This window comes from Amycolatopsis sp. NPDC051716 (genome assembly GCF_040681595.1).
Classification (GTDB): domain Bacteria; phylum Actinomycetota; class Actinomycetes; order Mycobacteriales; family Pseudonocardiaceae; genus Amycolatopsis.
Map to the genome: position 1 here is coordinate 1 of NZ_JBFAZA010000043.1, position 57181 is coordinate 57181.

Here is a 57181-nt window from a genome sequence, read left to right on the forward strand (position 1 = left end):
AAGGCCGCCTTGGGTGCGTTCAACGCAACCAAGGCCACATTGGGGCGCTCGGGGACCGGGCCGCTGTCACTGAACTTCGGACGCGCGACACTAGGCGGTCGACTCCCGGATCACCAGCCGGCACGGCCGGGTGTGCCGGCCGGGGGAGGGCTCGCCGTTGATCGCCGCCAGCAGGCGGTCGGCGGCGGTCCGCCCGAGCGCCTCCAGCTCCATGTCGACGCTGGTCAGCGGCGGCTGGCAGCCCAGCGCCATGACGTCCCAGTTGTCGAAGCCGATTAGGGCGACGTCACCCGGCACGCGGCGGCCGGCCGCCCGCAGCGCGTCCGCGGCACCGCGGGCGATCTGATCGCTGCCGCAGAAGACGGCGTCGAACGGGGTGTCGGCGCCGAGCAGCATCCGGATCGCCTGGCGGCCCCAGGCCTCGCTCCACTCGCCGAACATCGGGGCCGCGGCCGGCTCGAGCCCGGCTTCGGCGAGCCGCCCGGCGGCGGCCGCCGCGCGCACGGTCGCCGAGTGGTGCCGCTCCGGGCCGGTGATGTGGGCGATCCGGCGCCGTCCGGTGGCCAGGAGGTGCTCGACGGCCTTGCGCGCCCCGCCGGCTTCGTCCGGTACGACGGAACAGTCGTTCGGGTCGGTCGAGCTGATGAAGGCGTACACGACCGGGATCGGCAGGTCCGCGCCGATCGGCGGGCGGGCCTGGGTCCGGCGGCCGGTGACGATGATGCCGTCGACCCGGCGGGACAGCAGCGTGCGCAGGTAGTACTGCTCGCGGATCGGGTCGTCGCGGGCGTCGCAGAGGAAGACCGACATCTCCCCGGCGCCGAGGGCGTCCTCGGCACCCATCATCAGCGGGATGCTGAACCGGCCGATCGTGTCGGTGGTGATCATGCCGACGGTGTAGGTGCGCCCGGAGTTGAGGGACACGGCGGCGCGGTTCGGCTGGAACCCCAGCTGCTCGGCCGCCGACAGCACCCGCTGCCGGGTCTCCGCGCGCAGCGACCCGCGGCCGTTGAGGGCCTTCGACGCGGTGCCGACCGAGACACCCGCCAGCAGGGCGACCTCGCTGATCGTGGCCGGCTTCGCAACGGCGCCGGGAGTTTCCGAAAGTTTCCGCGGGGGCATGGTGGCACAGTACCTCCGCCGAGGGCAGCGACCCAACGCAACCTCCGCCCTGTACGGCAAACGGCCCCTTGACGGGCTGATCGATCGGCCCTAGCTTGAGTCGGAAACCGGTTTCTGAAAGTTTCCCGGTTCTTCTTCGACACCGCAGGCGGCGGCCTCCCGATAGGAGAGAGTCGATGACTTCGCACAACCGAACCAAGGCACGGTGGGGGCGTGCCGCCGTCGCCGTCGCCGGCGTCCTCGTCCTCGCGGCCTGCCAGAGCGGGCCGTCCGGGGCGGCCGCGGGGGACACCGCGAGCGTGGACGACGGCACCACGATCACCATGTGGACCCGGTCCCCGACGGCGACCTTCAGCCAGACGCTGATCGACGCCTACAACGCGAGCCACAAGAACAAGGTCAAGCTGACCGTCTTCCCGGCCGACTCCTACCAGCAGAAGGTCGGCACGGCCGCGGGCGCGAAGCAGCTGCCGGACCTCCTCGCGGCCGACGTCGTCTACGCGCCCGACTACGCGGCCAAGGGCCTGTTCCTCGACCTCACCGCCCGCGTGACGCAGCTGCCGTTCAGCGGCAGCCTCGCCGCGGCCCACATGAAGGCGGCCACCGCCGGCGGCAAGCACTACGCCGTGCCGCACGACATCGACCTGTCCGCGGTGTTCTACAACAAGGTCCTCTTCACCCGGGCCGGTCTCGACCCGGAGAAGCCACCGTCCACCTTGGACGAAATGGCGGCCGACGCGCGCAAGATCGCCGCGCTCGGCGGCGACACCAAGGGCTACTTCTTCGGCGGTGCCTGCCCGGGCTGCCAGCTGTTCACCAGCTGGCCGATGATCTGGGCCTCCGGCGGGACCGTGCTCAACGACCAGGGCACCGCCGCCACGCTCGACAGCCCCCAGGCGGCGAAGGTCTATTCGTGGCTGCGGCAGCTCTACGCCGACGGCGTCGTGCCGGCGTCGGCGAAGAACGAGTCCGGGCCCACCTGGACGCAGTCCTTCCTCGACGGCAAGATCGGCATCCAGCCGATGGGCGCGACCGCGTTGCAGGGCATGAAGGAGGGGCCGGACCTGCAGGTCGGCGTGGCCCCGATCCCGGGCCTGACCGGCGGCAGCTCGTCGTTCGTCGGCGGGGACGTGCTCGGCATCGGCGGCAACAGCACGCACGCCGCGGCCGCGTGGGACTTCATCGCCTGGACGCTGTCGGACCAGGCGCAGGTCGACGTCGTCGCGAAGAACAAGAACATCACCGTCCGGTCCGATCTCGCGGACAACACCCACGCCAAGCAGGATCCGCGGCTCGGGGTGTTCAACCGGCTCGCGAGCCAGGGCCAGACGCCGATCTCGGTCAACTTCGGCAAGACGTTCAACGACACGAACGGGCCGTGGACGGCGACGGTGATCGACGCGGTCTTCGGCAGCGGTGACGCCGGAGCGATCCTCAAGCAGCACAACACGGCCGTCACCGAGTCCCTCTCCGGCGGCAGCTGATCATGGTGTCGCTGCTTCCCCCGCGGGTGTCGGCGCCGGAGACCCCGGCGCCGGCACCCCGCCGCCGCGGCTCGATCGCCCGGGGCCGCCGCCGGCTGGGGATCGCCTACGCCACTCCGATGGCCGTGCTGGTCGCCGTCTTCTTCGTCATCCCGCTCGGGCTGATGCTGTGGATGTCGGTCAGCCACTGGCCCCTGGTCGGCGCGTCCTATCCCAACGGCGTCAAGAACTACGACGCGCTGAGCGACCCGCTCTTCCTGCGCGCGGTCTGGTTCACGCTGAAGTACACGCTGGTCACGACCGTGGTGCTCAGCCTCGTCGCGTTCGGGCTGGCGCTGCTGGTGCAGCACGACCGGCGTGGCACCGGCTTCGCCCGCACGGTCTTCTTCCTGCCCAGTGCCGTCGGCCTGGCGTCGACGAGCCTGCTGTTCTACGGCCTGTTCAACACCGACTCCTCGGCGCTGAACCACCTCGTGGACTTCCTCGGGTTCGGCCGGGTGGACTGGCTCGGCTCCGGCGGCGGCGCGCTCGGCTCGACGGCCGGGATGATCACCTGGCGGTTCGCCGGGTTCTACATGCTGATCCTGATGACCGGCCTGCAGGGCATCGACCCGGCGTTGTACGAGGCCGCGCGCATCGACGGCGCGAACCGGTGGCAGATCCTGTGGCGCGTCACGCTGCCGCTGCTGCGGCCGACCCTGGCGCTGGCGATGGTGCTTTCGCTGACCGGCTCGCTGCTGGCGTTCGACCAGTTCTTCATCCTGACCGGCGGCCGCCACGACACGGCCACGGTCGTCATCGACATCTACCGCGAGGCGTTCCTGTCCCAGGACCTCGGGCGCGCGGCCGCGGTTTCGGTGGCCACGCTCGCCGTCCTCATCGTCCTCAACGTCGCCCAGCTGCGCCTGATCCGCCGGGAGGGGAAGTGAACCGGCTCCGGGCCGCGGGTCCGCACGTCACGAGCGCCGCCCTGGCCGTGTTGTTCCTGCTGCCGCTGCTGTGGACGCTCTACTCGTCGCTCAGCGGGCGGGAAGCCGGGGACTCCGGGACCGACAACTACCGGCGGCTCGCGGACTACGGCAGTGGCCTGGGCACCTACCTGGTCAACACGACCGTGGTCGCGCTGGTCGCGGTGACCGTCACGGTGCTGGCGACCACGCTCGGCGGCTACGCGATGGCCCGGCTCGCCTTCCCCGGGCGCACGCTGCTGTTCCTGGTCACCCTGGCCATCCTGATGGTGCCCTACACGACGATCCTGGTCCCGCTCTACATCCTGCTCGGCTGGCTCGGCCTGCAGAACTCCCTGCTCGGCCTGGGTCTGGTGATGGCCGTGCTGCAGCTGCCGTTCGGCCTGTTCATGATGCGCAACTCCTTCGAAGCGCTGCCGGTGGAACTGGAAGAGGCAGCGCTGATCGACGGCTGTTCGATCGGCGGCGCGCTGCGGAGGGTGCTGCTGCGTGGCGTCCTCCCCGGCGTGGTCACCGTGGCGCTGTTCTCGTTCCTGGCGGCCTGGAACGAGTTCGTCGCCCCGCTGATCTTCCTCACCGACGGCGAGAAGTTCACCCTGCCGGTCGCGCTGTTCAACCTCCAGTCCGGCAGCCTCGGCTCGGTCGACTTCGGGGCCCTGCAAGCGGGAGTGGTGGTCTCCGCCCTGCCGTGCGTGGCGGTCTTCCTCGTCCTGCAGCGCTACTACGTCCGCGGCTTCACCTCGGGAGCCCTCAAGGGCTGAGAAGGAGCACTCGATGACCGAACGCATCCTCGGGCCCGTCCACCCCACGGCCACTGCGAAGTCGGCGCTGCGGCCGCTCTTCCTCGGCGCCGCCGCCTTCGCGCCGGACAGCCTGCTCGGCGAGTGGCAGGCCCGCAACGCGACCCGGACCCTGCCGCACTGCGTCGAGCGGCTGGACACGGCGGGCGCGCTGGACAACCTCCGCCGCGTCACCGGCGAGGTCGACGGCGACCGCCGCAACATGTGGTTCTCCGACTCCGACGTCTACAAGACGCTCGAAGCCGCCGCCTGGCAGCTCGGCCGCGACCCCGGCGACGCCGAGCTGCGCGCGTTCCTCGACTCCACCGCGGCTCTGGTGGCCAAGGCCCAGGAGGACGACGGCTACCTGAACTCCTACTTCAGCGTCGACAAACCGGACCTGAAGTGGCGGGAGCTGCACTGGAGCCACGAGCTGTACTGCGCGGGCCACCTGATCCAGGCCGCCGTCGCGGCTGCCCGGGCCGGGGTCGGGGCCCAGCTCGTCACCGTCGCCCGCCGCTTCGCGGACCTGATCGTGGAGCGGTTCGGCAGCGTCGACGACGTCGACGGGCACCCGGAGATCGAGACGGCGCTGGTGGAGCTGTACCGGGTGACCGGGCACCGGCCGTACCTCGACCTGGCGCTGCGCTTCCTCGACCTGCGAGGACGCGGCCTGCTCGACGGCGAGCGGTTCGGCTCGCGGTACCTGCAGGACCACGTCCCGGTCCGCGAGGCCGACGAGGTCGCCGGGCACGTCGTGCGCCAGCTCTACCTGCTGGCCGGCGTCGTGGACGTCGCCGTCGAAACCCGGGACGACACCCTGCTGGAAGCGGCCCGCCGCCTGTGGGCGGACGCGTTCGGCGCCAAGACCTACCTCACCGGCGCCCACGGCTCCCGCCACCGCGACGAGGCGTTCGGCGACCCGTACGAGCTGCCGCCCGACCGGGCCTACGGCGAGACCTGCGCCGCGATCGCGAGCTTCCAGTGGAACTGGCGGCTGCTGCTGGCCACCGGTGAGGGCAAGTACGCCGACGAGATGGAACGCGCGCTGTACAACGCGATCGCCGGGTCGACCGCGCTCGACGGCACGCACTTCTTCTACGCCAACCCGCTGCACCTGCGGACCGGCCACGACGGCTCGCACGAAGACGCGCCCTCGCAGCGCCTGCCGTGGTACTCGTGCGCGTGCTGCCCGCCCAACCTGGCCCGGCTGGTCGCCTCGCTGTCCGGTTACGCGGCGACCACCGATCCCGGTGGCCTGCAGGTGCACCTGTACGCGGCCGGGACGATCCAGACCACTGTGGACGGTCACGACGTCCGGATCGAGACCCGTACGCGGTACCCGTGGGACGGCCGGGTCGAGCTGACCGTGACGGCTCCGGCGCCGGTCATGCTGTCCCTGCGCGTCCCCGGCTGGGCCGAGGGCGCTCTGATCGACGGCGTCCCCGCCGAGGTCCGCGACGGCTACGCGGAGGTGCGGCGCGACTGGACGGGCGGCACCACGGTGACCCTCGACCTGCCGATGCCCGCCCGTGTCGTCCGCCCGCACCCGCGGATCGACGCCGTGCGCGGCTGTGTCGCGGTTACGCGCGGGCCGCTCGTCTATTGCGTGGAGCAGGCCGATCTGCCGGACGGCGTCACCCTCGAGGACGTGCGGATCGACCCGGCGGCGCCGTTTTCGGACGCGTCGCTGCCCGACGTACCGGTAGCCCTCGCCGCGCGCGGCCGGGTCGAGGTGCCCGCGTCGAGCGAGCTGTACGGCGCCGGGAGCACCGCGCCCGGCGAGCCGGTCGAGCTGACCGCCGTCCCCTATTTCCTGTGGGGCAACCGGGAACCCGGCCCGATGCGGGTCTGGCTCCCGCTCGCCACCGAATAGCCACCACCCCTGATCGGCACCCGGGAGCGCACCCAGCCGACAAATGTTAACGCTCACAAAACCGAAGATTGCGAGGACCCGATGACGCGTCCTGTGGTATCTCGGCCCAACCGTGGCGTGACGCGGCTGGCTGCCTCCGTGGTGCTCTGCCTCGTGGCCGGCCTGCTCTCGGTGCTGTCCGCGAGCAGCGCCCTGGCGGCCACCACGTTCACCAGCACGGTGGTCGACTCGGCGAGCGGTCAGTGTGCCACTGTGCCCAACGGCGGCAGCGCGGTGCAGCTGACCCGGTCGAGTTGCACTTCCGGCGCCGGCCAGTCGTACACGTTCACCCCGGTGTCCGGTGACGTCTACACCATCGGCACCTTCACCTCCGGCAGCTGCGTGGACATCTCCGGCGCGTCCACTTCGGACAATGCCGCGGTGATCCAGTACGGCTGCCACTCCGGGACGAACCAGCAGTTTCGCCTCCAGGCTACGGGAAGCGCTTTCACGCTGGTCGCGGTCGGCTCGGGCAAGTGCGTCACGGCGGTGAACGCGCTGCTCGTCCAGCTGGCCTGCGGCACGGCCGCCGCGTGGCGGCTGCCCGGTTACCAGTCCGGCGGCGGAGATCCGCAGAACCCGCCGGAGAAGACCGTGCGGGTGTGGCTGCTGCGGCCGTCCGACGTGCCCTTCGACCAGCGCTACCCGGACGGCATCGCGAACGTGATGCGGGAAGCGCAGCGGTACTACCGGCAGGAGCTGGGCAAGACGTTCCGGCTCACCGAGCCCGTCGTCCAGGTCGTCACCGGCGAGCACGTGAAGAGCTGGTACGAGAACACGCCCAACGGCGGCGAGCGCTACTGGTGGGCCGTGTTCAACATGCAGCAGGAGCTGGTGCGCCGCTTCGGCGTCCGGGACGGCGACAGCCGGTGGATCAACGTCGGCGAGGTCATCGCCGAGGGCCAGGGCGCGGGCGGCGGTGGCGGCAACGGCTGGGTGATCCTCTGCCAGCACGACGCCGACGGCGCGGCCGGGATCAACGGCCCGATGAACCGCTGGTACGGCGGCATGGTGCACGAACTCGGCCACGCCTTCGGCCTGCCGGACTCCACCTCGACCGACGGGACGCCGATGTCGGCGTCGTTCTACGACTACCCGAACACCCACTTCAGCCAGAGCCAGAAGAACGGGATCCTCACCGGCCCGTACGGCTCGTTCCTCTCCTGAACCTTCCGAACCCGCTGCACCTTCCGAAATCGGAGAACCCGATGAGACGTCCGGCTTTGCTCGCCGCTGCCCTCTTGGCGGCCGGCTTCGCAGTGGTGGTCCCGGCGCACGCCGCGGCCACGTTCACCAGCACGATGGTCAACTCCTCGAGCGGTCAGTGCGCCACCGTGCCCAACGGCGACAGCGCCGTCCAGCTGACCCAGACGGCCTGCACCTCCGGGGCCGGGCAGTCGTACACGTTCACCCCGGTGTCCGGCGACGCCTACACCATCGGCACGTTCACCGTCGGCAGCTGCGTCGACATCTACGGTGCGTCCACTTCGGACAACGCCGCGGTGATCCAGTACGCCTGCCACGGGGAGACCAACCAGCAGTTCCGCCTGCAGTCCGTCGGCACGAACACGGTCAACGTCGTGGCCGTCAGCTCGGGCAAGTGCGTCACCCCGGCGAACAACGCGCTCGTCCAGCTGCCGTGTTCGAGCGCGAGCGCCTGGCGCGTGCCGGGCTACACCCCCGGCACGTCCGACGCCTACCAGGGCATCCCGAACCTCGCGCCGAACGCGTGCAAGAACTCCGGGCTGCCGCGGTCGTACGGCACGAACTTCCAGACGCCGAACGACCCCTACGGCCAGGGCTTCCAGAACACGACGGCGATCGGCTGGGACGGCAACTACTGGCCGGTCTTCAGCTACCTGTCCGGCTCGTTCTTCGCCCGCGGCGTGAACACGACGTACAACGGCCTGTGCGGCGGGATGTACTCGTTCAGCGCCTACACCTACGGCGGCAACCCGGGTGCGCAGTCGGTGCAGTGGACCGAGGACAACGGCTACCTGCCGGCGATGACGACGTCCCGCACCTCCGGGAACGTCGGGATCACCATCAAGAATTTCGCCGACAAGGTGACCATCAACGGCTCCGCGGTCATGCTCGTCTACACGCGGGTGTCCATCAAGAACAACGGCTCCGGCTCGGTGACCGTCCCGCCGGGTGGTTCCGGCCCGGGTCTCGTCCGGCTGACTCCGTCCACACTGGACACCGTCGCGGCCGGGCAGACCAGCAACCACGACTTCGTGGTGGCCGTGGACAACTTCGGCAGCGGGGTCGCGCTGCCGACCGGCACCACGCTGTCCTCGAACGCACCGAACTTCGACACGGCCTACGGCCAGATGACGTCGTACTGGAACTCCCGGCTGGCCGAGACGAACACTTTCAGCCTGCCGAACACGACCCTGCCCAACACCGGTGGCCTGGCGAACCCGGGTACCGCGATGACGAACGCCTACAAGGCGGGCACCGTCTACAACCTGATCATGCAGGTGGGCAAGGCGCAGTTCTCCGGCGCCAACAACTACAACTGGATCCTCAACCACGACGTCCCCGGCGAGCTGACCGCGAAGTTCCAGACCGGCGACTTCCGGGACGCGCGTAACCTGCTGCTCACCGCCCGGATCTCCCAGCAGGACAACTGGGACGAGGTCGGCGCCAACTGGTACTGGGACGGCGTCTGGAAGACGATGGGCTCCTGGGCGACGTACCTGGCGAAGACGAACGACACCGCGTTCGTCAGCCAGTACTTCAACGACACCGGCTCGTGGGGGCCCAGCCTCCGCACCATCGCCCGGGTGAAGTACCCCGCCCAGCTCGCGTCGGACGGGACGCTGCAGACCAACTTCGACAACGACTCCACCGGGCGCTGGCTGTTCAGCAACTTCTCGGCGTTGCAGATGCTGGCGTCCTACAAGTACATCGCGACCAAGATCGGCCAAACCGCCGAAGCGACGTGGGCGAACACCGCCTACACCTCGCTGCTGAACGCGTTGAACACCGTCGTGGGCCGCAACCAGTCCGCGAACGGCTTCAACTACCTGCCCTGTGAGGTCGACAAGCCCAACAGCGCCAACCGCTGCAACACCTTCAACGACGCCAACTGGGCCTCGCCCGGGTGGGTCGGGCAGAACCAGTGGTCGACGATGCTCTCCGGCGGCGCACTGACCGGCATCATGGGCGACCCCGGCCAGATCGACCGGATGTACCAGTGGGGCTTCAACCGGCTGTCGGCGAACGGCTACCCGTTCCCGACCTTCGGGGCGTTCACCGGGTACTCGACGGCGTACAACACGTCGTACTCCTCCGACGGGCTGTTCTCCAACAACTACCGCGACCTGCCGATCACCAGCTACGCCTGGCAGCTCAAGACCACCACCGGCGGCCCGAACGCCTGGTGGGAGGCCAACGGCAGCGGGCCGAGCACGGCCAACCCGTGGATCGGCAGCCACGCCGGCCCGCAGTTCGGCGCGTGCCCGTACGCCTGGCCGATCGCCGGGCAGCAGCAGGGCCTGCTGGAGTCGCTGGTGGCGGAGGGCCTGGCGGCGAGCGGCTCCGGGCCGTACACGTTCACCCGGCCGCTCTACATCGGCCGCGGGGTGCCGAACGCCTGGCTCACCCCCGGCCAGACGATCTCGGTCGGCAACCTGACCAACACCTACGACGTGGCTTCGGGCAGCCGGTCCACCTACGGGGTTTCCCTCGTGGTGAGCGGCTCGAGCGGCGCCCGCGTCGTCACGGTGACGCTGTCGGGCACCCTGCCGGGCGGCGCGGTCGCCATCCAGCTGCCGGTGTTCCTCTCCACCGGCGTGAACTCGGTCAGCGGCGGGAGCTACGACGCCGCCACGCACACGGTCACCGCGAGCGCGACCACGGTGACCATCACCCTCGCGAGCTGAGCCTGCCGCGGCTGTCGTGAGTGGTATGGCGGGTTAGAACCCGCTATACCACTCACGACCGGCCGCGCACTCGGAAAGGCACGATGATGCGCGAACCCACCTTCGACCGCCGCCTGCTGCTCAAAGCCGTGGGCGCCCTCTCCGCGAGTGCCGCACTCGCCCCGGCCTTCGCCGGCACCGCCGCGGCCGCGGCCCGTCCCGACATCGGTGTCTCGGTGTTCCCGTTCCCGCTGGGCGCGGTGCGACTGCAGGCCGGGCCGTTCCTCGACAACATGAACCGGCAGCTGGCGTACTTCCGGTTCGTCGACGCCGACCGCCTGCTGCACACGTTCCGGACGAACGCCGGCCTGGCCAGCTCGGCCCAGCCCTGCGGCGGCTGGGAAAGCCCCAGCACGGAACTGCGCGGCCATTCGACCGGCCACCTGCTGTCCGGGCTGGCCCAGGCGTACGCCAACACCGGCGACACCGCGTACAAGACCAAGGGCGACTACCTCGTCAACGCCCTGGCCGCGTGCCAGGCGGCGGCGCCGGGACGCGGCTTCCACGCCGGCTACCTCTCGGCGTTCCCGGAGAACTTCTTCGACCGGCTGGAGAGCGGCCAGTCGGTCTGGGCGCCCTACTACACGCTGCACAAGATCATGGCTGGGCTGCTCGACCAGTACCTCCTGGCCGGCAACCAGCAGGCCCTCGACGTCCTGCTGCGCAAGGCGGCCTGGACGAAGACCCGCACCGATCCGCTGTCGGTCACGCAGATGCAGGCCGCACTGCGCACGGAATTCGGCGGGATGCCCGAGGTCCTGACCAATCTGTACCAGGTGACCGGTGATCCTGGTCATCTCGCCACGGCCCAGCGGTTCGACCACGCCCAGATCCTCGACCCCCTGGCGGCGAACCAGGACCGGCTGCCGGGGTTCCACGCCAACACCCAGATCCCCAAGATCATCGGCGCGATCCGCGAGTACCACGCCACCGGCACGACCCGGTACCGCGACATCGCGGTGAACTTCTGGCGGATCGTGCTCGACCACCACTCGTACGTGATCGGCGGCAACTCCGACGGCGAGTACTTCCAGACGCCCGACGCGATCGCGAGCCGGCTGTCGGACACCACGTGCGAAGTCTGCAACACCTACAACATGCTCAAGCTGACCCGGCAGCTGTTCTTCACCAATCCGGTGCCCGAGTACATGGACTACTACGAGCTGGCGCTGTTCAACCAGATCCTCGGCGAGCAGGACCCGAGCTCCAGCCACGGGTTCGTCACGTATTACACGCCGTTGCGCGCCGGCGGGATCAAGACCTACGCCAACGACTACGACGACTTCACCTGCGACCACGGCACCGGCATGGAGTCGCAGACCAAGTTCGCCGACAGCATCTACTTCTTCAGCGGCGAAACGCTGTACGTCAACCTGTTCATCGCGTCCGTGCTGACCTGGCCGGGCCGCGGGCTCACCGTCCGGCAGGACACGACCTTCCCGGCGTCGTCCGGGACGAAGCTGACGATCGGCGGGTCCGGGCACATCGCGCTGAAACTCCGGATTCCTCGCTGGACGGCGGGGGCGGTGGTGAAGGTCAACGGCGTCGCCCAGGGCAGCCCGGCACCGGGGTCGTACTTCACGATCGACCGGACGTGGGCGGCCGGGGACGTGGTCGACGTGTCGGTCCCGGCGTCGCTGACGTTCCCGCGAACCAACGACGACTCGGGCGTCGGCGCGGTGAAGTACGGCCCGATCGTCCTCGCGGGCCAGTACGGCTCGACGGACCTCGGCGCGCTGCCGACGTTGCAGACGGCGACGGTGAAACAGGATCCCGCGAACCCGCTGCGCTTCACCGGGACGGCGAGCACGGGCGCGGTCACCCTGCTGCCGTTCTACGCCACCCACCACCAGCGGTACACGGTGTACTGGCGGCTGACCGGGTCGCTGCCCACCGGGACGTCGTACGAGGCCGAGGCGGGCACCCTGGCCGGGCAGGCCGCGGTGCGGAGTTCCTCCGGTGCGTCGGGCGGTGCTCTGGTGGGTTACGTCGGGGGTGGTGCGGCGAACTACCTGCAGTTCTCCGGGGTGACCGCCACGGCGGGCGCGCATCCGGTGACGATCTTCTACGCCTCGGGGGAGGCGCGGTCGCTGACGGTGAGCGTCAACGGCGGTGCGGCGGTCTCGGTCGCCACACCCGGCACGGGTGGCTGGGACACGGTGGGTTCGGTGCAGGTGACGCTGACGTTCGCCGCGGGCGCGAACACGATCCGGCTCGGCAATCCGTCGGGCTGGGCTCCGGACCTCGACCGGATCGTCGTGGGGTGAGAGCGATGCGGACACTCCTGCTCATCCCCGTACTCCTGTTGTCGTTCGTGGACGGTGCCTCGGCCGCCGGGGGAGTGGTGCCGGGCCTCACCGGTCCCGCGGCCGAGCGGGCGGCGGGTGAGGCCGCCGTCCACTTCCGGGCGCTGACCGAGGCCCGGACCGCGCGGGCGGCCGACCTGCACGACGCGTGGGGCACCTTCTTCGACGACACCGCGAGCACCGGCCTGCAGGCGACCCACACGGTGCTGGACGTCACCACGACCGGCGGCGACTACGTCTACGCGCCGACCGCGCTGCCGCCCGGCAACGCGTGCCTCGAGCTGACCACGGCGTACACGCCGAGCGGGCCCAAGCTGTGGGCGTGGGACTGGTGCGGCGGGCGCGACACCATCGGCAAAATCGTCGACATGGACGCGGCGTTCCGGGCCACCTACACCACCGTGGTGAACGGCCGCCGCGTCTACACGATGGACGAACACCGGACGTCGGCCACGGCGAACACGTGGACCGTGTACCTGCGCAACTACGTCACCGGCGCGTGGGACGTCTTCTACACCAGCACCGGGGCGAAGGACATCCCCGGCTCCAGCTGGGACTTCTTCGAGATCTACACGACGGTGAACCCGTCGACGGGCGCCGGGTACTACTGCCGGGACCTGGCGGGCAAGACGATCGAGGCGACCGACATCAAGGTCCAGCAGGGTGGCGCGTGGGTGCCGGCGAGCCCGGCGAACTCCTCGCTCGCCGCCCCGCCGGCCGGGAGCCGGTTCGACTGCCCGTCGATGACGTTCTCGGTCCTGCACGCCAACGACGCGTGGCGCGCCCAGGACGGCGGGACTTCGCCGGGGTCTTCGTACGAGGCCGAGGCGGGGACGCTGGCCGGGCAGGCGGCGGTGCGGAGCTCCTCCGGTGCTTCCGGCGGCGCACTGGTCGGCTATGTCGGCGGTGGTTCCGCGAACTACCTGCAGTTCACCGAGGTGACCGCTACGGCGGGCGCGCATCCGGTGACGATCTTCTACGCTTCGGGTGAGGCCCGGTCGTTGACGGTGAGTGTCAACGGTGGCGCTGCGGTTCCGGTCGCCACGCCCGGCACGGGTGGCTGGGACACCGTCGGGTCGGTGCAGGTGACGCTGACGCTGGCCGCGGGCGCGAACACGATCCGGCTCGGCAATCCGTCGGGCTGGGCGCCGGACATCGACCGGATCGCCGTCGGCTGAGGAGCCGTGAAGGCCACCTCGGGGTGCCCCCGGAGGTGGCCTTCACCGCCTCACTGCGCGGGTTCGCCGGAAGGGACCGGGAGCCGGGTGCCCAGGGCGGCCGGGGTGCCGAAGTTCGGCGTGCCGTCGGCGTTCCAGGTGAACTTCTGGGCGCGGGTGGTGCGGTTCAGGTCGCAGCCGCCGTTCACGGAGTCGTTGGCGTGGTAGACGATCCAGTCCTCGGTGCCGTCCGGGGACTTGAAGAACCCGTTGTGGCCGGGCCCGAACACCGAATTCCGGTCGCTGCGCTGGAAGACCGGCTGCGCGGACTTGACCCACGACGACTGCTGCAGCGGGTCGCCGCCGTTGTAGGTCAGGATGCCGAGCTTGTAGTCGGGAGTGGAGCAGTGACTGGCGGAGAACACGATGAACGTCTTGCCGTTGCGCTGCAGGACTTCGGCGCCTTCGTTGACCGCGCCGCCCACGGTCTCCCAGCCGTACGCCGGCGACGACAGGGTGTGCCGCGTCCCGCTCGCCGTCCACGGGTTCGACAGCGGCCGGATGAAGTTCGGCTGGGAGCCGTTGTAGAACGTGCCCAGCAGGTACAGCTTCCCGTCGAGCTGCAGGATGCTCGGGTCCAGCTCCCAGGTGTTGTCCTGGGTGGGGTCGAGCAGGTCGGCCTTGAAGCTGTAGGGCCCCATCGGGTCGGTGCCGGCGCTTTCGAGCACGTGGATGCGCTGGGTCCCGAGGTCGTAGGGTTCCCGGCCGGCGACGTAGTACAGGTACCAGTGCGGCCCGTTCGGCCCGGTGAGCAGGTGGAATTCGGGCGCCCACATCGTCCCGGCGCCGTTCGGCCGGGTCAGGGTGAAGACGACCGTGTCCGGCGCGGAAGCCAGGCCGCCCAGCGTGCGGGACTTGCGCATGGTGATGGTCGAGTTCCACGTCGTCGTGGCCAGGTAGTAGTAGCCGTTGTAGTACTGCAGCCACGGGTCGGGGCCGTGCTGGCTCAGCGGGTTGGTGAAGGTGGCCGCGCTCGTTCCGGCGGCGATCCGCCAGACGCCGCTCGCCGCCGTCGTGCACGGCAGCTGCACGAGCCCGGCTCCGCTCGCCGCCGGGGAAAGGCACTTCCCGGAGCCGACCGAAACGACGGTGAACGTGCTCGTGCCCTGGGGCTGCAGCCGGAATTGCTGGTTCGTGCCGGAATGACAGGCGTATTGGATGACGGTCGCGTTGTCGGCGGTGGACGCGCCGAAAATGTCGACGCAGCTGCCCGCGGTCATCGTCGCGATGGTGTAGACGTCGGCGCTGTTCTGGTAAGGGGTGAAGGTGAAACTCTGATTCGCCGCGGCCGAACAACCGCGCTGGACGAGCTGCACCGCACTCGAACCGTCGGGCACCTCGGCGCAGTTCCCGCTGCCCTGGTTCACCATCGTGCTGCTGAACGTGGTCGCCGCCCGCGCGGGTGCCGCCACGAAGAGACCGGTCAGCAGAATTGCCGCTGCCAGCCAGGGTGATCGCCGCATTGTGCCCTCACATCGACCAGAAGGAGAGAAACCCGGAGCCTGCGACGGTACGCCGGAAATGGCCGGATGAACAGAAAGAACAGCCGATTCCCGGTTTCGGGGAATCGGCTATCCGGTGCTGCGGTGAATGGATTACCTGCGTTTGAGATACCGGTCGAAGAATGCGCCGAGGGCCGCCCGCTGGCCGGCGGTGCTCCGGTCCGGGTCGACGGTTCCGATGAACGGCGCGAGCGACGCCGGGTCGAGGCCGAGGCGGGGGAGGAGCGTCTGGTAGTCGGTGTAGCTGAAGTGTTCGCCGTCCGGCAGGTGCCGGGTCCGGACGGGGCCGCGCTGGTGGGCGAGGAACGCCTGCCACGACGGGTCGGAGGCCGCGCTGTGGTTGCCCGCGCTCAGCAGCAGGAATGGCTGGTCGAGGCCTTCGTCGGCGGCGCGGCCGTACTCGCGGGCCGACTGGGAGTACGCCATGCTGCCGTCGAGGTCGGCCCCGGCGTCGAGGCGGGCGTCCGACACCATCGTCTCGCCGGTGGTGAACCCGCCCGCGGAGTGGCCGAACATGCCGATGCGGGAGACGTCCGGCGTCAGCCCGGCCGGGAGCGGGCGGTGCTCGGCGTCCGGATTTCCGCCGTGGGCCAGGATTTCCAGAGCGTCGAGGACGAACCGGGTGTCCGCCACGCGGGTGGCGATCAGCTGCCGGCCGGTGTCGGGGCCGGAGGGCAGCACCCGCCGTTCGACGCGGCCGCCGGGGAACTCCACCGCCGCGGGCTCGTGCGTATGGTCGATCGCCACCGTCACGTAGCCCTCGCTCGCGAGCTGCTCCAGCTGCGCCGTGCCGACCGAGCGCGGGTACTTGGCGCTGGGTGAATAGAGCACGACCGGCCGCCGCCCACCGGCCGCGGGAACGCCGGTGCGGGCGTGCGTGGCGAAGGTGTAATCGAGCCGGTCGGCGGCGATCCCGAGCGTCCGTGCGTCGTCCTCGGCGATCAGCTTGGCGGCTTCCGGTGCCAGGTAGGGCGTTTTCGGGCCGCCGCCGGATCGCGCGGGGTACCGGACGGTCACCATGAGTTCGCGGGTCGTCCCGGCGACCCGAGGATCGGGTCGCGCGTGGTCGACGAGGTGCAGATCGACGCTGCCGACGGTGTACGCCCCGGTGGGGGCGGGCAACGCGAGCGGGGTGGCCGCGGCCGCGGAGGCGGGGAGCGCGGTCAGGAGCAGTACGCCGGCGAGGCCGGCGACAAGTGGGGGTTTTCGCATCCGTTGACCGTATTCACGGCCCGGGTGCGCCACATCGGGATGATCACCGAGATCGACCCGGACAGGGCTGTGGCCCGGGCACCCGGCCCGGGCCACAACTCACCTGCTCAGAAGCCGTAGACGGTTTCGTAGACCCGCTCGGCGTTGGCCGCGACGAGGCCGTTGGCCCACAGCGAGTTGACCCGGCTGCGCTCGGCGCTGTTGGGCACCGCGTTCGTGCAGGACGGGCCGGGGCCGCCACCCGACATCAGCTCGGAGCACGGGCCCGAGTAGTGGTCGGGCAGCCCGAGGGCGTGCCCGGTCTCGTGCGCCGCGATCCGGGTGGGGTTGTACTGGCGGGCCTGGGTGTAGTCGATGAAGATGGTGCCGCTGCCGTGCCCGTTGGTCGAGGCGTAGGAGCCGCGGGGGTCGTTGCCCTCGGTGTAGCGCAGGCTGGCGCCGGAGTTGCGCTCGACGAGCCGGACGTTGGTGACGCTGCGGTTCCAGTTGGCGGCACCGGCGTTGATCACCGAACGGAACGTCGGTGCGCTGGCGGTGCTGTAGTAGACCGTGGTGACGGCGGCCTGCTGCTCGGTGGCGGCCGACGCGGTACCCGCGGCGAGCGGGGTCACGGTCAAGGCGAGCGCGACAGCGCCGGCCAGGGCGAACTTCCTCGACATCGGAAGACTCCTCGTGGGGGGACGGGGATTTGCCGGAATTGCGCGCGCTGTCGAGAATTTACCCGGAAGACACCTTCACCGGAGCCGACTAACGTAGGGCGCGGAAAGTGGTGATTTCCCAACACCAAAGTCTGTTGACAGCGGCCGGTCAGGCGCTCCGGGTCAGGGCGAGGAGCTGCTGCTCCAGCTTCCGCGCGGCGGCCACGTCGATGCCCGCGCCCCACAACGGCGCCGTGCTCGCGCCGTCGGCCGCCGCGACCACCAGGGTGACGACGTCGGCCGGGAGGCCGTCTTCGCGGAGTTCGCGCTCCCACCGCTCCGCGTCCGCGCGGGCGAGCTCGGCGATCTCGGGGATGGAGATCAGCTGGGCGATCAGGGCGATGGTCTCGCGGACCGCGACCTCGTCGTAGGAGGTGTCCAGCGACGCGCGGACGTATGCGCGCGTCAGCCGGCCCGGGGCGGTGTCGGCCGGGTCGAGCGCGGCCCGCACCTCGGTGCGGAACGCCTCCAGCAGGTCCTGGGCGAGCGTGCGCACCAGCGCGTCCTTGGCCGGGAAGTGGTACAGCAGCCCGCCTTTCGACACGCCGGCCGCCCGGGCGATGTCGTCGAGGGAGGCCGAGACACCGCGGGTGCGGATGACCTGCGCGGCGGCGTCGAGCAGGGCCCGGCGCGTTTCCTCCGGGCCGCGCCCGGCTTTGCGAGGCATGCTCAGTCCTTTCCGGACGGAATGGACGGAATGGTACGCCAGGCGATCAGCGCGGCGGCGGCGGTGACGGCGGCCGCCGCGAGGGACGTCACCTGCATGGCGCCGGTGAAGGCTTCGCGGGCGGCCCGGGCCAGTTCGGAACCCGGGTCCAGGACGCTCGCGGCTCCGGCGAGCGAGTCGCGGACCTCGCCGGGCACCGGGCCGGCGGGCAGGAACGCGCGGTAGACCAGGTTCACCACCGAGCCGAGGATCGCGATGCCCAGCGCCGCCCCGAGTTCGTAGGCCGTCTCGGAGATCGCCGACGCCGAGCCAGCCTTGTCCCGCGGGACCGCGGAGAGCACCGAGTCGACGGTCAGCGTCAGCGCCAGCCCGACGCCGAGCCCGACCGGCACCAGCGTCAAGCCCAGCCACCAGTACTGCGGCGCCCGTTCGGCGACCGCGACCAGCGCGAGGCCCAGCGCGGCGACCGCCAGGCCCGCCGCGATGGCCCGGCCCCGCCCGAGCCGCCCGGCGACCACGCCGACGGCGGCCACGACGGCGATCGACGCGAGTGTCGCGGGCATCTCCGCGAACCCCGCCTGCAGCGGCGAGAAGCCGCGGACGAGCTGCAGGTACTGCGAGAAGAAGAACAGCAGGCCCATCAGCGCGAAGACCGCGATGAAGTTCGCCAGGACCGCGCCGCTGAAGGCGCCATTGCGGAACAGCGTGACGTCGATCAAGGGCGCCGCGGCCCGCCGCTGGCGGCGGACGAAGAGGACACCGGACACCAGCCCGAGCCCGGCGGCAACGCCCATCGGTGCGTCGAAACCCGTGCTGACGGCGTGCTTGACCGCGTAGACCAGCAGCACGATCGCGGCCAGCGACAGCCCGGCCGAGAGCAGGTCGAACCGGCCCGGCGCCGGATCCCGGGATTCGGGCAGCAGCCACGCACCCGCGATCAGGAAGGCGACGACGATCGGCACGTTGATCAGGAACACCGAGCCCCACCAGTAGTGCTCGAGCAGCATCCCGCCGACCAGCGGGCCCAGCGCGATGCCGCCACCCGACCCGGCCGACCAGATGGCGATGGCGCGGGTGCGCTCGCGCGGGTCGGCGAACAGCGTCCGGATGAGCGACAGCGTCGAGGGCATGATCGTCGCGCCGGCGACGCCGAGCAGCAGCCGCGCGACGATGAGGACGCTCGCGGTGGGGGAGAAGGCGGCCAGCGCGGAGGCGAGCCCGAACGCCGCGGTCCCGATCAGCAGCACCTTCTTGCGCCCGAACCGGTCGGCGAGGTTCCCGGCCGTGACCAGCAGCCCGGCCAGGGCGAGGGAGTAGACGTCGCCGATCCAGAGGATTTCGGTGGCGGTCGGCGCGAGTTCACGGGTGAGCGACGGCACGGCCAGGTACAGCACGGTGCCGTCGACCGCCAGCAGGAGCACGGCGCCGGCGAGCACACCCAGCGCGGCCCAGCGGCGCCGGGGGCTCAACGGCCGGGCGGAGGTCGGCAAGGTGGTGGTCATGGCCGTTACTATACCGTCTGGACGGTACAGTAAGCCTGGTGAGGCCGCTCACGCGTAGGCTGGAGACAGCGAAGGAGGTGGACGTGACAGCCGAGGACCTGATGATCGAGTTCGCCCTGACGCGCCTGGATCACCCCGAACTCGACTTCGAGGAGATCGCCGCGCTGGTCGTCCGCCGGGGCGGCCCGGAGCGGGAGCTGGAGTTCGCCGCCCGCAACCTCGCCGACCGCGGCGAACTGCGCGGCGCCGCCTTCCCGACGGCGGTGGAATACGTGCTGCGGGTGGTGCTCACCCTGCGCGGACCGTCCGACTAGCCGACTGCGCACGCAGGGGGTGTGCACACCGCGCGGACGGCCGCCCTGGTCCACTGCGGACAGAGGCAGGTGGCCGAGCGGACTTTGCGGAGGAGCCCCGCTTTCCGGTGTCCGGATCGCTCAGGCGTCCCCGGCGGCGCGGCGCAGGCCGCGGCGGTCGAACACCAGCTCGCGCGCCGTGCCCAGGGCCGTCGCGATCGCTCCCGCCAGGACCGCGTCCTCGCCCAGCTGGCCCGCCACGATGTCCGGCACCACCGGCGTCGTCGCGGTGAGGGCTCGGCGCATCGGTCCGGCCAGCAGGTCCGTGTTGCCGCCGATGCCGCCGCCCAGCACGATCAAGCGCGGGTCCAGGACCGCCGCCACCGCCGCGACCACGTACGCCAGCTTCTCCGCCTCCTCCTCGACCACGGCGAGAGCCCGCGGATCGCCCGCCCGGGCCAGCCGGAACACGTCCTTCGCCGAACGCGCCTTCGTCAGGCCCCGCGACCGCGCCGCGGCCAGCACCGCCTGGCCCGCCGCCGCCGTCTCCACCGGGCCGGGGCGGCGCGTCCCGGCGCCCGCACCCGACGGCGTCACGCCGAGCGGCAGGTCCGCGATCTCGCCCGCCGCGCCGTGGGCGCCGCGGAACAGCTTGCCGTCGACCAGCAGGCCCATCCCGATGCCGGTGCCGACGGTCAGGCACACCAGCACGTCGACGCCCAGCGCCGCGCCGAGGGCGTGCTCGCCGACCGCGCACAGGTTCGCGTCGTTCTCCACCACCACGTCCGAGCCTCGGGCGGCCAGCGCCGAGACGAGCTCGTGCAGCAACCCGCGGCGTTCCCAGCCCGGCAGGTTGGGCGCGCGGTGCACCGTGCCCGTCGCCGGGTCGGGGACGCCGGGGGTGCCGACCACCGTCGACACGACTTCGTGCGGGTTCAGCCCGGCCGAGGCGACCGCGCGTTCGACGGATTCGCTGACCGTGCGCACCAGCGCACTCGCCGACCGGCACCGGTTGGGCTCGTCGAGCCGCGCGACGATGCTGCCTTCCAGGTCCGCGACGGCGATCCGCAGCACCCGCCGCCCGATGTCGACGCCGACGACGTGCCCCGCGTCCGGCGCGGCCTGGTAGACGACCGCCGCGCGCCCCGGGCCGGCCAGGCTGCGCCCCGTGGTCCGGACCAGTCCGTGCTGCTCGAGATCGAGCAGGGCCTGGCCCACCGTGGGTTTCGACAGCCCGGTGTCGGCGGCGATCCGGGGCCGCGTCGCCTCCCCGTGCGCGCGCAGCCGGTCCAGCACCAGGCGCTGGTTCAGCGCCCGCATGTGTGCCGGAGTCCCCACCTGCGGCCCGTTTCGTCCCACGCGTCCTCCTGAGTTGCCGCAAGTTTATCCGCGAACCCTTCCGGCCCGGGACGTTCTATGTTAAGAAACTTTACTAACTACTAGTCGGAGGCATGTCGTGAGTTCACCCACTCGTTCCGGGGAACCGCCCGCCCTTGAACGCCGGATCGGCCCGCTGCAGGCCACCGCGATCAACATGACCCAGATGTGCGGCATCGGCCCGTTCGTCACGATCCCCACCATGGTCGCCACCATGGGTGGCCCGCAGGCGATGTTCGGCTGGATCATCGGGGCGATCGTCGCGCTGGCCGACGGGCTGATCTGGGCCGAACTCGGGGCCGCGATGCCGGGCGCCGGCGGTACGTACCTCTACCTGCGCGAAGCGTTCCAGTACCGCACCGGACGGCTGATGCCGTTCCTGTTCGTGTGGAGCGCGGTGCTGTTCATCCCGCTGATCATGTCGACCGGCATCATCGGGCTCGTCCAGTACCTCGGCTACCTGATCCCCGGTGTCACCGACGACGCGGGCACGACCCCGCTGGGCAAGATCATCGGCGTCGGCATCACGCTCTTGATCATCCTGGCGCTGTTCCGGAAGATCGGCCAGATCTCCAAGCTCACGACGGTGCTGTTCGTGGTCATGCTCGTCGCCGTGCTGACCACGGTCGTCGCGGCGTTCTCGCACTTCAGCGCGGCGCAGGCGTTCGCCTTCACCCCGGGCGCGTTCAGCTTCGGCGGCCAAGGCGCGTTCTGGACCGGTCTCGGCGCCGGCCTGATCATCGCGATCTACGACTACCTCGGCTACAACACCTCCGCCTACCTCGGCGGCGAAGTGCGGGAGCCGGGCCGCACGCTGCCCCGCTCGATCATCTTCTCGATCCTCGGCATCATGGGCCTGTACTTCCTGCTGCAGGTCGGGGTGCTCGGCTCGATCCCGCTGGAGCAGCTGAAGACGGCCAAGTCGGTCGCGTCGTCGGTGCTGGAACAGGTGTGGGGCACCGGCGTCGCCAAGTCGATCACCGTGCTGATCGTGATCGCGGCGATCGCGTCCGTGTTCGCCGGGCTGCTCGGCGGCTCGCGCGTGCCGTTCGAAGCCGCGCGCGACAAGGTGTTCCTGCCGGTGTTCGGCAAGCTGCACCCGAAGCTGCACCTGCCCACCGCGGGCGTGCTCACCATGGGCGCCATCACGATCGTCGGCTCGCTGTTCACCCTGACCGAGGTGATCAACGCGGCGGTCGCGACCCTGGTCATCATCCAGTCGCTGGCCCAGGTCGCCGCGATCGTCGTGCTCCGCCGCCGGCAGCCGGACCTGCGGCGGCCGTACCGGCAGTGGCTCTACCCGGTGCCGACGATCATCGCGCTCGTCGGCTGGGTCTACATCTACAAGTCGGCCGAATGGCTGTCCATCTGGCTTTCGCTCGGCTGGATCGCCATCGGCGCGATCGCCTACCTCGTCTACGCCAAGGCCGAGCGCACCTGGCCGTTCGGGCCCAAGGACATCAAGGAAGCCTTCGCCACCGAACCGGAAGGGGTTCAGGCATGACGAAGAAGCTCGCGGTGCTCGCCGCGCTGCTCCTCGTGCCCGGCGTGCTGAGCGTGGCGGGACCCGCCGCCGCGCAGGACACCCAGGCCGTCGCGAAACCGCACGGGCTCACCACGATCGGCCTGCAGGGCTGGCAGGTCCTCACCACGGCGCAGGTCAAGGACGGCGGCGACCAGGTCTCCACGCCCGGGTACGCCACCCGCGGCTGGCTGCCGGTGAAGCCGGACGACGCCGGCGCGCCCGGCACCGAGATCACCGCCCTGGTCCAGAACGGCCGGTGCCCGGACGCCTTCTACTCGGACAACATGCGGAAGTGCTTCGGGTACGTCGACAAGCTCGGCCCGGTCGTCACGAAGCCGTTCTCCGACCCGTGGTGGTACCGCACCGACTTCGCCCCGGACTTCAAAACCGGCCAGCACGCGAAGCTGACCATCCCCGGCATCGTCGGCGAGGGCGACGTCTGGGTGAACGGCACGCTCGTCGCCACCAAGGACATCGTGAGCGGCGCGTTCGCCGGGCACACCTTCGACGTCTCGAAGCTGGTCAAGCCGGGCCGCAACACCCTGGCGATCAAGGTCTACCCGAACGACCCGCTGAAGATGTACACCCTCGACCAGGTCGACTGGGGCCAGATCCCGCCGGACAACGACACCGGCATCCAGTTCCCGCCCACCCTGCAGGTGGGGGACGCGCTCACCGGCGACAACGCGCACGTCGTGCAGGACAACGCGGCCGACCTGTCGAGCTCGAAGCTGACGGTCAAGGTGGACGTCACCAACGACGCGGCCACGGCGCAGAGCGGGGACGTCGCCGCGACGATCACCGCGCCCTCCGGTGCGCCGATCGTCGTCAAGCAGCGCGTCACCATCCCGGCGAACACCAAGCGGACAGTCGCGTTCGCGCCGGTGAAGATCGAGAAGCCGCAGGTCTGGTACCCGTACTCGATGGGCGGCCAGCCGCTGTACACGCTGACCACCGCCGTCTCCCAGAACGGCGTGCTGTCGACGTCGTCGAAGAGCACCTTCGGCATCCGCACGGTGACCTCGCGCCTGGTCGGGAAGTCCGCGCCGCTGCCGGAGGGCGCGCGGCAGTTCACCGTCAACGGCAAGGACTTCGTGTTCCGCGGCGGCGGCTTCGCCCCGGATCTGTTCCTGCGCTACGACAAGGCCGACACCGCGCACCAGATCGCGCTGATCAAGAACCTGGGCCTGTCCGGCGTCCGGCTCGAGGGCCACGACATGCCGCAGGACTTCTACGACCAAGCCGACCGCGCGGGCCTGCTGGTGATCGGCGGGTTCCTGTGCTGTGACGCCTGGCAGCCGGACACCGCCGAGCAGCTGGGCGAACGGGACCTGCGGATCATCCACGACTCGTCGGTGAGCATCGCGCAGCGCGAGCGCAACCACCCCAGCGTCTTCAACTACGGCTGGAGCGACAACGAGCCGTTCCCGAACCAGGAGCACGCCGTCCTCACCGCGTTCGAGCAGGAGGACTTCCAGGTTCCGGTGATCGCTTCGGCGGAGTACAAGAGCACGCCGACCCTCGGCCAGTCCGGGGAGAAGGAGGGTCCGTACGACTGGGTCCCGCCGACGTACTGGTACGACAGCTCGCACTTCGACCCCGAAGACTCCAGCCGCACCAACGCGGGCGGCGCCTGGGGCTTCGCGAGCGAGCAGAGCGCCGGGCACACGGTGCCGACGCTCGACTCGATCAAGCGCTTCCTCTCGCCGGCCGAGCAGGCCAAGCTGTGGCAGGACCCGGCGTACAACCAGTACCACGCCAACTTCGAGCCGGACCACGGCGGTTACGCCTTCGGCACGCTGTACACCCTCGACCAGTCGATCGCGCAGCGGTACGGGAAGTGGAACTCGCTGAAGTCCTATGTGGACCTGGCGAACATCGCGAACTACGAGAACACCCGTTCGCAGTTCGAGGCGTTCCTGCACCACTCGACGGACCAGGCCAACCCGGCGACCGGCGTCGTCTACTGGCAGCTGAACAAGGGCTGGCCGACGCTGCTGTGGTCGCTCTACAACGACGACGGCGACCAGGCGGGCGCGTTCTTCGGCGCCCAGAAGGCGAACAAGCCGCTGCACGCGATCTACGGCTACGACAACGGGTCCGTCACCCTCGACAACCTCGGCGCGGCCACGCAGTCCGGGCTTTCGGTGCAGGCGCGGGTGCTCGACACCGCCGGCAAGGTGCTCGACGACCAGACCGTGACCGGCCTGAGCCTCGGCAGTCAGGGCGTCAAGACCGGCGTCCTGAAGCCGAAGGTGCCCGCCGAGACGAAGGCGCCGGCCCCCGCGCGGGTCTACTTCGTGGAGCTGCAGGTCTCCCACGGCGGGAAGGTCGTCGACCGGAACGTCTACTGGCTCTCGACGCAGAAGGACGTCGTCGACTGGGCCAAGACGCTCGGCAACCCGCAGGCGACCCTGTCGCAGTACGGCAACCTGCAGGCCCTGCAGAACCTGCCGCGGTCGCAGGTCGGCGCGGTGGCGTCGACCTGCGCGAGCGGCGGTGACCTCGTCACCACGGTGACGGTCACCAACACCTCGAAGACGCCGGGCGCAGCGTTCTTCCTGCGGGCCGACGTCCGCCGCGGCACGCCGGACGGGCGTGAAGCGCCGGGGGACAACCAGCTCGCGAACGCGACCTGGGACGACAACGACATCACGCTGTGGCCGGGCCAGTCGCAGACGCTGACCGTCACGTACAAGGCGGCCGACCTGCGCGGCACGGTGCCGGTGATCAGCGTCGACGGGCTCAACACCGGCCGGATCGTGGTGCGGGGGACGGGAGGGACCCACACGTGACGGAGGAACGGATTCTCGGGATCGACTTCGGCGGCACGAAGGTGGCGCTGGGGCTCGCCGATCGCGACGGCACCCTGCTGGCGACCCGCCGGCTGGACACCGACGCGCAGGCGGGGGCCGAGCAGGTGGTGGTGCGCGCGCTCGCCGCGGCCAGGGCCCTCCTGGCCGACGAGGGTGCGGTGCCCGCCTGCATCGGCGTCGTCAGCCCGGGGATCGTGCTGCCGGACCGCATCCTGCTCGCGCCGAACGTGCCGGGGTGGGAACAGCTGCGCCTGGCCGAGCTGGTGGCCGCCGAGTTCCCCGGCGTGTCGATCGCGGTGGGCACGGACGCGAAGGCGGCCGCGCTGGCGGAATGGCGCTGGGGCGCGCTGGCCGGGGCCGACCCGGCGGTGTTCCTCTCCCTGGGCACCGGCATCGCGGCCGCGGTGCTGGTCGGCGGCCGGTTGCTGACCGGCGCCAACGGAGCTGCCGGCGAGATCGGGTACAACCTGCTCTCGCCGCAGGACACCGAGGGTTTCGCGAGCGGAGCGGCGCCGCTCGAGGAAGCCGTCGGTGGGCGTGGGCTGGGCGGCCGGGCGAGCGAACTGCTCGGCCGCCCGGTCACCGCCGGGGAGTTGTTCGCGCTGGCCAAGGAGAACGTCGAGGCCAAGGAGCTGGTGACGGCCGCGCTCGACGAGCTGTCGATGCACGTGGCCAACCTGGCGATCGCCCTCGACCCGGAGCGCATCGCGGTCGGCGGCGGGCTCGTGCGGTCGGCGGACGTGCTGCTGCCGGCGCTGGCGGACCGGCTCGCGCACGCGGTGCCGTTCCCGCCGCAGCTGGTGGCCGCCCGCTTCGACCAGGACGCGGCGCTGCTGGGCGCGGTGGCGCTGGCCCTGGGCGGATAGCCGTCCGGGTGGTGTGCCGGTGCCCCGACCCGGCACACCACCCGGCTTCAGCGGGGTTCAGGCTTGGGCAGCCGCCAGCTCTTCGGTCCGCCGGAACGCCGAAGGGGAGAGCTGGAACCACACGAGGACCGCGCTGACGGCCTGGATGCCCGCGGCCATCACCCAGACGGCACGCAGGCCCCAGTGCGCCGCGACCAGGCCGCCGGCCAGCGCACCCAGCGGCGTCAGGCCCCAGGCGAGCGCCCGGTGGCTGGTGAGCACCCGGCCCAGCAGCGGCGCCGGCGTGAAGCGCTGGCGGCTGGACTGCGAGCAGACGTTCCAGATCAGCACGGTCGCCGTCAGGGACACCAGCACGACACCCACCAGCGGCGGCCACGGCGGGACGACGGCGAGCAGCAGCGTCACCACGACGCCGAAGCTCTGCGAGAGCCGCATCGACCACGAGTAGCCGAGCCGGTCCACCACTTTCTGCACGAAGAACGACGACGCGACCCAGCCGACGGCGAGGCAGGCGAGCAGCAGGCCGTAGCCGACCGGGCCGACGTGCAGGACCTGCGTCGCGTAGAGCACGAACATCGAGTTGCCGGCGCTCGCGGCGAACGAGCCGAGGGCGACGTTGATCGTGATCGACCGCAGCAGCGGCGTCCGCACCAGGTGCCGCAGGCCGCCCGAGAGGTCCCGCAGCGGGTGTGTCGTCGCGGCCACCACGGACTGGGACGGGATCCGGCGGGCCAGCACCAGCGCGAGGAGCGCGCAGCCCGCGGCCAGCCAGGCGGGCGCTCCGCCGCCGACGGCGATCAGGAACCCGGTCAGCGGCGGCACGACGAACCGCACCACGCCCTGGTCGATCACGGTGAGCCGGGCGTTGGCGTGGGCGAGCTGCCCGGGCCCGACCAGTTCCGGGACGAGCGCGCCGCTGGCGCCGTCGCCGAGCACCCGCGCCGAGGTGATGACGAAGGCGACCACCAGCAGCACAGGGAGGCTGAGCACCTTGGCGGAGGCGACGGCGGCGAGCACGACGGCGGCCCCGGCCAGCACGGCGTAGGCCCAGGCCAGGACCGTGGTCCGGCGCACCCGGTCGATGAGCACCCCGGCGAACAGGGAGAGCAGCAGCCAGGGAGCTTCCCCGACGACGTTGATCAGCGAGACTTCGCGCGGATCGGTGGTGACGGACACGGCCAGCAGGGGGATCGCGGCCAGCAGCAGGCCTTCGGCGGACGAACCGGACACCGCGACGGCCTGCAGCCGCACCCACCTCGACGCCATGAGCCGAGCTTGCCGAACCGTCCCGTGAATTCCAAACGATTTGGCGCCAGGCGAAGGCGGGGTCTCCCGGATCGCGCCAACGTAACGGCGTGGCGCGAATCCGAGATTCATCCCCCGTGGCGCGCCGGAGGGCGGCCCGGCCGAAAGGAACCAGGTGCGCAGGCGAAGCGAACGCGAGCAGGTCGACCCGGCGGTCCAGGCGGCGCGCATCAACCGCCGCGGCACGCTGATCACCGCCATGGCCACGGTCATCGCCGCGTTGATCGGCGGCCTGTTCGCGGCCTACAAGGTCGGCAACGACCAGGGGGCGGCCGGCGCCCCGCCCCGGACGGTGACCGTCACGGCCACGAAACCCGGGACCGCGCCCGCGCCGACCGGCGCGGCGCAGGCGAGCGACGTGTCGTCCCAGGTGCGGCTCGACTCCGGTACCGGCGTCGACATCGACGCGGCCGATCCGCGCCCCGTCGTGACCAACGGCCCGAACGGGGACATCGACCTCTCCTTCGCCGACTCGGGGCTGCTGGTCGGCCGGTCGGCGATGTACTACTACAACGGCGGCGAGAACACCGCGGCGGTCGCGTGTCCCAAAGCGGTGGCCAACGACAAGCCCGCGCCGGGCGGGCCGGCCGTGTTGTCCGCGGGAAGAGAGTTCTGCATGCGGACCTCCGGGGGCAAGGTCGGCTGGGTCGGCTGCAACGACGTGAAGATCTCCAGCGACCACACCGGGTACATCGTGCTCAACTTCCGGTTGTTCACCACGGCCTGAGCCGCGGGCTCAGCGGCGCACCCGGGTCGATTCGCGGACGACCAGCTCCGGGGTGAACACCACGGCCTGCCGGTCCGGCTTCGGCTCGGACGTCTCGGCCAGCAGCAGTTCCGCGGCGGTGCGGCCGAGGCGGCGGGCCGGCTGGCGGACCGACGTCAGCGGGACCGCCGCCGCGCCGGCGAACTCGATGTCGTCGTAGCCCACGATCGCCATCTCCTCCGGGACGCGGACGCCCGCGCCGACCATCGCCTGCAGCACGCCCAGGGCGAGGAGGTCGTTCGCGCAGAACACCGCCGTCGGCCGGGGGCTCGCGCCGAGCAGACGAGCGCCGGCGTCGCGGCCGGAGGTGACGTCGAGGCCGATCGCCTCCAGCACCGTCAGTTCCGCGCCGGAGCCGGTCAGCGCGGTGCGGAGGCCCTGCTCGCGGTCGCGGCACTGGGTGAGGATGGCGGGGCCGTTGACGAACGCGATCCGCCGGTGGCCGGTCTCCAGCAGGTGCCGTCCGCCGAGCGCCCCGCCGGCGACGTCGTCGACCGACACCGAGCTCGCCTCCGAGGCCGGGGCCTTGCGGTCGACGAAGACGTACGGCGTGCCGGTGCGCCGGAAGGTCCGCAGGGCTTCGCCGGACGTGGCAACGGGGCTCAGCAGCACCCCGCGGACCCGCTGCTCGGCGAACATCGCCAGGTACGACGCTTCCAGCTCGGACCGCTGGCCGCTGTTGCAGGTGATGATGTTGAGGCCTTCGGCGTGCGCGGCCTGCTCGGCACCGCGGGCGACGTCGACGAAGAAGGGGTTTCCGAGATCGAGTACGAGCAGTCCCATGACGCGGCTGCGCCCGGCCCGCAGCTGCCGGGCGGACTCGTCCCGGACGTACCCGAGCTCTTCGATCACCGAAAGCACGCGGTTGCGCGTCGCGGCCGCGACGACGTGCGGCCGGTTGACCACATTGGACACCGTGCCGATGGAGACGCCCGCCCGCTTCGCGACGTCCTTGATGCCGACCACCGGACCCCCTCGCTGAGAAGAGGTGAGCCTAGCACGATCTGAAACGTTTCAGACGACGATTACCGACGTTGGTCGGATGATCGCGCCGCTAGGCTTCCGGGCGGGTATGCCCCCACTGGGAGGAGTCCGGGTGCGGATCTTCACGATCGTCCTGTCGCTGGTGCTGGCGTGGGTGTTCACCGGGGCGGTCGCCTCGGCTGCGCCGATCGTGGAAGGCGATACCGACAACCCGGTCACCGCCGCGCCGGGTGTCACGCGGCCGGACTCGCCGCACTGCAGCGTCACGCTCGCCGACGGCTTCCGCTCGAACGCCGCCGACGGCAGCCCGCAGTTCTACGAAGGCACTCTCGCGCCGCCGAAGGCTTGTCCCGGGCCGTGGGCGAAGGTCGTCATGGACCAGACCGTCACCGTGAGCGGGCGGCAGTACGACCGGATCGGCGACCTGAAGATCGGCGGCACCGAGGTCTGGTGGGGGACCACCGAGGAGCCCAGCGGCGAGGGCCGCCGCGCGATCACCTACCACTTCGACAAGGACCTGACGCCGTACTCCGCGCTGCTGCGCACCCCGCAGCCCTTCCACGGCGGCATCGAAAACTACAACTCACCGGTCTACACCGGCGTCTACGCGCAGACCGTGACGCTCACCTACTACCAGGCGGACCGGAAGCACCCCGCGCCCGCGACGCCCGACCACGTCGCCGGGTTCGGGCACGCCGACGCGACGCCCGCCGCGCCCACCGTGCACTTCAGCGCGCAGGGCCTGCCGCGCAACATCACCCGCGCCTACCTCGAGGTCACGCTCGAAGGGCACGCCTGCGACGAACAGTGGTTCGACGACGTCCCCGACGCCGTGGCCGCGAAGTACCCGGCGGCCGGCCTCTGCGGGAAGGGGCCCTACCGCGAGGCGAACTTCGCGATCGACGGCGTGGCCGCGGGCAGCGCGTTCACCTTCCCGCACATCTACTCCGGCGGGATCGTGCCGCAGCTGTGGCGGCCGGTCGTCGCGATCGACACCTTCAGCCTGCACGCCGAGACCTACGACGTCACGCCGTTCGCGGGCCGGCTCGTCGACGGCGGCACCCACGACCTCTCCTTCTCGTTCCCGGACATCGGCGGCGAATTCACCGTCGTCCCGACGCTACTGCTCTACACCGACAAAAACGCCACGCGGACGTCCGGCGCCCTCACGCAGCACGACGTCGCGGCCGCGCCGGCCCGGCAGGAGACGGTCAAGGACATCTCCGGCGGCGTGAACGTCGCGGTCACCGCGAAGCGCCACGACGTCACGGCGGGCTACGTCGACACCTCCGCCGGCCGGGTGTACACGCGGGTCGAGCGCACCCGCGACTACCGCAACAGCGACGACGTCACCGGCGGCGGCTTCACCCAGCACGTCGTGCAGGCGGACGCCGGGCAGCAGACGTCGGTGTCCACAGTGGACGGCCGGGTGCGGTCGGCGGACCGGCACACCTGGTCCTACCCGCTGACGACCGACGCGACGGCGAACATCACCGACGACCAGAACCTGCGCATCTCCGGCTCGGTGGACATGACGAAGATCCTCGCCGACCTGACCGGCGACGGCCGCACCTGGCGGCCGGTGCGCGCGTCGCGCGAGTGGCTGGCCTCGTCCGGCGTGCTGGCCCGCACGAACGGCGTCAACACCGAAGCCGACGGCCGGTCGAAGACGCTGTTCACCGGAACCGACGACACCGGGCGGCCGTACTTCCACTACGTCGCGAGCGAGCACGGGCTGATCACCGAGAACCGGGAGCTGCCCGGGCACCGATAGGGTGCGGCTCGTGACCGAACCCGCCTTCGTGACCGAGACCCGGACCGCCTACGACACCGTCGCCGACTCGTACGCCGAGGAGCTGCGGGACCTGCTGGACGCCAGCCCGTGGGACCGGGCGATGCTGGGCACGTTCGCCGAGCTGGTCGGGAGCAGCGGGCCCGTCGGGGATCTCGGCTGCGGCCCGGGCCGGCTGACCGGATACCTGGCCTCGCTCGGGCTGGACGTGTTCGGCGTGGACCTCTCGCCCGGCATGGTCGACGCGGCCCGCCGGGCGCACCCCGGGCTGCGCTTCGAGGTCGGCTCGATGGCCGCCCTCGACCTCGGCGACGGCGACCTGGCCGGGGCGGTGGCGTGGTATTCGCTGATCCACACCCCGCCGGAGGAACTGCCGGCCGTGGTGGCGGAGCTGGCGCGGGTGCTGGCGCCGGGCGGACGGCTGCTGACCGGGTTCCACGTCGGCGACGAGCGCCGCCACATCGCCCACGGCTACGGCCACGACATTTCCCTGAACGCCTACCGGTTGCCGCCGGACTTCGTCGCCGAGCTGTGCGCCGCCGCCGGGCTGGTCGTGGAAGCGCGGCTGGTCCGGGAGCCGCAGCCGCCGTACGAGAAGGCGCCGCAGGCCTACCTGCTGGCCCGCAAGCCGGCGTGAACCGCGTCTCGCTCTCCGTCACCCGATCGGGCTAGTACGGTACTGTCGGTCGCATGGGGAGTCTCCGCTCACGGGTCCTGGGCTGGGTCGGCCGACGGTATCTCGCCCGGCAGTCGAAAAAGGGCTTCGACCTCGAAAAGATGTCGGCCATCCTGCCCGACTCGGCCCTGCTGCCGCTGCGGCGCGACGGCCTCGACCCGGTCCCCGCGATGGCCGCGCAGCGGAGCGAGGCGCCGATCGGCAAGCTCGACCTGCCGTTCGGGATGAACGCCTGGCTCGTCACCGGCTACGACGAGGCGAAGGCCGTGCTCGGCAAGGCGACCGGCTTTTCCAGCGACTTCGGCAACCTCGTCGGCAACGCGGGCGTGACCGCCGACCAGAATCCGGGCGGGCTCGGCTTCGCGGACCCGCCGGTGCACACCAGGCTGCGGAAGCTGCTGACGCCGGAGTTCACCATGCGCCGGCTGAACAGGCTGGCGCCGAGGATCGACGAGATCGTCGCCGGGCAGCTCGACGCGATGGCCGCCACCGACGGCCCGGTCGACCTGTGGCAGGCGTTCGCGCTGCCGATCCCGTCGCTGACCATCTGCGAACTGCTCGGGGTGTCCTATGAGGACCGCGAGGACTTCCAGCGGCTGAGCACCGCCCGCTTCGACCTCTTCGGCGGCGCGGGTGCCTCGCTCGGCGCGATGTCGGAGTCGCTGACGTACCTGCTCGACATCGTCAAGAAGCAGCGCGAACAGCCGGGCGACGGCCTGCTCGGCATGCTGATCAAGGAACACGGCGACGAGATCGACGACCGCGAGCTGGCCGGCCTGGCCGACGGTGTGCTCACCGGCGGCCTGGAGACCACGGCGAGCATGCTGGCGCTCGGCGCGCTGGTGCTGCTGCGCGACGACAAGGCGCGGGAAGCCGTCCGCGGCGACGACGAGTCCGTGCACCGGTTCGTCGAGGAGCTGCTGCGCTACCTGACGGTGGTGCAGATGGCGTTCCCCCGGTTCGCCAAGGAGGACATGGAGATCGCCGGCGTCCACATCGCCGAGGGCGACATCGTGCTGGTGTCCCTGTCCACGGCGGACCGCGACCCCAAGCTGGGCGCGGACATGGAAACGTTCGACGCGACCCGCGATCCGACATCGCACCTGGCGTTCAGCTACGGCATCCACCGCTGCATCGGCGCGGAGCTGGCCCGGATGGAGCTGCGCACGGCCTACCCGGCGCTGATCCGCCGCTTCCCGAACCTGCGGCTGGCGGTGCCGGAGGAGGACCTGTCCTTCCGTCAGGTGTCCATTGTGTACGGTCTGGACGAGCTGCCGGTCCTGGTGGACTGACCGGCTTTCAGTGCGGGATGGCCCGCCGCGGCCGGCGCTCGCCGAGGTAGCCGACCCCGGCGGCGAGAGTCGCCAGGTCCGCGGCGAAGTAGACCCCCATCAACGGGTTCACGAACAGCTCGCTGCCCGCGGTGCGGGTCGTCCCGTGGACGTTCCCGAACTCGCCCCGCAGCGCGGCGGCGATCTGCCCTTGGACGATGCTCGGCCGGTCCGGGGTCGCCCGGTTCGCGTCCGCGACGGCGTCCAGGTAGGCCGCCGCTTCCGGGGACGCCGACGGGATCGACGGCGCACCCAGGTACCCGCCCTCCCGGTCGAGGGCGGCGAGGTTCTCCAGCACGTGCGCGCCACCGGGCGAGGGTGCGTTCGGGGAAGTAGCCGTCGTCGCCCGCGCTGGCGGGCCGCACCCGCGCGACGTCCGGCGCGACCCAGTCGTCCAGTTCCGGCCGGTTCAGGTCGCTGAACGCCAGGTTGGCGAAGTGGACCTCCTTGCCCTGGGCGCGCAGGGCGAAGGCGAGCGGGAGGCCGGCGTAGACGTCGAACCCGCCGCCCGCGCCGGCGATCAGGACCCGGCGGGCCGGCCGCAGCCGGGTGAACAGCGGGGGTTGCGCGAGCGTGCACACCCCGCCATCGTCCGGAGGAGCGGCGTCCATCCTTTGTGGATTTTCACCGCACTCCGCGCGGCCGGAACTGGATGCTGATCCGCGGCCCGGCCGCCCGGTTCGTCTTCGGCACGGCGTGTTCCCACGTGCGCTGGCACGAGCCGCCCATCACGATCAGGTCGCCGTGGCCGAGTGCGTAGCGGTGGGACTCGCCGCCGCCGCGGGGGCGCAGGGCCAGCTGGCGTGCCGCGCCGACCGAGAGGATCGCGACCATCGTGTCCTCGGTGCTGCCGCGGCCGATCGTGTCGCCGTGCCACGCGACGCTGTCGCGGCCGTCGCGGTAGTAGCACAGGCCCGCGGTGCGGAACGGCTCGCCGAGTTCGCCGGCGTAGTGCTCGCTCAGCGCGGTGCGGGCCCGCGCCAGCACGGGGTGGGGGAGCGGCGCCGCTTCGCGGTAGAAGCACAGCAGCCGCGGGACGTCGACGAAGCGGTCGTACATCCGGCGCCGCTCCGCCTGCCACGGGACGCCGGTGACGAGGTCGGCGAACACCTCGTCGGCGCCGGCGAGCCAGCCCGGCTGCACGTCGACCCACGCGCCGGCGCCCAGTTCGGTGCGGCGGGGCGCGAGGTCGTGCAGCGTGACGGGGCCGGATTCGCCGAACAGCGATGCCTGCAGGGCCGGGGTCGTCATGGGTCCGACCGTACACGATGTTCGAACAGGTGTTCTATCCGAACACCGCGAAAACCGGCCGGACCCCCGGCGGCCCGTCAGTGCGTGACGTCGTAGACCAGCTTCTGGACGCCGTTGCCGTAGGCCTCGCTCGCGACGAGCTTCAGGTTCTGCTTGTCCTTGTCGGTCTCGCTGAACAGGCGCTTGCCCGCGCCGAGCAGGACGGGGAAGACCAGCAGGTGGTAGCGGTCGATCAGGCCCGCGTCGGCCAGGGCGCGGTTGAGGGTGGCGCTGCCGGCGACGATGATCGGGCCGCCCTCGGCCTCCTTCAGGGCCGCGACCTCGTCCAGCGAACGCAGGATCGTCGTCTCGCCCCAGTTGTCCACCAGGTCCGCCTCGGCGAGCGTGGCCGACACGACGTACTTCGGCATCGCGTTGTACCCGGCGAACTCTTCGGTCATGCCCGGCCAGACCGGCGCGAACGCCTCGTAGCTGACCCGGCCCAGCAGCAGCGCCGTGGCTTCCTCCTGCTCGCTGCCCTTGATCGCGTAGGCGGCCGGGTCGAACTCGATGTCCTTGAACGTCCAGCCCGAGTTGCGGTAGCCCGGCTCGCCGCCGGGGGCCTCGACGACGCCGTCGAGCGAAACGAACGAGCTGGAGATCAGGGTGCGCATGGTGGTGCTCCTCGGTGGTCGGTCGGGCTTCTGCAAGTCTGTCGAACGGGGGAAGCCGGATTCGACACCGCCCCGGCCGAAAACTTCCGACACGTCCCGGCGCGGAAGAGTGGGGTCTTGCCCGCCGTGGTCCGGGCTCGTACAGTCGTGTCCACGCCGACCAAAGGTCTGAACCTGTTGCCGGTGACCGCCGCCTCGAGTGACACAGGAGGTTGACGGTGCGCAGACTTCACGGTGCGGGTGTGCTCGCGGCGGTCGTGACCGGGCTCGCGGTGTTCACCCCGGCGGCGGACGCCCAGGTCGGGACGGGTCCATGGATCGCCGATTCGCCGAGCTTCTCGGAGCAGGAGCGGGGATGCGGCGACATCTCCGGGCTGACCTTCAAGCTCACCTGCTCGACCGGCAGCGGTGACCAGCGCGCGGAACGCCGCTACACCACCTACTCCGGCGGCACCCACCAGTTCGAGGGCTCCTTCAAGATCACCAGCATGGGCGGCAGCCGGATCAGCCTGAAGCAGACGTTCCGGGACGGCTCCAGCGCCGGGCCGTTCTTCCTGCTGGCGGTGGAGAAGGGCGGCCGCCTCTACGCCGTGCACGGCGGCGAGACGATCGCCACCGGCGCGACCGTGGGCACCAGCGTCCGGGTGAACACGATCAACCAGGTCGGCAGCACGCACAAGGTGTACATCAACGGCTCGCAGAAGGACTCGGTGTCCAGCCCGGGCGGCAGCTACTACGACAAGTTCGGCAGCTACCGCACGGCGAGCGGCAAGGGGCCGATCACGGTCGAGTGGAGCGGCGTGAAGTTCTGGCACAAGTAGGACGCCACCAGGCCGGCGGCGCGGGTAAGTCGAGCGCGCCGCCGGACCTCGGGCCCTAGGCCGGCTGCGGCCGCCGTCGCTGCACCCAGCGGCTGATCATCGACGGGAAGAACAGCAACAGCAGCGCGTAATAACCGAGGCCGGGCCGGATGAACGCCACGACCACCGCGAGCGCGAAGACCACCGTGCTCAGCACGAAGTTGCCCACCGCCTCGCCGGACACCGGCTCGGCGCCCGCGCGGACCCGCGGGTCGCGCCGGACGATCAGGACCAGTGCCGTGTGGCAGAGGCTGCCCGCCAGGAGGGTGCCCAAGTAGAACACCGTGGTGAAGCGGTCCGGCGGGTAGGCGCCGATGAGCTGGGTGGGGAACGGCAGCAGCGCGATGGTCAGCAGCCAGCAGAGGTTGACGGCCACGAGCGGGCCGCTGTAGGCGCGCACGTGCTCGAACGTGCGGTGGTGGGTGAACCAGGACCGGCCGATGACGGCGAAGCTGAGCACGAAGCTGAAGATCTTCGCCCAGTTCCGGGTCACCGCCTCGCTCGCGGGCGCGTGCTCCGCGACCAGCTCCGGCACCAGCTCCGTGAGCGGCAGGACCAGCAGTGTCAGGGCGATCGCGACGACGGCGTCGGTGAAGAACACCAGCCGCTCGGATGATCTCTCGGATTCCACGCCGACATCCAACCACCCAGGCCGGCCGCCGGCGAAGTTCACGCCGGGGGCGCCGCCCAGGCCTCGGGGTCGTCCCACGCGGACAGCCGTCGCGTGCTGGTGAAGCGGCGGTGCGCGCCGGTCAGCGGGTCGTCGAAGTCGAGGACCTTGGCCAGCAGCTGCAGGGGTTTCGTGAAGTCGCCCAAGGGTTTCTCGCGCAGCCGCGGGTAGAAGTCGTCGCCGAGGATCGGGATGCCCAGGCCGCTCAGGTGCACGCGCAGCTGGTGGGTGCGGCCGGTGGCCGGGACCAGGCGGTACCGGCCGAGTCCGGCCCGGTGCTCGAGCAGGTCCACGTACGTCTCGGCGTTCGGTTCGCCCGGGACCTCCTGGGCGGCGAGCACCCCGCGTTCCTTGACGATCCGGCTCCGGACGGTCCTCGGCAGGGTCAGCGCCGGGTCGTACGGCGCGATCGCCTCGTACTCCTTGTGCACCCGGCGGTCGCGGAACAGCGTCTGGTACTTGCCGCGCGACTCCGGGGTGATCACGAACATCACCAGCCCCGCGGTGACGCGGTCCAGGCGGTGCGCGGGGGACAGCTGCGGCAGGTCGAGCTCCCGGCGCAGCCGCACCAGCGCCGTCTCCAGGATGTGCTGCCCGCGCGGGATGGTCGCCAGGAAGTGCGGCTTGTCGGCGACGAGCAGGTGCTCGTCACGGTGCACGACGTCGATGGCGAAGGGCACCGGCACCTCGTCCGGCAGGTCGCGGTGGAACCAGATGAACGAGCCGGGCGCGTAGGGGGTGTCGATGCCGAGCGGGCCGTCGGTGCCGTGGATGCGCTCCTCGCGCAGCATCTCCGCGATGCGGTCCGGTGCGACGCGCGGCAACCGGTCGACCAGGTGCGCCAGCAGGGTCGGCCACTCGCCGTCGGGCAGTTTCAGCCGGGCGGGGTCCAGCCCGTGGCGCGGCGGGATCGGCGGGCGGAGCTTGCGTCTCATCGTGCCCCGACTGTAACCGTGCCTAACCCTCCGACGGCGTCCGGTAGCGCGCGAGGTAGCGGGCGGTCACCTCGGCGTTCTTCGCTTCGGCGGCCTCGGCGCGGAGGCGGCGGCCGGTGTGGTGCGGGAAACCCTGCCGGCCGAGCCGGTGCTCGATGCTCTCTTCCATGTACGCGCACGAGTAGAAGTACGCGACCAGGGCGGCCATCAGGACCAGCGAGAGCCGCAGCCAGATCGAGCCGGGCAGCAGCAGCCACACCGCGCACAGCGGCACGATGCCGATCGACCGCTGCAGCACGAACCGGGCCCGCCAGTGTTTCGACGTCGCATCGTGCAACGCCCAGTCGTTGTAGCGCTCGGGGAGCCGCACACCGACGGCGTAACCCAGCCAGCGGACCACACTCGGTCGTTCCATGACTTCGAGTGTACACTAATACTTAGTGCACTAATCATTAGCGCGATCGACGACACAGGAGGATCGGGACATGATCGACCTGGGTGAGGACCCCCTGAAGCTGGACCGGCAGGTGTGCTTCGCGCTGTCGGTGGCTTCCCGCAGCGTGATCGCGATCTACCGGCCGCTGCTCGAGCCGTACGGCCTGACCCACCCGCAGTACCTGGTGATGCTCGCCCTGTGGGAGCGGTCGCCGCGCTCGGTGAAGGACCTCGGCGCGGCCCTGCGGCACGAACCCGCGACGCTGTCGCCGCTGCTCAAGCGGCTGGAGGCACTCGGGTACGTGACCCGCACCCGCAGCCGCTCGGACGAACGCCGGCTGACGGTCGAGCTGACCGGGCCGGGCCGGGCGCTGCGGGCCGAGGCGGAGAAGATCCCGTACAAGGTGGTCGAGACCCTCGGCATGGACGTCTCCGAGCTGGAAGCCCTGCACGGCGTGCTGACCCGGGTGATCGACGCGACCGCCTGAGGAATTCCCGGCCGTGCGGCGCGTTGCTCCCGGAGAGCCTTCCGGGAGGAACCGTTGCTGAAGATCAGGTTGGGCGTCGCCCCCGCGGCCGGCACCGGGCCGGCGGAGTTCGCCGGGCTGGCGGCGCGGCTGGAGGACGCCGGCGTCGACTCGCTGTGGCTGTCCGAGCTGGTCTACTCGCCCGAGGTCGACCCGATGATCGGCATGGCGCACGCGCTGGCGCGGACCTCGAAGCTCAAGGTCGGCACCGGCGTCGCGATCCTGCCGGGCCGGCACCCGGTGCTGGTCGCCAAGCAGCTGCTGACGCTGGCCGGGCTGGCGCCGAAGCGGGTCCTGCCGGTGTTCGGCCTCCGGCCGGCCCGCGCCGCGGAAACCGGCCTGTTCCCGGTGCCGCCGAACCGCCGCGCCGCGGTGTTCGACGAGTCGCTCGTGCTGCTGCGCCGGCTGCTGGAGGAGGACGAAGTCTCGTTCGACGGCGAGTTCTTCCAGGTCGACGGCGTCCGCCTCGGCCCGCGTCCGGCGAAGCGCCTCGATGTCTGGCTGGGCGGAGCGGCCCCGGCGGCCCTGCGCCGGACGGGCCGCCTCGCGGACGGCTGGCTGGGCAGTTTCCACACGCCGGCGCAGGCACGCGACGCCCGCATCGCCATCCAGCGGGCCGCGGCGGAGGCGGGGCGCGAAATCGAGGAGGACCACTTCGGCCTCAGCCTGGTCGTGGCGGACCGGGGGATCCCCGGCGAACTCGCCGCGGTGGCGGAACGCCGCAGCCCCGGCGTGCCGGTGACGGACCTGGTGGCGACGAGCTGGCCGGAGGCCCGGCGGCTGGTGGAGCAGCACATCGAAGCCGGGCTGTCGAAGTTCGTGCTGCGGCCCGGCCACGCCGATTTCGACGGCTTCCTGGAGAAGTTCCAGGCGGAACTGGTGCCGCTGCAGAACTAGCCGTGGTGGAGGTTGCCGTGCACCTGGCCGACCTGGATCGCGGTTCCGTGCGTAGTGCCGCTGATGATGTTCGTGGTGCTGCCCGGCGCCGGTGCCTCGATGGCGGCCTTCGCCTCGGCCAGGTCCTCGGCGTAGTCGCCGCCGGCGCCGTGGCGCAGCAGGTCTCCGCTCGGGTTCGGGATGTAGAGGTAGACCGTGCCGCGGTACTCCTTGATCCGGACGTCGGCCGGGACGACCTTGGTCGCGGGCAGCTGGGCGTATTCGCCGGCCAGGACGTCTTCGAAGATCCGCTGGGAGAGCGCCACCGCGAGGAAGGTCTGGTCGGGGTCCGAGCGCTCCAGCACCGCGCGCACCGGGGCGGCGTCGAGCAGCCGGTGGGTGGTGATCACGGCGCTGCCGATGGCGGCCGCCGAGGTGGTGCCCGGTTCCGGTTCGAGGATCGGGCCGACATTCAGGCTGGCGCGCATCCGCAGGCGGACCGACCGGGCGACGGCCCGCAGGCGCGTGTCGCGCTCGGCGAGCACCGCCTGGAGTTCGTCGAAGAACCGGGTCACCACGGCGGGCAGGAACCGGGGGTCGAAGCCGAGTCCGTAGCCGTCGCCGGTGCCGTGCGGGAAGAGCGCGGTTTCCCAGACTTCGCGCAGTCCGGCGCGGGTGAACGCCTGGGACAGCACATCGGGGATCGCGGCGGACACCATCGCCTGGGTGGCGGCGGAGTTGCTGCCGAATCCCTTGGTGTCGACGACCAGCAGGGCGCGGTAGGGCGGGAGTTCGGCGAGCACGGTGAGGCCTTCCTGGTCGTGGCCGTGGCCACCCGATTCTGACGGACCGCGGCCCCGCGGTTCTCGTACGTTCGAGGTAATTCCCCCGGTTTTCCACGCCGCCGCGAGCGGGTGGCGGGGTTGCTCTGCGCGGAACACCCTTGGGCGAATTGCCCGGTACCTATCTTTTGTCCTGTCCGACGAAAGTCGGTACCGCGGCCGCCCGGCGCGGGATCACCCTCGACCCCACCGGATCACCGGTGCCGGGCCGGCCCGTCCGGCTCGCCCCGGCGCGGCCACCCCTCGCGCCGGCTTCGCCCCGCGACCGCGAAAGTGAGTTACCGGCATGCGCAGAACGTCCCCGGGACACCACCTCCTCGCCCGCTCCGCCACCACCCTCCTGGCCGCCACCGCGGCCATCGGCTTCTTCAGCCCCGTCTCCGTCTCCGCCGCGACGATCGACGGCTACTCGGCCACCGTGCAGCGCGAAGCGGTCGCCTCCCTCGCCGCGGAAGCCGGGATCGGCGAGTCCGCCGCCGTCGCGCTGCTGCGCACGCAGGCGACCAGCGTCGGCACCCTGCAGCGCGTCACCGCTTCCCTCGGGTCGCGCGCCGCCGACGGCTACCTCGACGCCGCCGCCAAGCCCGTCGTCAACGTGCTGGACCAGGCCGCCGCCGAGCGGGCCGAGCAGGCCGGCGCGCAGGCCCGGCTGGTCCGGCACTCCAGCGCCGCGCTGGCGAGCGCGCAGGACGCCCTGCAAGCGCTGCCCGCGGTGACGCACACCTCGATCGGGCTCGATCCGAAGGCCAACCAGGTCGTGCTGACCGTGGCCGACGCCGCCAAGGACACCGAAGCCCTGCTGAAGGCGGCCGCGTCGCTCGGCGACCGGGTCCGCGTGGAGCGGGTCGCCGGCGAGATGCACACCGCGATCTACAACGGCGAAGCCATCACCGGCGGCGGCACCCGCTGCTCGGCGGGCTTCAACACCAACCGCGGCGGCCAGAACTACCTCATCGACGCCGGCCACTGCACGCGCGCGGTGGCGCAGTGGAACATCGGCCCGTCGCAGGGCTCGAGCTTCCCGACCAACGACTACGGGCTCATCCGCAACACCACCGGCAGCGCGCCCGGCGCGGTCACCCTGTGGAACGGCACCACCCAGCGGATCAGCTCCGCCGGCACCGCGACCGTCGGGCAGCGGATCAGCAAGAGCGGCAGCACCACCCACCTGACCTCGGGCTCGGTGCAGCGGACCAACGTGACGGTGAACTACGCCGAAGGCTCGGTGTACCAGCTGATCCAGACCGACGCGCTGGTCAACCCCGGCGACTCCGGCGGCTGCCTGTTCGCCGGCAGCGTCGGCCTGGGCATCACCTCCGGCAAGGGCGGCGGGAGCTCGTACTTCCAGCCGGTCGGCGAGGCACTGAGCGCCTACGGCGTCACGCTGAACTGAACCGCCGCCGGTGGGGGCACCACCCGGTGCCCCCACCGGTGCGTCAGTCGCGGCGGTGGAAGATGAGCCGGTAGCCGGCCAGGATGATCAGGGCGCCCAGGACGGCCAGGCCCCAGGTGCGCAGGTCGAAGAACGTGCCGAGCTCGGTGTGGAACAGCGTCTTGCCCACCCAGCCGCCGACGAACGCACCCGCGATGCCCAGCAGGATCGTGATGATGCAGCCGCCCGGGTCCTTGCCCGGCATGAGGGCTTTCGCGATCACCCCGGCGATGAGACCCAGCACGATCCAGGCGATGATGCCCACGGGGGTTGTCCTCTCGTCCGCTGCCTCTTGACGGCACAGGATGGCAGGCACCGGCCCCGGGAGCGCACCGGGCCACGCCGACGTGATCGGGATCTCACCCGGTCAGTCCCGGGGGAACGGACCCCACCCGGTGACGGCGAACGCGCCGCCGCGGCGTTCGACCTCCAGCGCGCTGTGCCCGCCGAAGTGCGCGGGCACGAGCAGGACGTGCTCGTCGGCGGCCCAGCCCAGCAGGCGCTGCCGGGTGGCGCGGGCCTGGACCGGGTCCTCGCAGAAACAGCTGTTGTGCCCAGGCTCCGCGAGCTGCACGGGTGAGTGCAGGACGTCGCCGGCGAACAGCGCGCGATCGCCGCCGGAGGCCAGTTTCACCACGCTGGAGCCGGGGGTGTGGCCGGGCGCGGTTTCGAGCCGGAGGTTCGCGTCGATCGTGTGGGTGTCCTCCCACAACCGGACCTGCCCCGCCTCGAACACCGGCTGGATGCTGTCTTCGAAGGCGTGTTCGTTCACACCCCCGGCGACGGCCGGGTTGCGCGCCGGGTCCCAGTGCTCGAAGTCCGCGCGGGGCATCAGGTGCGTCGCGTTCGGGAACGTCGGCACCCACGTGCCGCCGTCGAGGCGCGTGTTCCACCCGATGTGGTCGAGGTGCAGGTGGGTGTGCACGACCAGGTCGACGTCCTCCGGGCGGACGCCGGCTTCGCGGAGCCGGTCCAGGTAGTCCAGCCGGAGGTGGTCCCAGGCGGGGACGGCCGGGCGGTGCTTGTCGTTGCCCACGGCGGTGTCGATCAGGATCGTGCGGCCTTCGCTGCGCAGCAGCCAGGTCTGCATCGACGACACGACCAGGTCGTCCGCGGTGAGGAAGGCGGGTTCCAGCTCGTGGCGGTGCTCCTGCCACACCGATTCCGGCAGGTCCGGGAAGAAGTCCCGGGCCGGCATGATCGGGCCGTGCTGCTCTTCGACACGGGTGACGGTGACGTCCCCAAGTTTGATTTCGGTCATTTTTCCTTCTCGGTGGGGTTTTCCGGCACGTCGAAGCCGGCCTCCCTCGCGGGTGCCTTCGGACGGGACCGGGTTTTTCAGCCGCGCGCCGGCAAGGTGCCGCGCGCGGTGGCCGTGGTGTGCGTCAGCAGGGTCATCGCCGCGTGCGAGGCGGAGCCGGGCTCGGTGGTGGCGACGACGACGTGCTGCTCCTGCTCGGTGAGCAGCACCTGGTGCGTGACCGTCATCGGGCCCACCAGGGGGTGGTGCATCTCGTGGACCGCGTGGCCGCCGGCCTTGACGCGCTGGTCCGCCCACCACGCGGCGAACTCCGTGCTGCGCACGGAAAGCTCGCCGACGAGGGCGGCCAGGCCGGGGTCGTCCAGGTGCCGCCCGGACGCCATCCGCAGCGTCGCCACCACCGCACGGGCCTTGGCGGGCCAGTCGGCGTACAGCTCGCGGGTGTGCGGGTCGAGGAACACCAGCCGCGCCATGTTCGGGCGCTGTCCGGGCCGCTCGGGCGCGTCCGGCGCCAGGTGCCCGGCGAACAGGGCGTGGCCGGCGGCGTTCCACGCCAGGACGTCGCTGAACCGGCCGAGCACGACCACCGGCACCTCGCCCAGGGTGGCCAGCAGCTGCCGGACGGCCGGGGTGACGCGCTCCGGCGCCGGACGCGGCGTGGGCGGCCGCCGGGCGCCGGTGGCCAGCTCGTGGAGGTGCCGTCGTTCGGCGTCGTCGAGCCGGAGGGCCCGGGCCAGCGCGTCGAGGACCTCCGGCGAAGCGTTGGCCGACTGGCCCTGTTCGAGCCGCGAGTAGTAGGGCGCGCTCACCCCGGCGAGCTGGGCGAGCTCTTCGCGGCGCAGGCCGGGCACCCGCCGCCGGTCGCCGTAGGTGGCCAGGCCGACGTCCTCGGGCCGCAGGTGGGAGCGGCGGGTCTTGAGGAACTCGCCGAGGCGTCGTCTGGCTTCCATGCAGCCAGTATGGGCAGCGGCGGGGTGGCGCAACCACACCCTCGCGGGGTCAGGCAGGGCGCACGGAAACGGCCCGCCCGGGAACTGTCCCGGACGGGCCGTGCGTGCTCGGGCCGGCTCAGCCACCGCCGTAGGTGGCCTGGGTGACCGCGAAGACGTTGCGGTTGCCCGCGCCTTCCTGCAGCGACCACAGCAGGTCGGCGCTGGTGTCGTCTTCCCAGTAGGAGAGGCTCTCGCCGCTGCCCACCCAGGAGAACGTCTGCGCGGCGGCCGCCGGCTTCCAGTAGTACAGCTGCTTCGAACCGGAGGAGTTGAACCACCAGCGGCCGTTGTGCGAGGCCACGCCGTTGAGCTTGTACCAGGGCAGCTGCAATGCCTGGCTCGCCGTCGTCGTCGCGGCGAAGGTGCCGGTGGACGCGAACGGGTAGCGGATCGCCCGCGGCGCCCGGTTCGGGTAGTCCGTGCAGCCGGACGGGCAGGTGTACTCGGTCATCACGATCGACTTGCTGACGCGGTCGAGGGAGATCGACGACCACGCGAGGTTCGTGCCCGACGTCGTCTTCGAGGCGATGGTGCCGACCTGCGGCAGGACGTAGGCGTAGTTGTGGGCGTAGTACGTGGTGCCGCTCTGGTGGCCGATCTGGTCGGCCGTGCCGCCGCTGTTCGTCTTGAGGATCTTGCGCATGTCGAACACGCGCATGCCCTTCCCGGTGTCGGCGACGTAGAGGTAGTCGCCGTACCAGGACATGCCGCCGGCGTGGATCGGGATGTCCTTGAAGTCCGGCGCGTCCGCGGTCCCGGTCGGCTCGACCAGCAGGATCTTGCGGTAGGCGTTCGGGTAGTCGGCGTCCCAGTCGACCAGGGTGATCCGGCTGCGGGACTGGTCGCCGTCGCAGCCGTCCTTGGAGTACCAGCTGACCGCGACGAGCTGGTGCCCGTCGTAGTTGCCGCCGTTCGCCGTCCCGACGGCGTCACGGCTGGTGGTGATGCCCTGCGGGTAGTTCGTGCAGTCGGAGTTGTCGCCGCTGTCGAACCGGAAGCCCGTCGAGAGCCCGGCGACGGAGAACGAAGACGGCAGCGCGGTGCGGTCGTGGTTCGCGTTCTCCATCACGGTGTGGACGGCCGCGGTGCCCAGTGTCGAGACCAGAGCGCTGTTCACCGCGTCGAACTGGTTGTAGTTGGCGGTCAGGGTGTACTGGCCGGCGGGCAGGGTGGCCGGCGCGGCCGCGGCGGCGGCCGACGGGGTGGCGAGCACGCCCACGGCCACCCCCGCGGCAAGCGCGGCGTAGGTGAATCGACGGTGCAATGACATGGGAGCCATGGTCGGACGCGGTCGTACAAGAGCCGTACAACCGGTCCACACCGGACACTTCAGGCCGGTGGCGCGGCCGCCCGCCGGTCGAGCACCTTCAGCGCCTGCTCGCACCACCGCAGGTTCTCCCGCTCGAACGACAACCCCCGCATCAGCGTCAGGTAGGGACCGACCCGCTCGGCTCCGGCGAGGTAGTCGTCTTCGAAGCGGCCGTCCAGCAGGCGCGCGCGCAGCCGTTCGTAACCCGCGATCTTGGCTTCCGCCCGGGTCAGCCGGTCCACCAGCGCGCCCCGGACCGCCGCTTGGTCGCCGGCGTCCACGGCCTGCACCTGCACCAGCAGCTCGTCGCGGATCACCCCCGGGCGGGGCGGCCGGGCCGTGAACTTGTGCAGCGACCGGTGCCCGGCTTCGGTCAGCGAGAACAGCCGCTTGTCCGGCCGGCGCTCCTGGTGGACCACCCGCGCCCGCACCAGGCCGTCGGCCGCCATGCGGTCGAGTTCCCGGTAGAGCTGCTGCGGGGTGGCCGCCCAGAAGTTCGCCACCGAGGCGTCGAACCCCTTCGCCAGGTCGTAGCCCGACGCCTCGCCTTCGAGCAGCGCCGCCATCAGCGCGTGCCGCAGTGCCATACTCAACTAGTTGACTGCTTCGCGCTGGATCTGCCCGAACTGCGCCGCCATCGCCTCCGCGAGCGCCTGCGCCGCCGACAGCGGCCGGACCATCACCGTGAACTCGTCGATCAGGCCTTCTTCGTCGAGGTGCAGGAAGTCGCAGCCTTCGACCCGCACGTCCCCGATCCGGGCCTCGAAGACGAGCGCGTGATCCCGGCCGTCGCCGCCGGTCAGCTCACGCACGTACCGGAAGTCCTCGAACACGCGGAGCACGCCGCGCAGGATGGCGGCGGTGATCGCCTTGCCCGGGTACGGCCGGAACGCCACCGGGCTGCGGAACACGACGTTCTCCGCCAGCGTCGCGGCCATGGCGTCGGGATCACGTGCCTCGACGGCCTTGCGGAAGCTGCTCATGCCTCACCTCGACTACTCAATTTGTTGACTATCCCGGGGAGCGTACCTCCTCCGGCCGTCAGCCGGCGCCGGCCGGGCCGGCGTGAGTTCGGTTGGCTTGGGCGCGCCGCAGGGGTCACCGGCGCGGACCTCACCGCCCTGTTCAGTGGCGCGCGGACGCGCACGCTCACCGCGCAGGGCCGATCCCGCACGCGGTGGCCGAGATCCGGCACTGCGACGAGGGTGGCCGGTACTCCGGCGCGGAGGCGGCGCCCGGCGGCGGGATCCCGCCGCCCGGTGCCGGCCACCCAGCGCACACCCGGACCACGAAGGCGCGCAGCGGTCAGGACTGGGCGAGCCACTCGGCGAGCGTGGTCTCCGCCAGCCGCGCCCCCGGTCCCGGCAGCAGGTCCTCCGGCCCCGGCACCGCGCCGAAGTACGGCGCCGCCGGGTCGGTGACCACCTGCCGCGGGTCGGAGCGGGCGGTCAGCACCGTGCGCACCCACTCGTCGAGCCCGAAGACCTCCGGCCCGGCGATCTCGGTGATGCCGCCGATCGGGTCCCCGGTGGCGACCCGGCCCACGGCCGCGGACACCTCGGCGGCCGCCATCGGCTGGACGCCGGCGGCGGGCAGCCGGACGACGCCGTCGGTGGCCGAGCCGTCCGCGATGCCGGCGGCGAACTCGAAGAACTGGGTCGCGCGCACGATCGAGAACGGCAGTCCCGAAGCGGTGATCAGCTCCTCCTGCGCGACCTTGGCCCGGAAGTACCCGACGTCCGGCTGCCGGTCCGTGCCCACCACCGACAGGGCGACGTAGTGCCCGGCGCCGGCTTCCTCCGCCGCGTCCACGAGGTGGCCGGTCGAGGTCCGGAAGAAGGCCATGACGTCGTCGTCGGCGAACGACGGCGAGTTCGAGACGTCCACCACGACGTCCGCGCCCTGGAGTGCCTCCTTCAGCCCTTCACCGGTGAGGGTGTTCACTCCGGTGCTGGGCGCGGCGGGGACCGCTTCGTGGCCGTGCCCGGCCAGCCCGGTCACCAGGTTTCCTGCCGATCAGCCCGGTCCCGCCGATGACGACGACCTTCATGTCCGCTCCTTCCGCCCGGCGCCGCCCGGTGGCCCCGGGACGGCTGCACATCCCAGGGACGAGACTGCGCGCCGGTCCGTGACACCGCAGGTCACGTCGCTCGAACGGAGGAGAACGATAGGCTGCTGTATAACGGCCTACACGGTGGCCCGACGGGGCTCGTACTGGGCCCGCAGCGCCTTCTTGTCCGGCTTGCCCAGCCCGGTCATCGGCAGCGACGCTGCCACGATCACCTGCTTGGGCACGTGCACCGGGCCCTTGCGCTCCCGCACCGCCGCCTGGATCTCACCCGTGAGGCGCTCGAGGTCGTGGTCGGCGTCCTCGCGCAGGACCACCACCGCGGTCACCGCCTCGCCCCACTTGTCGTCCGGGGTGCCGATCACGCCGACCTGCGCCACCGCCGGGTGCTCGGCCACCACGTCCTCCACCTCGCGGGGGAACACGTTGAACCCGCCGGTGACGATCATGTCCTTGACCCGGTCGACGATGAACCAGAAGCCGTCCTCGTCTTCGCGGGCGACGTCGCCGGTGTGCAGCCAGCCGTCGCGGAACGTCTCCGCCGTCACCTCCGGCAGGTTCCAGTAGCCGCCGGCGAGCAGCGGGCCGGCCACACAGATCTCGCCCGGCTCGCCCGGCGCCACCGGGGCACCGTCCGCGTCGAGCAGCGCGGTGCGCAGGAAGGCCGACGGGCGGCCGCAGGACGCCAGGCGCGCGTCGTCGTGGTCGCCCTTGGCGAGGTAGCTGATCGCCATCGGGGCCTCGGACTGGCCGTAGTACTGGGCGAAGATCGGCCCGAACCGGTCGATCGCCTCGCGCAGGCGCACCGGGTTGATCGACGCCGCGCCGTAGTACACCGTCTGCAGCGACGACAGATCGCGGGTGCGCGAGTCTGGGTGGTCCATCAGCGCGTAGAGCATCGTGGGCACCAGCATGGTCGCGGTGATCTTCTGCTCTTCGATGATCCGCAGGACCTCGGCGGGGTCGAACTTCGGCACCACGATCAGCGAGCCGCCCTTGAGCAGCGTCGGGGCGAAGAACGCGGCGCCGGCGTGCGACAGCGGGGTGCAGATCAGGAACTTCGGTGCCTCGGGCCACTCCCACTCGGCCAGCTGGATCTGCGTCATCGTGGTCATCGCCTGCGCGGTGCCCATGACGCCCTTGGGCTTGCCGGTCGTCCCGCCGGTGTAGGTGATCGAGACGACCTGGTCCGGCGGGAGCGCGACGGGCACGAGCGGTTGCGGGTCGAACGCCGCGGCGGCCGCCGTCAGGTCCTTGCCGACGTGGGCCAGCTTTTCCGGGACCGGGCCGATGGTGAGCACCTGGGTCAGGCCAGGGACCTTCTCGAGCAGGCCGAGGGCGCGGTCGGTGAAGGCCGGGACCGGGTCGATGACGAGCGTGGTGATACCGGCGTCGGCGAGGATGTAGGCGTGGTCGTCGAGCGACCCCAGCGGGTGCAGCGCCGTGCGCCGCGAGCCCTGCAGCTGGCCGGCGGCGATGATGAGCAGGACCTCCGGCCGGTTCAGCGACAGCAGCGCGACCGGCGCGCCGGTGCCGGCCCCGAGCGCCTCGAAGGCCTGGGCGTACTGGCTGACCTGCTCGGCGGTCCGGCCCCCGGTCATCGTGGTTTCGCCCAGCACCATGACCGGCTTGTCCCGGTGGCGTTTCAGGGCGGAGACGACCAGGTGGCCGAGGTGGTTCGGATACCGCATCGCCTGTTCGTCCATCCCGGCCCCTTCGCACGGTCGACTGCGCCCGGTCGAAGGCACACAGTCAAACTAGAACATGTTACTGTTTTCGACACCATACGCGGATGGGTGCCGGTTTGTCAGCTGGCGAGACGGGTGGAACGGGTTCCAGCGGGCCCGGCCGCCGGCCGAGCCCGCTGGATTCCTTTGTGGACGGTTACGGCACCGGCGCCGCCTGCGCCCGGGCCACGGCCTCGTCGCGGTCGGGCTGCAGCAGGTAGCCCGCCCGCAGGGCCCGGTCCGCCGCCGCGGTGAACTTCGCGACGTAGGTGGCATGGTCCGGGTACAGCTGCCGGATCCGGGCCGGCGTCAGCGGCGTGGTCGTGCCCAGCAGCAGGCACGCGCCCGGCACGTTGCCGCCGCTGTTGTTGGGGGAGTAGGACGCCACCGGGACGTCGAGGTCGGGCAGCCGGACGCCGCCGAGGGCGTTCTGGTCGCCGTCGCGCAGGATGATGAGGTTGAGCAGCATCGCGATCGGTGCCGCGGCCGGCGGGGCCGCGCCGCCGCGCGCCCAGCGGTCGAGGTAGCGGAACGCGGCGTTCTCCGCGTAGCGGAACGTCATGCTGTTGACCGGCTTGTCGCACGTTGTCGGGGCGCCGTCGTTGATCGACTTGTCCCGGGCGTTGGCCGCGTTGTAGAGGTTCAGGCCGTACTGGTCGGCGTGCGCGGTGCCGGCGACCTCCCAGGTGCGGACCCGGGCGGTGTCCTGCCGGACCGAGGCCGACGCGATGACATCGGTCTCGGACTGCAGGATGAACACCGGAATGCCGAGGTCGGTGCGGATCCGGGCCGACAGCGGGCCGACGACGCCGTCGCCGATCGGTGCCGCGAGGGCGGCCCGGCCGTGGATCATCAAGCCGTCGTAGCCGCCCCGCACCGGCTGGATCGCGTTGGCATAGGTGGTCAGCCGCAGGGCGGACTGCGAGTGCCCGGTGCCCAGCACCACCGTCGCCGCCCGGCCGCCCAGGATCTGCGGGTTCGCCCGCACCGCCTGCGCGGCCTGCGAGAAGACGTCGTAGGAAAGCGCGTCACCGCTGAGGTCCACCGCGCCGTACCGCCCGGGGTCGAGGCTCTTGAGCTTGTCGGCACCGGCTTTCTGGGTCGTCACGCCGACGTAGGCGTAGCCCTCGCGGATGAAGTGCTCGTAGGACTGCGAGAAGTCCACGGGGATGTCGACGCCGAAGCTGACGTTGAGCCATTCGACCACGACGGTGCCGTTGAACCGCGCGGCGTCCCGCGGCCGCACCACGACCATCCGGGTGGTGTACGGGTTGCCGGTGGTGGCCACCCGGGTGGCCCAGCGGCCGTCTTCGGTCCACAGCCCCACCTGGTCGAACGTGTCGGCCTGGCCCGAGAGAAGGTACTCCTCCTCGACGTACCCGCGGGCGGCGAGGTCCAGGACGCCTTGGGCGCCGCTGACCGGCCAGCCCCGCCCGGCGTTCGCGGGCACCGCCGTGACGGTGGGGGTGGCGGCGGACGGCCCGGCTTGGGCGGTCCCGGTGAGCAGGACGGAGGGCAGGAGCACGGTCAGCAGCAGCACGAGCAGGGCTCTGCGCATGGGTAAACCCTTCTGGTGGTCGACGGTCCGCGGAGCGGCTCCCGGCTCCCGTACCGTCCACATCGGACACTGGATGGTGACGTGGTGACCGGCACGGTCACCGCAGTTGTCTTTACTCGCCGGTAAAGACCGGGGCAACGCCGTGTCCGCGAACCGGTGGGAACCCACCCGGGATCGCTCAGGGATGTGACAAGTCCACGCGCCCGTCGCTCGCCTGCCGCGAAAACTTCGGAAAGTGCTTTCGCGGCCGCAACCTTGCGCAGGTGTCACTCGTTGCGCGACTATCTCGGGACGTTCTGCACGTGCATGCGCACGGCGAGGGGGAGTGGTGACCGAAGTGGCGCCGGCGGTGGCCGGGACGACGGACGTCCCGAGCGACGCGGCCTTGATCGCGGCGGTCCGCGGTGGCGACATCGCGGCGTACGGCGAGCTCTACGACCGGCACCTCCCCGCCGCCCGCCGGGTGGCGGCCGCGATCGCCGCCGACCGGGCGGAGCGCGACGACCTGATCGCCGAAGGATTCACCCGCGTATTGCGGATTCTGCGCTCCGGCGACGGGCCGGACGAGGATTTCCGGCCGTACCTGCTGACGACGATCCGGAACACGATGATCAGCTGGCGCCGGCGCGACTCGGCCGTGTCACTGGTGGCCGAGGTGCCGGACGTCCTGCCGGGTGCGGGCAGTGACGAGCCGGTCGGCAGCCGAATGCACGCCACGGTCGCCGCGGACGCGTTCGCGAGCCTGCCCGAGCGGTGGCGCACGGTGCTGTGGCGGACCGAGATCGACGGCGAGTCGCCCGCGCGGATCGCCGAGGACCTCGGGATGACGCCGAACGGGGTGGCCGCGCTGGCCTACCGCGCCCGGGAGGGCCTGCGCCAGGCCTACCTGGACCAGCACGTTCCCGAGGCGCGGCGGCGCAACTGCAAGAACGTCGCCGCCCAGCTGGCCCGGTGGGTGCGCGACGGCATCTCCGACCACAAGGCGCACCGGATCACCGCCCACCTGGATCGCTGCGCGGACTGCCGGAAGCTGGCCGCCGGCCTGCGGGAGCTCAACGAAGAGCTGCCCGCCACGGTGGCGCCGCTCATCCTGGGCCTGCCGGTCGTCTCGCACTGGCTGACCAGCACCGGGTCGCTCGCTTCGTCCGGCGCGGCCGCCGGCTCGGGTGCGTCCGCCCTGTCGTGGGCCACCGCCGCGAAGGTGGCCGCCGCGGGCGCGGCCCTGGTCACCACGGTGACGATCGGCGCGAGCACGTCGAGTGACGCCCCGCCGCCGCTGTCCGGCGGCGAAGGCACGACGACCCAGCCCGTGCGGACCGGTCCGCAGGCCGGCTCCGGCTCCGGTGTCCCGCCGGGCGGTGTCACGGCGCCGTCGGACGCGCAGGTCACGACCGGGCCCGGGGCCTCCGGCGTGGAGCCGACGGGCGCCCAGCCCGCGGGCGAGTCGTCGGGGGCCGCCGGCTCCGGGCAGCCGGCGGCGGCGGGCAGCGGCAACAACGGCAACGGGAACGGGAACGGCAACAACGGGAACGGCAACAACGGGAACGGGAACGGCAACAACGGCAACGGCCTCGGGAACGACCCGGCCGCGAAGGAGTCCAAGCAGGCGGCCAAGTCCTCGTCGAAGGCCGCGAAGGAATCCGCGAAAGAGTCGAGGAAGGCCGAGAAGACGAAGAACCCCGGGGAGTGACCCGGCGGCGCCGCGCGACGCCGGGTCATCCCGGTCAGCAGGGCTGCAGCAGCCAGCAGAGCCGGTAGTTCGCCTGGTAAGTCGCTCCCGCCGGCGGCGCGACGACGTTCTGCGTCCGCGCCCCGCCGTGCGCCCAGCTGGTGAAGGCGTACTTCATGTTCAGCGGGGGCAGGTTCTGCGGGCTGTTCGCGCTGATCGAGTTGGTCGATCCGGCGATCACCGTCCGGGAGAACGGCGTGCGCTGCTGGGTCCCGCCGACGGTGAGCATCGCCTGGCTGGGGCTCGAGGTGAAGTTCAGCGTCACCGTCTTCGGCTGGAGGTCGACCGTCGTGGACCCGGTGCGGCCCGTCGAGTCCGTCGCGGTCAGCGTCAGCTGCAGGTACGACGGGTATTCGTGGTCCGGCGCGACGAACGACCCCGCGGCGACGCCCGGGAAGTCCTGGACGTTGTGGGTGTGGCAGGTGCCGTTGGCCGCGCAGTGCCGGATGGCGAGCCGCCAGGACAGCGCCGCGGGCGGCAGCTCGCCGTCCTGGGCGTCGACGGCGCGGCCGGAGAACGGCACCGTCTGCCCGACCGACCAGGTCAGCGTGGCGGCCGGGGTGTCGATGACCGGCACCGGGTCGAGCCCAGGCGGGGTCCCGACGGTCACCCGGACCGTCGTGGTCGCCGACGCGCCGTGGGAGTCGGTCACCCGCAGCCCGGCGTCGACCGCCGCGGCGGTGGTGTAGGTCCAAGTGGGCCGCGGGGCCGCGGAGTCGTCGTAGGCGCCGTCCGCGTCGAGGTCCCACGCGTAGGAGAGCGTGTCGCCGGCGTCGGGGTCGGTGGAGCCGGTGCCGTCGAACTGGACGGTCAGGGGCGCCGCCCCGCTGGACGGCGTCGCGGTGGCCGCGGCGACCGGCGGCCGGTTGGTGCCACCGGCGTAGCTCACCCGGCGCAGTTCACCGCTGCCCAGCGCGACGTAGAAGAGGTCACCGCCGGGGCCGGTGAGCACCTGCACCGGCGTGCTGACGCCGGTCACGAAGGGCACCAGCTTGGTGGGGCTGGGCTGGCCGGCGACGGTCTGCATCGCCCAGATGCAGCCGCGGGAGGAGTCGGCGAAGAACAGCGCGCCGGCGTACTCGGCCGGGTAGGTGCTGCCCGATTCGAAGGCGATCCCGCTGATCGAGGAGCCGCCGGTGGGACACGGGTCGGTGGCCACGACCTTGGCGCTGTGGTTGTAGGCGTAGAACGGCGCGGTCTGGCCGCCGGCGGAGTACAGCGATTCGCAGCGGTCGAGGTTCGCGCCGTCGTAGCCGGCCTGGCGTGCGGTGCCTTCGAGGCAGGGCCAGCCGAAGTTCTCGGCCACGGCGTCGCCGGCGTTCGGGACGCGGTTGATCTCTTCCCAGGTGTTCCAGCCGACGTCACCGGCCCACAGTTCGCTCGTGCCGGGGCGGAACCCGAACCGGAACTGGTTGCGCGAGCCGTAGGCGATGACGCGCCGGGCGTTGGCGTCGGTGCTGCTCGCGAACGGGTTGCCGGGCAGGCCGTCGCCGGTGTCGGGGTCGATGCGCAGGAGCGCGCCGTTGAGCAGCACGGGCTGGCCGGCCGCGCGGCGCGGGGACTGCGACCGCAGCGCGCCGCCTTCGGCCGACGGCGGGCTCAGGTTCGTGCCGGCCGGCGAGGGCGGGTCGGCGCAGGGGTTGCCGACCTGGCCGTAGTCGGCGAAGTTGAAGCTGGCGCCGTCGCCGCCGCCCGCGTACAGGGCGCCGTCCGGGCCGAAGGCCAGTGCGCCGACCGAATGGCTGGGGAACTGCTGGCACCAGCCAGTGACCAGCGGCTTCTCGCTGACCGCCGTCCCGTCCGGGCCCATCGTCAGCCGGGAGACGCGGCCGGTCACGACGCAGCCCTGGTCGGTCGCGCCCGGCGGGGTCGGGCAGGTGTCGCCCCACTTCGGCGCGGTCCCGCCCGGCAGGGCGTCGAGGGTGTAGGAGACGTAGACGTACGGCCGGGCCGGGAACGCCGGGTCGACCGCCAGCCCGAGCAGGCCGCGGTCCCAGAAGTCCTGGGTCGGTGTGCGGAGGTCGGCGAACACGGTCGCCGTCGGGTCGGCGAGGGAGTCGAACACCTTGAGCAGGCCGCTCTTCTCCGCGATGAACACCCGACCGTCGGGGGCGAACGCGGCGGCGGTCGGCGAGCTGAGGCCGCCGATGGCGACCGTGTCGGTGAAGCCGGCGGGCACGGCGGCGGCCGGGGCCGCGGCGGCGACGGCCACCGCGAGGGCACCGGCGAGGGGCACGACCACCCCCGCCGCCAGTGCGCGTCTTGATCTTCGTGGAATCGGGGAACGACGAATACCCATCACGAACTCCTCGTGCGGCGGGGACCGGACTGGCGCGAACGCCGTCCGTTATGGCGCGGGAAGCCCGAATGTTGTTACGCCACAGACAAGAATGTGCACGAACAGCTCAATCCCGTTGGGGGTCAATGACTTACCGGCACTCGCGCGGCCGCCGCGGTGCCGCCATGCTGGTGACGTCCGGGGAACGAGGAGGTCATCCGTGGTGGCGCTGCCGACGACGATGCACGCCTGGCGCGTGCTGCGGCCGGGCCCGATGGCGGCCGGGCCGGTGGACCTGGTGCGGGCGCCGGTGCCGCGGGCGGCCGCCGGGGAGCTGCTGGTGCGGGTGCTGGTGTGCGGGGTGTGCCGGACGGACCTGCACGTCGCCGAGGGTGATCTGCCGGTGCACCGGCCGGGGGTGACGCCGGGGCACGAGGTCGTCGGCGAGGTGGCCGGGCTCGGCGCCGGCGTCACCGGCTTCGCGCCCGGCGACCGGGTGGGGATCGCGTGGCTGCGCGCGACCTGCGGGCGATGCCGGTACTGCCTGCGGGGGCGCGAGAACCTGTGCCCGGAGTCGCGGTACACCGGCTGGGACGCCGACGGCGGGTACGCGGAGTTCGCGGTCGTCCCGGCGGCGTACGCGTTGCCGCTGCCCGGCGGCTACCGCGACGACGAGCTGGCGCCGCTGCTCTGCGCCGGGCTGATCGGGTACCGCGCGCTCGCGCGGGCGGACCTGCCCGAAGGCGGCCGGCTGGGTGTCTACGGGTTCGGGGGGAGCGCGCACCTGACCGCCCAGGTGGCGATCGCGCGGGGCGCCACGGTGCACGTGCTGACGCGCAGCGCGGCCGCTCGTGAGCTGGCCTTGGCGCTCGGTGCGGCGTCGGCGGGGGACGCGGCTTCGCCGCCTCCGGAACCGCTGGACTCGGCGATCCTCTTCGCGCCGGTCGGTGACCTGGTGCTCCCGGCGCTGGCCGCGCTCGACCGCGGCGGCACGCTGGCCATCGCGGGCATCCACCTGTCCGGCGTTCCGCCGCTGGACTACCAGCGGCACCTGTTCCAGGAACGTCAGGTGCGCAGCGTCACCGCGAACACCCGGGCCGACGCCCGCGAGTTCCTGGCCTTCGCCGGGCGTCACCACCTGGAGGTCAGCACGGTGCCCTACGCGCTGGACGCGGCGGACCGGGCCTTGACCGACCTGGCGGCGGACCGGGTGAACGGCGCGGCGGTGCTGCGAGCAACCTGATTACGACGGTAACCCCAACTTGGTATCACTGATGCTAACTTGGTTAGTATCAGTGTGAACATCGAGAAGGGGTGCACCATGATCGTCATCACCGGGGGAACCGGAAAGCTCGGGTCGCGGATCGTCGACCGGCTGCTCGAGCGGGTGCCGGCCGCCGAGATCGGGGTCAGCGTCCGGGACCCGGAGCGGGCGGCCGGCCTCGCCGCCCGGGGCGTCCGCGTCCGGCGGGGCGATTTCGCCGACCCGAGCTCGCTCGCCGAGGCGTTCGAGGGGGCGGCGCAGGTCCTCGTCGTTTCGACGGACGAGATGGGCGAGCAGGCCGTCGAGCACCACGTCACGGCGATCGAAGCCGCGCGCTCGGCCGGGGCGAAGCGCGTCCTCTACACCAGTCACCAGGCCGCGGCGGGCGATTCGCTGTTCGCTCCCATGGCCGACCACGCCGCCACCGAGCGCCGGGCCGGCGAAGGGACGTTCACCGCGCTCCGGAACGGTTTCTACGCCAGTACGGTGCCGTTGTTGCTGGGCGGGGCGCTCGAAACCGGTGAACTGGCCGCGCCGGCCGACGGACCGGTGTCCTGGACGGCGCACGCCGACCTCGCCGAAGCCGCGGCGATCATCCTCGCCGACGAGGGCCGGTTCGACGGACCGACACCACCGCTGACCGCACCGGTGGCCCTCGACCTCGGCGACGTCGCCGCCCTGCTCACCGACCTCACCGGCCGGCCCGTGCGGCGAGTGGTGGTCTCCGACGAGGCGTGGGTGGCCACGCTGACCGGACGCGGCGTCCCGGCGGCGCAGGCGGAGTTGTTGCTCGGCATGTTCCGGGCTGCCCGGCGTGGCGAGTTCGCCGCCGCGGGGCGGGAGCTCGAGGACCTGCTCGGTCGGCCGGTGGCGCCGCTTCAGGCGGTGCTGGCCGAGGCGCTTGAGCGGTAGCCGGGGCAGTGGCGGTGCGGGTGGAGTTGTTGCTCGGCACGTTCTAGGGCTGCTCGGTGCGGTGAGTTCGCGGGGCGGAGCTGGAGGGCCTGCTTGGTCGGCCGGTGGCGCCGCTTCGGGCGGTGCTGGCCGAGGTGCTCGACCGGTAGCCGGGCAGTGGCGGCGCGGCGCGGGATCCACAGTGGACGGACACGGGCCCGGCGGAGGTACAAGAGGCGTACAACGCCGGTGTATGCGATTTGGACGGCCGGCTGGCGTACTCCTCCCATGCGAACTCCGAAAGTGCTCCTGCTCGCGCTGGCCGTAGCGGCCGGCGCACTGGCCCTGCCCGGGACGGCGAGTGCCGCCTACAGTGACCCGCTGACGACGACGGCCAAGCAGAACCTGGTGTGGCACGCCACGCCGGCCGCTGCGCTGACCGCGTTGGACGGTGCGTTGCCGAACGTCAGCCTCAACACCGTCGTCAACGACACCAGCTACGCCATGACCGGCTGCACCGCCGCGGAAAAGGCCGCGCTGCCCAAGGCGCCGGTGGCCACCAAGTCGCTGTGCTGGGACGCCGACCGCGCC

General features: G+C 71.6%; 49 protein-coding genes and 1 pseudogene (1 of these 50 cut by a window edge). 24 read left to right on the plus strand and 26 right to left on the minus strand.

Annotation, left to right across the window (positions count from 1 at the left end; all coding sequences use genetic code 11):
* Positions 1–90: 90 nt before the first annotated feature.
* The gene (locus tag AB0M30_RS40195) at positions 91–1122 is read right to left on the minus strand and encodes a LacI family DNA-binding transcriptional regulator (protein ID WP_364595610.1); all 1032 of its coding nucleotides are present in this window, start codon (positions 1120–1122) and stop codon (positions 91–93) included.
* A 176-nt stretch (positions 1123–1298) separates the two neighbouring features.
* Between AB0M30_RS40195 and AB0M30_RS40200 the strand changes: the two genes are divergently transcribed.
* The 8 genes from AB0M30_RS40200 to AB0M30_RS40235 all read left to right on the plus strand — a co-directional run bounded on the left by AB0M30_RS40200 (position 1299) and on the right by AB0M30_RS40235 (position 13681).
* The gene (locus AB0M30_RS40200; RefSeq protein ID WP_364595613.1) at positions 1299–2606 is read left to right on the plus strand and encodes a sugar ABC transporter substrate-binding protein; all 1308 of its coding nucleotides are present in this window, start codon (positions 1299–1301) and stop codon (positions 2604–2606) included.
* Positions 2607–2608: 2 nt separating this feature from the next.
* On the plus strand, positions 2609–3535 hold the full coding sequence (locus AB0M30_RS40205) for a sugar ABC transporter permease (RefSeq protein ID WP_364595616.1): 927 nt from the start codon (positions 2609–2611) through the stop codon (positions 3533–3535).
* Positions 3532–4335, plus strand: coding sequence for a carbohydrate ABC transporter permease (locus AB0M30_RS40210; RefSeq protein WP_364595619.1), 804 nt, complete (start codon positions 3532–3534; stop codon positions 4333–4335). Before AB0M30_RS40205 ends, AB0M30_RS40210 begins: the two co-directional genes overlap by 4 nt.
* Positions 4336–4348: 13 nt before the next feature.
* Positions 4349–6229, plus strand: a complete 1881-nt coding sequence (locus tag AB0M30_RS40215; RefSeq protein WP_364595622.1) for a beta-L-arabinofuranosidase domain-containing protein — start codon at positions 4349–4351, stop codon at positions 6227–6229.
* A 117-nt stretch (positions 6230–6346) separates the two neighbouring features.
* On the plus strand, positions 6347–7435 hold the full coding sequence (locus AB0M30_RS40220) for an RICIN domain-containing protein (protein WP_364595625.1): 1089 nt from the start codon (positions 6347–6349) through the stop codon (positions 7433–7435).
* Positions 7436–7476: 41 nt separating this feature from the next.
* Positions 7477–10158, plus strand: a complete 2682-nt coding sequence (locus AB0M30_RS40225) for an RICIN domain-containing protein (protein ID WP_364595628.1) — start codon at positions 7477–7479, stop codon at positions 10156–10158.
* Between the two features lie 86 nt (positions 10159–10244).
* Complete coding sequence (locus tag AB0M30_RS40230) at positions 10245–12464, plus strand: beta-L-arabinofuranosidase domain-containing protein (RefSeq protein WP_364595631.1); 2220 nt, start codon at positions 10245–10247, stop codon at positions 12462–12464.
* Positions 12465–12469: 5 nt separating this feature from the next.
* Positions 12470–13681 carry a hypothetical protein gene (locus AB0M30_RS40235; RefSeq protein ID WP_364595634.1) on the plus strand — a complete coding sequence of 404 codons (1212 nt, stop codon included), beginning with the start codon at positions 12470–12472 and terminating at the stop codon, positions 13679–13681.
* Positions 13682–13731: 50 nt separating this feature from the next.
* Here the strand turns inward: AB0M30_RS40235 and AB0M30_RS40240 are convergent, their stop codons facing one another.
* The 5 genes from AB0M30_RS40240 to AB0M30_RS40260 form a co-directional block, all read right to left on the minus strand.
* The gene (locus AB0M30_RS40240) at positions 13732–15183 is read right to left on the minus strand and encodes a family 43 glycosylhydrolase (RefSeq protein ID WP_364595637.1); all 1452 of its coding nucleotides are present in this window, start codon (positions 15181–15183) and stop codon (positions 13732–13734) included.
* A gap of 132 nt (positions 15184–15315) precedes the next feature.
* Entirely contained in the window at positions 15316–16434 is a 1119-nt protein-coding gene (locus AB0M30_RS40245) for an alpha/beta hydrolase (protein ID WP_364595640.1), read from the minus strand.
* 107 nt (positions 16435–16541) lie between these two features.
* The gene (locus AB0M30_RS40250; protein WP_103335895.1) at positions 16542–17093 is read right to left on the minus strand and encodes a snapalysin family zinc-dependent metalloprotease; all 552 of its coding nucleotides are present in this window, start codon (positions 17091–17093) and stop codon (positions 16542–16544) included.
* 148 nt (positions 17094–17241) lie between these two features.
* Positions 17242–17799: a TetR family transcriptional regulator gene (locus AB0M30_RS40255; protein WP_364595643.1), complete on the minus strand. Its 558-nt coding sequence runs from the start codon at positions 17797–17799 to the stop codon at positions 17242–17244.
* Positions 17800–17801: 2 nt separating this feature from the next.
* Positions 17802–19301, minus strand: a complete 1500-nt coding sequence (locus AB0M30_RS40260) for an MFS transporter (protein ID WP_364595646.1) — start codon at positions 19299–19301, stop codon at positions 17802–17804.
* 83 nt (positions 19302–19384) lie between these two features.
* Between AB0M30_RS40260 and AB0M30_RS40265 the strand changes: the two genes are divergently transcribed.
* Positions 19385–19615 (plus strand): hypothetical protein, encoded by a 231-nt coding sequence (locus AB0M30_RS40265; RefSeq protein WP_199191081.1) that lies wholly within the window; start codon positions 19385–19387, stop codon positions 19613–19615.
* Positions 19616–19735: 120 nt separating this feature from the next.
* Here the strand turns inward: AB0M30_RS40265 and AB0M30_RS40270 are convergent, their stop codons facing one another.
* Positions 19736–20914 (minus strand): ROK family protein, encoded by a 1179-nt coding sequence (locus AB0M30_RS40270; protein ID WP_364595775.1) that lies wholly within the window; start codon positions 20912–20914, stop codon positions 19736–19738.
* 136 nt (positions 20915–21050) lie between these two features.
* On the opposite strand from AB0M30_RS40270, the gene AB0M30_RS40275 reads away from it, so the two are divergent.
* The 3 genes from AB0M30_RS40275 to AB0M30_RS40285 are packed head-to-tail and all read left to right on the plus strand — an operon-like array spanning position 21051 to position 26178.
* Positions 21051–22475, plus strand: a complete 1425-nt coding sequence (locus AB0M30_RS40275) for an APC family permease (RefSeq protein ID WP_364595649.1) — start codon at positions 21051–21053, stop codon at positions 22473–22475.
* On the plus strand, positions 22472–25291 hold the full coding sequence (locus AB0M30_RS40280) for a beta-mannosidase (protein WP_364595652.1): 2820 nt from the start codon (positions 22472–22474) through the stop codon (positions 25289–25291). The genes AB0M30_RS40275 and AB0M30_RS40280 overlap by 4 nt, the downstream gene beginning before the upstream one ends.
* The gene (locus AB0M30_RS40285) at positions 25288–26178 is read left to right on the plus strand and encodes an ROK family protein (protein WP_103335905.1); all 891 of its coding nucleotides are present in this window, start codon (positions 25288–25290) and stop codon (positions 26176–26178) included. Before AB0M30_RS40280 ends, AB0M30_RS40285 begins: the two co-directional genes overlap by 4 nt.
* Positions 26179–26235: 57 nt before the next feature.
* Here the strand turns inward: AB0M30_RS40285 and AB0M30_RS40290 are convergent, their stop codons facing one another.
* Positions 26236–27444, minus strand: a complete 1209-nt coding sequence (locus AB0M30_RS40290; RefSeq protein ID WP_364595655.1) for an MFS transporter — start codon at positions 27442–27444, stop codon at positions 26236–26238.
* Positions 27445–27598: 154 nt separating this feature from the next.
* Between AB0M30_RS40290 and AB0M30_RS40295 the strand changes: the two genes are divergently transcribed.
* Positions 27599–28210 (plus strand): hypothetical protein, encoded by a 612-nt coding sequence (locus AB0M30_RS40295; protein ID WP_364595658.1) that lies wholly within the window; start codon positions 27599–27601, stop codon positions 28208–28210.
* 9 nt (positions 28211–28219) lie between these two features.
* On the opposite strand, the gene AB0M30_RS40300 is transcribed toward AB0M30_RS40295, so the two are convergent.
* A complete protein-coding gene (locus AB0M30_RS40300) occupies positions 28220–29215 on the minus strand; it encodes a LacI family DNA-binding transcriptional regulator (RefSeq protein ID WP_364595661.1) in 996 nt (331 codons plus the stop codon).
* A 130-nt stretch (positions 29216–29345) separates the two neighbouring features.
* Between AB0M30_RS40300 and AB0M30_RS40305 the strand changes: the two genes are divergently transcribed.
* From AB0M30_RS40305 to AB0M30_RS40315, 3 genes are read left to right on the plus strand one after another with little or no spacing between them, the layout of a single operon-like run.
* Positions 29346–31007, plus strand: coding sequence for a peptide-N4-asparagine amidase (locus AB0M30_RS40305; protein ID WP_364595664.1), 1662 nt, complete (start codon positions 29346–29348; stop codon positions 31005–31007).
* Between the two features lie 10 nt (positions 31008–31017).
* Positions 31018–31662 carry a class I SAM-dependent methyltransferase gene (locus AB0M30_RS40310; RefSeq protein ID WP_364595667.1) on the plus strand — a complete coding sequence of 215 codons (645 nt, stop codon included), beginning with the start codon at positions 31018–31020 and terminating at the stop codon, positions 31660–31662.
* Positions 31663–31715: 53 nt separating this feature from the next.
* On the plus strand, positions 31716–32993 hold the full coding sequence (locus AB0M30_RS40315; protein ID WP_364595670.1) for a cytochrome P450: 1278 nt from the start codon (positions 31716–31718) through the stop codon (positions 32991–32993).
* A gap of 7 nt (positions 32994–33000) precedes the next feature.
* Here the strand turns inward: AB0M30_RS40315 and AB0M30_RS40320 are convergent, their stop codons facing one another.
* From AB0M30_RS40320 to AB0M30_RS40330, 3 genes are all read right to left on the minus strand, one after another.
* Entirely contained in the window at positions 33001–33330 is a 330-nt protein-coding gene (locus tag AB0M30_RS40320) for a hypothetical protein (protein WP_364595673.1), read from the minus strand.
* A 326-nt stretch (positions 33331–33656) separates the two neighbouring features.
* Entirely contained in the window at positions 33657–34283 is a 627-nt protein-coding gene (locus AB0M30_RS40325; protein ID WP_364595676.1) for an alpha-ketoglutarate-dependent dioxygenase AlkB, read from the minus strand.
* Positions 34284–34360: 77 nt separating this feature from the next.
* Positions 34361–34936 carry a dihydrofolate reductase family protein gene (locus AB0M30_RS40330; RefSeq protein WP_364595679.1) on the minus strand — a complete coding sequence of 192 codons (576 nt, stop codon included), beginning with the start codon at positions 34934–34936 and terminating at the stop codon, positions 34361–34363.
* 242 nt (positions 34937–35178) lie between these two features.
* On the opposite strand from AB0M30_RS40330, the gene AB0M30_RS40335 reads away from it, so the two are divergent.
* Positions 35179–35757 (plus strand): hypothetical protein, encoded by a 579-nt coding sequence (locus AB0M30_RS40335; RefSeq protein ID WP_364595778.1) that lies wholly within the window; start codon positions 35179–35181, stop codon positions 35755–35757.
* A 55-nt stretch (positions 35758–35812) separates the two neighbouring features.
* Here AB0M30_RS40335 and AB0M30_RS40340 read toward each other — a convergent pair whose 3' ends face one another.
* From AB0M30_RS40340 to AB0M30_RS40350, 3 genes are read right to left on the minus strand one after another with little or no spacing between them, the layout of a single operon-like run.
* Positions 35813–36427, minus strand: coding sequence for a TMEM175 family protein (locus AB0M30_RS40340; RefSeq protein WP_364595682.1), 615 nt, complete (start codon positions 36425–36427; stop codon positions 35813–35815).
* A gap of 38 nt (positions 36428–36465) precedes the next feature.
* Entirely contained in the window at positions 36466–37401 is a 936-nt protein-coding gene (locus tag AB0M30_RS40345; protein WP_364595684.1) for an RluA family pseudouridine synthase, read from the minus strand.
* A gap of 22 nt (positions 37402–37423) precedes the next feature.
* On the minus strand, positions 37424–37816 hold the full coding sequence (locus tag AB0M30_RS40350) for a DUF5313 domain-containing protein (protein WP_364595687.1): 393 nt from the start codon (positions 37814–37816) through the stop codon (positions 37424–37426).
* A gap of 70 nt (positions 37817–37886) precedes the next feature.
* Between AB0M30_RS40350 and AB0M30_RS40355 the strand changes: the two genes are divergently transcribed.
* Positions 37887–38324, plus strand: a complete 438-nt coding sequence (locus AB0M30_RS40355) for a MarR family transcriptional regulator (protein WP_360171390.1) — start codon at positions 37887–37889, stop codon at positions 38322–38324.
* Positions 38325–38378: 54 nt separating this feature from the next.
* Entirely contained in the window at positions 38379–39260 is an 882-nt protein-coding gene (locus AB0M30_RS40360; protein WP_364595690.1) for a TIGR03854 family LLM class F420-dependent oxidoreductase, read from the plus strand.
* On the opposite strand, the gene AB0M30_RS40365 is transcribed toward AB0M30_RS40360, so the two are convergent.
* A complete protein-coding gene (locus AB0M30_RS40365; protein WP_364595692.1) occupies positions 39257–40042 on the minus strand; it encodes a hypothetical protein in 786 nt (261 codons plus the stop codon). The two genes, AB0M30_RS40360 and AB0M30_RS40365, sit on opposite strands and share 4 nt — an antisense overlap.
* Positions 40043–40367: 325 nt before the next feature.
* On the opposite strand from AB0M30_RS40365, the gene AB0M30_RS40370 reads away from it, so the two are divergent.
* On the plus strand, positions 40368–41474 hold the full coding sequence (locus AB0M30_RS40370) for a S1 family peptidase (protein WP_364595694.1): 1107 nt from the start codon (positions 40368–40370) through the stop codon (positions 41472–41474).
* A 43-nt stretch (positions 41475–41517) separates the two neighbouring features.
* Here the strand turns inward: AB0M30_RS40370 and AB0M30_RS40375 are convergent, their stop codons facing one another.
* From AB0M30_RS40375 to AB0M30_RS40415, 9 genes and pseudogenes are all read right to left on the minus strand, one after another.
* On the minus strand, positions 41518–41778 hold the full coding sequence (locus tag AB0M30_RS40375; RefSeq protein WP_103335934.1) for a GlsB/YeaQ/YmgE family stress response membrane protein: 261 nt from the start codon (positions 41776–41778) through the stop codon (positions 41518–41520).
* 102 nt (positions 41779–41880) lie between these two features.
* Positions 41881–42774, minus strand: coding sequence for an MBL fold metallo-hydrolase (locus AB0M30_RS40380; protein ID WP_364595696.1), 894 nt, complete (start codon positions 42772–42774; stop codon positions 41881–41883).
* Between the two features lie 77 nt (positions 42775–42851).
* Positions 42852–43724 (minus strand): helix-turn-helix transcriptional regulator, encoded by an 873-nt coding sequence (locus tag AB0M30_RS40385; RefSeq protein WP_364595699.1) that lies wholly within the window; start codon positions 43722–43724, stop codon positions 42852–42854.
* A gap of 118 nt (positions 43725–43842) precedes the next feature.
* Entirely contained in the window at positions 43843–45036 is a 1194-nt protein-coding gene (locus AB0M30_RS40390; RefSeq protein ID WP_364595702.1) for a hypothetical protein, read from the minus strand.
* A gap of 59 nt (positions 45037–45095) precedes the next feature.
* Complete coding sequence (locus tag AB0M30_RS40395; protein ID WP_364595705.1) at positions 45096–45662, minus strand: helix-turn-helix transcriptional regulator; 567 nt, start codon at positions 45660–45662, stop codon at positions 45096–45098.
* A 6-nt stretch (positions 45663–45668) separates the two neighbouring features.
* Positions 45669–46058 carry a nuclear transport factor 2 family protein gene (locus AB0M30_RS40400; protein ID WP_364595708.1) on the minus strand — a complete coding sequence of 130 codons (390 nt, stop codon included), beginning with the start codon at positions 46056–46058 and terminating at the stop codon, positions 45669–45671.
* 322 nt (positions 46059–46380) lie between these two features.
* Positions 46381–47125, minus strand: a pseudogene (locus AB0M30_RS40405) (SDR family oxidoreductase).
* A 137-nt stretch (positions 47126–47262) separates the two neighbouring features.
* On the minus strand, positions 47263–48849 hold the full coding sequence (gene fadD8 / locus AB0M30_RS40410) for a fatty-acid--CoA ligase FadD8 (protein ID WP_364595711.1): 1587 nt from the start codon (positions 48847–48849) through the stop codon (positions 47263–47265).
* 178 nt (positions 48850–49027) lie between these two features.
* Complete coding sequence (locus AB0M30_RS40415) at positions 49028–50428, minus strand: alpha/beta hydrolase domain-containing protein (RefSeq protein WP_364595714.1); 1401 nt, start codon at positions 50426–50428, stop codon at positions 49028–49030.
* 328 nt (positions 50429–50756) lie between these two features.
* Between AB0M30_RS40415 and AB0M30_RS40420 the strand changes: the two genes are divergently transcribed.
* Entirely contained in the window at positions 50757–52118 is a 1362-nt protein-coding gene (locus tag AB0M30_RS40420; RefSeq protein WP_364595717.1) for a sigma-70 family RNA polymerase sigma factor, read from the plus strand.
* 34 nt (positions 52119–52152) lie between these two features.
* On the opposite strand, the gene AB0M30_RS40425 is transcribed toward AB0M30_RS40420, so the two are convergent.
* The gene (locus tag AB0M30_RS40425; protein ID WP_364595720.1) at positions 52153–54456 is read right to left on the minus strand and encodes a PQQ-dependent sugar dehydrogenase; all 2304 of its coding nucleotides are present in this window, start codon (positions 54454–54456) and stop codon (positions 52153–52155) included.
* Positions 54457–54676: 220 nt separating this feature from the next.
* On the opposite strand from AB0M30_RS40425, the gene AB0M30_RS40430 reads away from it, so the two are divergent.
* The 3 genes from AB0M30_RS40430 to AB0M30_RS40440 all read left to right on the plus strand — a co-directional run.
* Complete coding sequence (locus AB0M30_RS40430) at positions 54677–55678, plus strand: zinc-binding alcohol dehydrogenase family protein (RefSeq protein ID WP_364595781.1); 1002 nt, start codon at positions 54677–54679, stop codon at positions 55676–55678.
* Positions 55679–55756: 78 nt separating this feature from the next.
* On the plus strand, positions 55757–56611 hold the full coding sequence (locus AB0M30_RS40435) for an NAD(P)H-binding protein (protein WP_364595723.1): 855 nt from the start codon (positions 55757–55759) through the stop codon (positions 56609–56611).
* Between the two features lie 267 nt (positions 56612–56878).
* A protein-coding gene (locus AB0M30_RS40440; protein ID WP_364595726.1) for a hypothetical protein crosses the window boundary here: on the plus strand, positions 56879–57181 show its beginning. The gene runs 945 nt beyond the window's last position; the window shows 303 of its 1248 coding nt (coding positions 1–303); it begins with the start codon at positions 56879–56881; its stop codon lies beyond the right edge, outside the window.

Excerpts from the sequence above, each read along its gene's own strand:
- AB0M30_RS40250 (WP_103335895.1), bottom strand. The coding sequence starts at position 17,093 with ATGTCGAGGAAGTTCGCCCTGGCCGGCGCTGTCGCGCTCGCCTTGACC.
- AB0M30_RS40325 (WP_364595676.1), bottom strand. The coding sequence starts at position 34,283 with ATGACGACCCCGGCCCTGCAGGCATCGCTGTTCGGCGAATCCGGCCCC.
- fadD8 (WP_364595711.1), bottom strand. The coding sequence starts at position 48,849 with ATGGACGAACAGGCGATGCGGTATCCGAACCACCTCGGCCACCTGGTC.
- AB0M30_RS40380 (WP_364595696.1), bottom strand. The coding sequence starts at position 42,774 with ATGACCGAAATCAAACTTGGGGACGTCACCGTCACCCGTGTCGAAGAG.
- AB0M30_RS40260 (WP_364595646.1), bottom strand. The coding sequence starts at position 19,301 with ATGACCACCACCTTGCCGACCTCCGCCCGGCCGTTGAGCCCCCGGCGC.
- AB0M30_RS40225 (WP_364595628.1), top strand. The coding sequence starts at position 7,477 with ATGAGACGTCCGGCTTTGCTCGCCGCTGCCCTCTTGGCGGCCGGCTTC.
- AB0M30_RS40280 (WP_364595652.1), top strand. The coding sequence starts at position 22,472 with ATGACGAAGAAGCTCGCGGTGCTCGCCGCGCTGCTCCTCGTGCCCGGC.
- AB0M30_RS40350 (WP_364595687.1), bottom strand. The coding sequence starts at position 37,816 with ATGGAACGACCGAGTGTGGTCCGCTGGCTGGGTTACGCCGTCGGTGTG.
- AB0M30_RS40425 (WP_364595720.1), bottom strand. The coding sequence starts at position 54,456 with ATGGGTATTCGTCGTTCCCCGATTCCACGAAGATCAAGACGCGCACTG.
- AB0M30_RS40330 (WP_364595679.1), bottom strand. The coding sequence starts at position 34,936 with ATGCGCACCCTGATCTCCAGCTCGTTCGTTTCGCTCGACGGCGTCGTC.
- AB0M30_RS40395 (WP_364595705.1), bottom strand. The coding sequence starts at position 45,662 with ATGGCACTGCGGCACGCGCTGATGGCGGCGCTGCTCGAAGGCGAGGCG.
- AB0M30_RS40415 (WP_364595714.1), bottom strand. The coding sequence starts at position 50,428 with ATGCGCAGAGCCCTGCTCGTGCTGCTGCTGACCGTGCTCCTGCCCTCC.
- AB0M30_RS40270 (WP_364595775.1), bottom strand. The coding sequence starts at position 20,914 with ATGCGGGCGCTGAACCAGCGCCTGGTGCTGGACCGGCTGCGCGCGCAC.
- AB0M30_RS40235 (WP_364595634.1), top strand. The coding sequence starts at position 12,470 with ATGCGGACACTCCTGCTCATCCCCGTACTCCTGTTGTCGTTCGTGGAC.
- AB0M30_RS40240 (WP_364595637.1), bottom strand. The coding sequence starts at position 15,183 with ATGCGGCGATCACCCTGGCTGGCAGCGGCAATTCTGCTGACCGGTCTC.
- AB0M30_RS40430 (WP_364595781.1), top strand. The coding sequence starts at position 54,677 with ATGCACGCCTGGCGCGTGCTGCGGCCGGGCCCGATGGCGGCCGGGCCG.
- AB0M30_RS40195 (WP_364595610.1), bottom strand. The coding sequence starts at position 1,122 with ATGCCCCCGCGGAAACTTTCGGAAACTCCCGGCGCCGTTGCGAAGCCG.
- AB0M30_RS40200 (WP_364595613.1), top strand. The coding sequence starts at position 1,299 with ATGACTTCGCACAACCGAACCAAGGCACGGTGGGGGCGTGCCGCCGTC.
- AB0M30_RS40245 (WP_364595640.1), bottom strand. The coding sequence starts at position 16,434 with ATGCGAAAACCCCCACTTGTCGCCGGCCTCGCCGGCGTACTGCTCCTG.
- AB0M30_RS40205 (WP_364595616.1), top strand. The coding sequence starts at position 2,609 with ATGGTGTCGCTGCTTCCCCCGCGGGTGTCGGCGCCGGAGACCCCGGCG.
- AB0M30_RS40290 (WP_364595655.1), bottom strand. The coding sequence starts at position 27,444 with ATGGCGTCGAGGTGGGTGCGGCTGCAGGCCGTCGCGGTGTCCGGTTCG.
- AB0M30_RS40215 (WP_364595622.1), top strand. The coding sequence starts at position 4,349 with ATGACCGAACGCATCCTCGGGCCCGTCCACCCCACGGCCACTGCGAAG.
- AB0M30_RS40400 (WP_364595708.1), bottom strand. The coding sequence starts at position 46,058 with ATGAGCAGCTTCCGCAAGGCCGTCGAGGCACGTGATCCCGACGCCATG.
- AB0M30_RS40435 (WP_364595723.1), top strand. The coding sequence starts at position 55,757 with ATGATCGTCATCACCGGGGGAACCGGAAAGCTCGGGTCGCGGATCGTC.
- AB0M30_RS40385 (WP_364595699.1), bottom strand. The coding sequence starts at position 43,724 with ATGGAAGCCAGACGACGCCTCGGCGAGTTCCTCAAGACCCGCCGCTCC.
- AB0M30_RS40345 (WP_364595684.1), bottom strand. The coding sequence starts at position 37,401 with ATGAGACGCAAGCTCCGCCCGCCGATCCCGCCGCGCCACGGGCTGGAC.
- AB0M30_RS40370 (WP_364595694.1), top strand. The coding sequence starts at position 40,368 with ATGCGCAGAACGTCCCCGGGACACCACCTCCTCGCCCGCTCCGCCACC.
- AB0M30_RS40230 (WP_364595631.1), top strand. The coding sequence starts at position 10,245 with ATGCGCGAACCCACCTTCGACCGCCGCCTGCTGCTCAAAGCCGTGGGC.
- AB0M30_RS40355 (WP_360171390.1), top strand. The coding sequence starts at position 37,887 with ATGATCGACCTGGGTGAGGACCCCCTGAAGCTGGACCGGCAGGTGTGC.
- AB0M30_RS40255 (WP_364595643.1), bottom strand. The coding sequence starts at position 17,799 with ATGCCTCGCAAAGCCGGGCGCGGCCCGGAGGAAACGCGCCGGGCCCTG.
- AB0M30_RS40315 (WP_364595670.1), top strand. The coding sequence starts at position 31,716 with ATGGGGAGTCTCCGCTCACGGGTCCTGGGCTGGGTCGGCCGACGGTAT.
- AB0M30_RS40390 (WP_364595702.1), bottom strand. The coding sequence starts at position 45,036 with ATGTCATTGCACCGTCGATTCACCTACGCCGCGCTTGCCGCGGGGGTG.